The 57,671-nt window shown below is 53.9% G+C and carries 53 protein-coding genes (2 of these 53 running past the window's edge); 20 read left to right on the top strand and 33 right to left on the bottom strand.

From position 1 onward, the window contains the following. A protein-coding gene (locus tag TALK_RS13335; RefSeq protein WP_169715031.1) for a VOC family protein crosses the window boundary here: on the top strand, positions 1–266 show its 3' portion. 160 nt of this gene lie to the left of the window's left edge; only the last 266 of its 426 coding nucleotides appear in the window; its start codon lies beyond the left edge, outside the window; its stop codon occupies positions 264–266. 4 nt (positions 267–270) lie between these two features. Here the strand turns inward: TALK_RS13335 and greB are convergent, their stop codons facing one another. The 7 genes from greB to TALK_RS13300 all read right to left on the bottom strand — a co-directional run bounded on the left by greB (position 271) and on the right by TALK_RS13300 (position 7,155). Next, complete coding sequence (greB, locus tag TALK_RS13330; RefSeq protein WP_085619615.1) at positions 271–753, bottom strand: transcription elongation factor GreB; 483 nt, start codon at positions 751–753, stop codon at positions 271–273. A gap of 81 nt (positions 754–834) precedes the next feature. Continuing rightward, a complete protein-coding gene (locus tag TALK_RS13325) occupies positions 835–2,337 on the bottom strand; it encodes a tyrosinase family protein (protein WP_085619614.1) in 1,503 nt (500 codons plus the stop codon). A gap of 207 nt (positions 2,338–2,544) precedes the next feature. Next, positions 2,545–3,159, bottom strand: a complete 615-nt coding sequence (locus tag TALK_RS13320) for a pyridoxamine 5'-phosphate oxidase family protein (RefSeq protein ID WP_245829894.1) — start codon at positions 3,157–3,159, stop codon at positions 2,545–2,547. 194 nt (positions 3,160–3,353) lie between these two features. Then, positions 3,354–4,583, bottom strand: a complete 1,230-nt coding sequence (locus tag TALK_RS13315) for an MFS transporter (RefSeq protein WP_085619613.1) — start codon at positions 4,581–4,583, stop codon at positions 3,354–3,356. Between the two features lie 79 nt (positions 4,584–4,662). Beyond that, positions 4,663–5,625: a LysR family transcriptional regulator gene (locus TALK_RS13310; protein WP_085619612.1), complete on the bottom strand. Its 963-nt coding sequence runs from the start codon at positions 5,623–5,625 to the stop codon at positions 4,663–4,665. A gap of 68 nt (positions 5,626–5,693) precedes the next feature. Then, positions 5,694–6,884 carry a DUF3095 domain-containing protein gene (locus tag TALK_RS13305; protein WP_245829892.1) on the bottom strand — a complete coding sequence of 397 codons (1,191 nt, stop codon included), beginning with the start codon at positions 6,882–6,884 and terminating at the stop codon, positions 5,694–5,696. A gap of 55 nt (positions 6,885–6,939) precedes the next feature. Further along, entirely contained in the window at positions 6,940–7,155 is a 216-nt protein-coding gene (locus TALK_RS13300) for a SlyX family protein (protein ID WP_085619611.1), read from the bottom strand. Between the two features lie 111 nt (positions 7,156–7,266). Here TALK_RS13300 and TALK_RS13295 point away from each other — a divergent pair, with 111 nt between their 5' ends. Further along, positions 7,267–7,803, top strand: coding sequence for an SAM-dependent methyltransferase (locus tag TALK_RS13295; protein WP_085619610.1), 537 nt, complete (start codon positions 7,267–7,269; stop codon positions 7,801–7,803). Between the two features lie 37 nt (positions 7,804–7,840). Here the strand turns inward: TALK_RS13295 and TALK_RS13290 are convergent, their stop codons facing one another. The 3 genes from TALK_RS13290 to TALK_RS13280 form a co-directional block, all read right to left on the bottom strand. After that, on the bottom strand, positions 7,841–8,086 hold the full coding sequence (locus TALK_RS13290) for a GDCCVxC domain-containing (seleno)protein (RefSeq protein WP_085619609.1): 246 nt from the start codon (positions 8,084–8,086) through the stop codon (positions 7,841–7,843). Continuing rightward, the gene (locus tag TALK_RS13285; RefSeq protein ID WP_085619608.1) at positions 8,073–8,957 is read right to left on the bottom strand and encodes an NAD(P)-dependent oxidoreductase; all 885 of its coding nucleotides are present in this window, start codon (positions 8,955–8,957) and stop codon (positions 8,073–8,075) included. Before TALK_RS13285 ends, TALK_RS13290 begins: the two co-directional genes overlap by 14 nt. 262 nt (positions 8,958–9,219) lie before the next feature. After that, positions 9,220–9,633, bottom strand: coding sequence for a tellurite resistance TerB family protein (locus tag TALK_RS13280; protein ID WP_085619607.1), 414 nt, complete (start codon positions 9,631–9,633; stop codon positions 9,220–9,222). A gap of 366 nt (positions 9,634–9,999) precedes the next feature. Here TALK_RS13280 and TALK_RS13275 point away from each other — a divergent pair, with 366 nt between their 5' ends. Then, entirely contained in the window at positions 10,000–13,137 is a 3,138-nt protein-coding gene (locus tag TALK_RS13275) for a sensor domain-containing protein (protein ID WP_245829890.1), read from the top strand. Positions 13,138–13,222: 85 nt separating this feature from the next. Here TALK_RS13275 and TALK_RS13270 read toward each other — a convergent pair whose 3' ends face one another. From TALK_RS13270 to TALK_RS13260, 3 genes are all read right to left on the bottom strand, one after another. Further along, positions 13,223–13,867, bottom strand: a complete 645-nt coding sequence (locus TALK_RS13270) for a Crp/Fnr family transcriptional regulator (protein WP_085619606.1) — start codon at positions 13,865–13,867, stop codon at positions 13,223–13,225. A gap of 106 nt (positions 13,868–13,973) precedes the next feature. Next, positions 13,974–15,443: a PepSY-associated TM helix domain-containing protein gene (locus TALK_RS13265; protein ID WP_085619605.1), complete on the bottom strand. Its 1,470-nt coding sequence runs from the start codon at positions 15,441–15,443 to the stop codon at positions 13,974–13,976. Positions 15,444–15,602: 159 nt separating this feature from the next. Continuing rightward, positions 15,603–16,052: a DUF2946 family protein gene (locus TALK_RS13260; RefSeq protein ID WP_245829888.1), complete on the bottom strand. Its 450-nt coding sequence runs from the start codon at positions 16,050–16,052 to the stop codon at positions 15,603–15,605. 470 nt (positions 16,053–16,522) lie between these two features. Here TALK_RS13260 and TALK_RS13255 point away from each other — a divergent pair, with 470 nt between their 5' ends. The 7 genes from TALK_RS13255 to TALK_RS13220 all read left to right on the top strand — a co-directional run bounded on the left by TALK_RS13255 (position 16,523) and on the right by TALK_RS13220 (position 24,021). Continuing rightward, positions 16,523–18,439 carry a heavy metal translocating P-type ATPase gene (locus tag TALK_RS13255; protein ID WP_085619603.1) on the top strand — a complete coding sequence of 639 codons (1,917 nt, stop codon included), beginning with the start codon at positions 16,523–16,525 and terminating at the stop codon, positions 18,437–18,439. A gap of 36 nt (positions 18,440–18,475) precedes the next feature. Beyond that, complete coding sequence (locus tag TALK_RS13250; protein ID WP_085619602.1) at positions 18,476–19,048, top strand: HdeD family acid-resistance protein; 573 nt, start codon at positions 18,476–18,478, stop codon at positions 19,046–19,048. A gap of 1,002 nt (positions 19,049–20,050) precedes the next feature. Further along, entirely contained in the window at positions 20,051–20,491 is a 441-nt protein-coding gene (locus TALK_RS13240) for an STAS domain-containing protein (protein WP_085619601.1), read from the top strand. A gap of 121 nt (positions 20,492–20,612) precedes the next feature. Next, entirely contained in the window at positions 20,613–21,056 is a 444-nt protein-coding gene (locus tag TALK_RS13235) for an STAS domain-containing protein (RefSeq protein ID WP_211274819.1), read from the top strand. A gap of 47 nt (positions 21,057–21,103) precedes the next feature. Then, on the top strand, positions 21,104–21,505 hold the full coding sequence (locus TALK_RS13230) for an ATP-binding protein (RefSeq protein WP_085619599.1): 402 nt from the start codon (positions 21,104–21,106) through the stop codon (positions 21,503–21,505). After that, positions 21,496–22,095: a SpoIIE family protein phosphatase gene (locus tag TALK_RS13225; protein WP_085619598.1), complete on the top strand. Its 600-nt coding sequence runs from the start codon at positions 21,496–21,498 to the stop codon at positions 22,093–22,095. The genes TALK_RS13230 and TALK_RS13225 overlap by 10 nt, the downstream gene beginning before the upstream one ends. 3 nt (positions 22,096–22,098) lie before the next feature. Beyond that, positions 22,099–24,021, top strand: a complete 1,923-nt coding sequence (locus TALK_RS13220) for a putative bifunctional diguanylate cyclase/phosphodiesterase (protein WP_085619597.1) — start codon at positions 22,099–22,101, stop codon at positions 24,019–24,021. 43 nt (positions 24,022–24,064) lie between these two features. Here the strand turns inward: TALK_RS13220 and TALK_RS13215 are convergent, their stop codons facing one another. Next, positions 24,065–26,836 (bottom strand): ATP-dependent DNA helicase, encoded by a 2,772-nt coding sequence (locus TALK_RS13215; protein ID WP_085619596.1) that lies wholly within the window; start codon positions 26,834–26,836, stop codon positions 24,065–24,067. A 101-nt stretch (positions 26,837–26,937) separates the two neighbouring features. On the opposite strand from TALK_RS13215, the gene TALK_RS13210 reads away from it, so the two are divergent. After that, positions 26,938–27,780 carry an AraC family transcriptional regulator gene (locus TALK_RS13210; protein WP_245829886.1) on the top strand — a complete coding sequence of 281 codons (843 nt, stop codon included), beginning with the start codon at positions 26,938–26,940 and terminating at the stop codon, positions 27,778–27,780. Between the two features lie 16 nt (positions 27,781–27,796). Here the strand turns inward: TALK_RS13210 and TALK_RS13205 are convergent, their stop codons facing one another. From TALK_RS13205 to TALK_RS13170, 6 genes are all read right to left on the bottom strand, one after another. After that, on the bottom strand, positions 27,797–28,438 hold the full coding sequence (locus TALK_RS13205) for a LysE family translocator (RefSeq protein ID WP_245829884.1): 642 nt from the start codon (positions 28,436–28,438) through the stop codon (positions 27,797–27,799). 199 nt (positions 28,439–28,637) lie between these two features. Continuing rightward, positions 28,638–29,006, bottom strand: coding sequence for a hypothetical protein (locus TALK_RS13195; protein WP_085619593.1), 369 nt, complete (start codon positions 29,004–29,006; stop codon positions 28,638–28,640). 203 nt (positions 29,007–29,209) lie between these two features. Next, positions 29,210–29,644, bottom strand: a complete 435-nt coding sequence (locus TALK_RS13190; RefSeq protein ID WP_085619592.1) for a YqaA family protein — start codon at positions 29,642–29,644, stop codon at positions 29,210–29,212. 58 nt (positions 29,645–29,702) lie between these two features. Further along, positions 29,703–29,999 carry a putative quinol monooxygenase gene (locus TALK_RS13185; protein WP_085619591.1) on the bottom strand — a complete coding sequence of 99 codons (297 nt, stop codon included), beginning with the start codon at positions 29,997–29,999 and terminating at the stop codon, positions 29,703–29,705. A 301-nt stretch (positions 30,000–30,300) separates the two neighbouring features. After that, entirely contained in the window at positions 30,301–30,726 is a 426-nt protein-coding gene (locus TALK_RS13175; protein WP_085619587.1) for an organic hydroperoxide resistance protein, read from the bottom strand. A gap of 127 nt (positions 30,727–30,853) precedes the next feature. Next, positions 30,854–31,885, bottom strand: coding sequence for an alpha/beta hydrolase (locus TALK_RS13170; protein WP_085619585.1), 1,032 nt, complete (start codon positions 31,883–31,885; stop codon positions 30,854–30,856). A gap of 332 nt (positions 31,886–32,217) precedes the next feature. Between TALK_RS13170 and TALK_RS13165 the strand changes: the two genes are divergently transcribed. Next, the gene (locus TALK_RS13165; protein WP_085619656.1) at positions 32,218–32,673 is read left to right on the top strand and encodes a MarR family winged helix-turn-helix transcriptional regulator; all 456 of its coding nucleotides are present in this window, start codon (positions 32,218–32,220) and stop codon (positions 32,671–32,673) included. On the opposite strand, the gene TALK_RS13160 is transcribed toward TALK_RS13165, so the two are convergent. From TALK_RS13160 to TALK_RS13150, 3 genes are all read right to left on the bottom strand, one after another. After that, complete coding sequence (locus tag TALK_RS13160) at positions 32,674–33,144, bottom strand: DUF1801 domain-containing protein (protein ID WP_085619583.1); 471 nt, start codon at positions 33,142–33,144, stop codon at positions 32,674–32,676. Between the two features lie 140 nt (positions 33,145–33,284). Then, positions 33,285–35,330, bottom strand: coding sequence for a methyl-accepting chemotaxis protein (locus tag TALK_RS13155; protein ID WP_169715030.1), 2,046 nt, complete (start codon positions 35,328–35,330; stop codon positions 33,285–33,287). Between the two features lie 180 nt (positions 35,331–35,510). Further along, positions 35,511–35,897 (bottom strand): MAPEG family protein, encoded by a 387-nt coding sequence (locus TALK_RS13150; RefSeq protein ID WP_085619578.1) that lies wholly within the window; start codon positions 35,895–35,897, stop codon positions 35,511–35,513. A gap of 356 nt (positions 35,898–36,253) precedes the next feature. Between TALK_RS13150 and TALK_RS13145 the strand changes: the two genes are divergently transcribed. Then, positions 36,254–37,846 (top strand): lysine--tRNA ligase, encoded by a 1,593-nt coding sequence (locus TALK_RS13145; protein WP_085619576.1) that lies wholly within the window; start codon positions 36,254–36,256, stop codon positions 37,844–37,846. A gap of 105 nt (positions 37,847–37,951) precedes the next feature. Here TALK_RS13145 and TALK_RS13140 read toward each other — a convergent pair whose 3' ends face one another. Continuing rightward, the gene (locus TALK_RS13140) at positions 37,952–39,013 is read right to left on the bottom strand and encodes a hypothetical protein (protein ID WP_085619574.1); all 1,062 of its coding nucleotides are present in this window, start codon (positions 39,011–39,013) and stop codon (positions 37,952–37,954) included. A 260-nt stretch (positions 39,014–39,273) separates the two neighbouring features. Between TALK_RS13140 and TALK_RS13135 the strand changes: the two genes are divergently transcribed. Together TALK_RS13135 and TALK_RS22120 are read left to right on the top strand one after the other, a co-directional pair. Next, positions 39,274–39,861 (top strand): DUF4136 domain-containing protein, encoded by a 588-nt coding sequence (locus TALK_RS13135; RefSeq protein WP_085619572.1) that lies wholly within the window; start codon positions 39,274–39,276, stop codon positions 39,859–39,861. After that, on the top strand, positions 39,851–40,018 hold the full coding sequence (locus TALK_RS22120) for a hypothetical protein (RefSeq protein ID WP_169715029.1): 168 nt from the start codon (positions 39,851–39,853) through the stop codon (positions 40,016–40,018). The genes TALK_RS13135 and TALK_RS22120 overlap by 11 nt, the downstream gene beginning before the upstream one ends. Here TALK_RS22120 and TALK_RS13130 read toward each other — a convergent pair. Next, entirely contained in the window at positions 39,991–40,869 is an 879-nt protein-coding gene (locus TALK_RS13130) for a branched-chain amino acid aminotransferase (protein WP_085619570.1), read from the bottom strand. The genes TALK_RS22120 and TALK_RS13130 overlap by 28 nt on opposite strands. A gap of 285 nt (positions 40,870–41,154) precedes the next feature. On the opposite strand from TALK_RS13130, the gene TALK_RS13125 reads away from it, so the two are divergent. The 5 genes from TALK_RS13125 to TALK_RS13105 all read left to right on the top strand — a co-directional run bounded on the left by TALK_RS13125 (position 41,155) and on the right by TALK_RS13105 (position 47,985). After that, positions 41,155–42,219, top strand: a complete 1,065-nt coding sequence (locus TALK_RS13125) for a LacI family DNA-binding transcriptional regulator (protein WP_169715028.1) — start codon at positions 41,155–41,157, stop codon at positions 42,217–42,219. A 459-nt stretch (positions 42,220–42,678) separates the two neighbouring features. Next, complete coding sequence (locus TALK_RS13120; RefSeq protein WP_281251298.1) at positions 42,679–43,716, top strand: ABC transporter substrate-binding protein; 1,038 nt, start codon at positions 42,679–42,681, stop codon at positions 43,714–43,716. Between the two features lie 103 nt (positions 43,717–43,819). Next, entirely contained in the window at positions 43,820–46,036 is a 2,217-nt protein-coding gene (locus TALK_RS13115) for an ABC transporter permease (RefSeq protein WP_211274823.1), read from the top strand. After that, positions 46,033–47,130 (top strand): ABC transporter ATP-binding protein, encoded by a 1,098-nt coding sequence (locus TALK_RS13110; protein WP_085619566.1) that lies wholly within the window; start codon positions 46,033–46,035, stop codon positions 47,128–47,130. The genes TALK_RS13115 and TALK_RS13110 overlap by 4 nt, the downstream gene beginning before the upstream one ends. Before the next feature lie 36 nt (positions 47,131–47,166). Further along, on the top strand, positions 47,167–47,985 hold the full coding sequence (locus tag TALK_RS13105) for an inositol monophosphatase family protein (RefSeq protein ID WP_085619564.1): 819 nt from the start codon (positions 47,167–47,169) through the stop codon (positions 47,983–47,985). A 70-nt stretch (positions 47,986–48,055) separates the two neighbouring features. Here TALK_RS13105 and TALK_RS13100 read toward each other — a convergent pair whose 3' ends face one another. The 8 genes from TALK_RS13100 to TALK_RS13065 all read right to left on the bottom strand — a co-directional run. Continuing rightward, complete coding sequence (locus tag TALK_RS13100) at positions 48,056–51,259, bottom strand: MASE1 domain-containing protein (protein ID WP_085619562.1); 3,204 nt, start codon at positions 51,257–51,259, stop codon at positions 48,056–48,058. Positions 51,260–51,459: 200 nt separating this feature from the next. After that, a complete protein-coding gene (locus TALK_RS13095; RefSeq protein WP_085619560.1) occupies positions 51,460–52,080 on the bottom strand; it encodes a LexA family transcriptional regulator in 621 nt (206 codons plus the stop codon). Positions 52,081–52,142: 62 nt separating this feature from the next. Beyond that, positions 52,143–53,450 (bottom strand): four-carbon acid sugar kinase family protein, encoded by a 1,308-nt coding sequence (locus TALK_RS13090; protein WP_085619558.1) that lies wholly within the window; start codon positions 53,448–53,450, stop codon positions 52,143–52,145. A 5-nt stretch (positions 53,451–53,455) separates the two neighbouring features. After that, positions 53,456–54,787: a RuBisCO large subunit C-terminal-like domain-containing protein gene (locus tag TALK_RS13085; protein WP_085619556.1), complete on the bottom strand. Its 1,332-nt coding sequence runs from the start codon at positions 54,785–54,787 to the stop codon at positions 53,456–53,458. 3 nt (positions 54,788–54,790) lie between these two features. Continuing rightward, positions 54,791–55,330, bottom strand: coding sequence for a VOC family protein (locus TALK_RS13080; RefSeq protein ID WP_085619554.1), 540 nt, complete (start codon positions 55,328–55,330; stop codon positions 54,791–54,793). 10 nt (positions 55,331–55,340) lie between these two features. After that, entirely contained in the window at positions 55,341–56,618 is a 1,278-nt protein-coding gene (locus TALK_RS13075; RefSeq protein WP_211274818.1) for a TRAP transporter large permease, read from the bottom strand. Then, positions 56,615–57,166, bottom strand: coding sequence for a TRAP transporter small permease (locus TALK_RS13070; RefSeq protein WP_211274817.1), 552 nt, complete (start codon positions 57,164–57,166; stop codon positions 56,615–56,617). Before TALK_RS13070 ends, TALK_RS13075 begins: the two co-directional genes overlap by 4 nt. A gap of 96 nt (positions 57,167–57,262) precedes the next feature. After that, a protein-coding gene (locus TALK_RS13065; protein ID WP_085619553.1) for a TRAP transporter substrate-binding protein crosses the window boundary here: on the bottom strand, positions 57,263–57,671 show its final stretch. Its footprint extends 602 nt past the window's final position; only the last 409 of its 1,011 coding nucleotides appear in the window; the start codon falls outside the window, past its right edge — the gene reads right to left on this strand; the stop codon is at positions 57,263–57,265.

Below are 57,671 nucleotides of genomic sequence, written 5' to 3'. Positions count from 1 at the left end.
AAGGCGAAAGCAATGGCAATGGAAACAAAATCCGCCTGATGCTGGCGGCCAACGGCGGTGTTTCACACGAAGAACGCCGGATGCGGCCATCCTTTGCCGGGCTGGTTTGGTATTTGGAATGCAATGATGTGCAGGGGGTGTTTGATGCCTTGCAGGATGGCGGGTTCAAACCCGAGCCGGTGACCGACCTTGATGACGGCACGCATCAGTTTTTCGTCCGTGACCCGGATGGCTATGAAATTGCGATAACGGGAAAGCGGGCCTAAGCGCCTAGTCGGTGGCGTAGCTGACCGACAGGACTTCAAGCTCGTCCTTGCCCGCCGGGGTGCGCAGCGTCACCACATCGCCAACACCTGATTTCATCAGGGCGCGGGCGACGGGCGAAACCCAGCTTATTTTACCCTTCAGGCTTTCGGCTTCATCTTCGCCAACGATGCGGATGGTGACTTCTTCGTCGCGGGCATTGATGTATGTAACCGTGGCGCCAAAGAAAACGTGTTTGTGATCGGGCTGATCTTTGGGATCGACGACCACCGCATCTTCGATCCGTTTGCGCAAATACCGCACCCGGCGATCAATTTCGCGCAGGCGCTTTTTGCCATAAATGTAATCGCCATTTTCCGACCGATCGCCATTGCCCGCCGCCCAATGCACAACAGCAACGATTTCGGGCCGTTCCTTTTTCCAAAGACGGTCAAGTTCGGCGCGCAGCGTCGCAAGACCCTTGGGGGTGATGTAAATCGGTTTGTCCATGAACGCGTTTTAGCGCAAGTCGCACGACCGGGAAAGAGCAGATACGGAACGGGACGGCAATCCCGTTCCGTATGGAAAGGCCTATTCCACAATGATTTCGATACGACCGATTTTAGGGCTGCTTTTGGCATCGGGTGTATTGAACGGCGACAGCGTGACATTAATGCCGTCCGAGAGCTGTTGTTTCGTGTCGAGGTCTTTCACCTTGTCTGTGATGTTGAAGGTGAATGAGTCCGTCATGAACATTGCTTTCATGCCGGGCATGGAGGTTGCGTTAAAGAAGTTGATGCTGCCGATATAGTATTCCCCGGAAGGATCGGGGGCGGCGCCTTCGGGCAGGTTAAGATACACGCCATAGGCAACCCCGGGGCTGTCTGCGGTGTAAACATCTTTCAGGATCAGATAGATATTTTGCGACGCAGGTGCTGCTTTGGACAGCATCTCCATAGGGGCGACCATTTCGGCGTTGGGATTGACCGGAATGCGTACCGGTGCGGCGCCAAGTGTAATCGCACCGGGGATTTCGGCGGCAAGCATGTTGGTTGCCGGGCCATGTTTTTCGGCTGCCTTCATCGCACCGGCGACGAAAGCAGGCGCTTTTTCAGATGACGCGACAAGCATCGGGCTTTCGATTGGGGGGATATCCATCAGCGTGTCATATTTGTAATTCAGAGTTGAAATGTTCAGGAAGTCGCTGATTTTAGCCACAACCCGCATGCCGTTTCCATCGTCGAAGATGAATTTTTGATTTTTGAAGTTGTCGTCATCCGGGTTCTTGCCCCCGGCCGCATTCCAGCTTTGCCACAGACGGTCCACCTGACAGTGATGCGTCCAGAAGACGGGATCATTCGCCGCATAGGGGATTTGCCCCATATTGGTCGAGGTTCCAACATCAACATGGACTTGCCCATGCGGGTTTTGATTAAGCTTTCCATTGAAACCTCCCCCTGGTTCAAGGAAGGATTTTTCTGTCATGCATTTGAAATCAAGGGCACCGTATCGTTCGATAGATTGCCCCTCATTGATGCCGGAATTACGGTTGCCAACATACAGCGATCCGTAAGCCGATGATGATCCGTTTCGAAATTCAGTCGGGATGACGCGTTTGTCTGTTTCGTCATAGGGCCAGTAGGGCAGGGTAAAGTGATTTATCCCGGTTGTCGTGCGAATGATCTGTTCAAAGTAGAAAACAAACATCCGGTGCCAAGCCAGAAAATATTTAACCGGGTTGGGGCCATGGCCCTGACAGGTATCCCACATTTCTTCGGCAAGGCTGCGCTCGATTGGGGGTCTGTTGCCATAAACGGCGTTGAGTGCGGCGGTTTTGTTTGTGTTGCCGTTGACCCAGTGTGTGTACCACTGAAACGTCCATGAATGCGGATGACCCGCCCATCTTCCTTTCATGATTTTGACGGCGATGGCATAGATTTTGAGCATCTCCTTGCCTTCGGCGGAGGCCGTGCTGTAGCGGGTCATAACGCCTTGGGCATGGGCTTGTTTTTCAAGCCAAAGATCAAATGGCATCGCCGCCGCGGCCGTGCCGGCGCCGACTGCACCGAGAAAATTTCTGCGTGTGAGTTTCATCTTCTTGCCTCCTGAAAATATCGGGATAACGCAAAGAAAAATTTACTCTGGCATAAACGCTATATCAACCAGCGATTGATTTTAATGGGTTAATACCTCCCTTTTGGGTGGGTTATTTTGGAAGATCTCTACTTATGGTTAGGTACTTTGGCTTGTCAAAGCACCTTGGCAGGATGTCATCTGTACTCGGTAACAGAACAAACCGTTTCAAAGCGCATCGCGATAGCGTTTTTCCATGGCGTCCTGCGTTTCAGCCGGTTCGGGGGCGTTGGTCTGATCCTTGATCATTTTGCCCATCGTCGGCAGAACCGATCGATCAACAATCGCATCGGGTTGCCAAAGTTTTGATCGCATTAATGCCTTGGCGCAATGCAGGAAAACCCGGTCAATCGTGATGCGCAACATGCTGCGCGGGGCGGTGCCCTGTTCGGCAAAGCGGGCGAGTTCGGCGGGGTCGGTAACAAGGCTGACGCGGCCCTTGATGCGCAGGGTTTCATTCACCCCCGGGATCATAAAAATCAGGGCGATTTTGGGATTGCGTGCAAGATTGCCCAGATTATCAAGCCGGTTGTTCCCCGGCCGGTCCGGCAAAAGGATTGTATTGGCATCAATCACAGTGGCAAATCCCGGCGCCCCGCCCCGCGGGCTTAGATCCGGGCAGGCATCCGTATCGGCACTGGCAAGAACGCAAAACGGCGCAAGTGCAATGAATTTGGTGCAATGCGGATCAAGAGCGGTCAATTCCTTGGCCAGTGAACGGGGCGAGGTATCTGGATAATGGGAAAGTTGTTCGGGGCGGGCGGGCAATTTGGTTTTGGTCACGGGGGCCTCGTGTTTCTTAAGCGAAAACAGGGATGACAGGCATTTTGGCAAAAGATCGCAGGCTTGGAAACGGATGACCTTGCGATTTGCCCCTCTGAACGTGGGTTTATTTTGCCGATCAGATATAAAAAAGCCCTGACACGATGTGACGGTGTCAGGGCTTGGTTTGATTTGATTTGATTTGAATTCAGGGTTTAGGCGGTTGCTTCGACCCGAAGGGCTTTGTCATCAATCGGCAGATGGACCAGGGCGGCAAAAATGCCAAGGACGATTGAGGTGATCCAGACGCCGTCGAAACTGCCGGTCAGGTCAAAGACAACCCCGCCCATCCATGCGCCGAAAAACGCACCGATCTGATGGGATAGCATGACGATGCCAAACAGGGTCGCCATATAGCGTGGGCCAAATACCTGTACGATAATCCCGCTGGTCAGTGGCACAGTGGAGAGCCAAAGCGCCCCCATCACAGCAGAAAACAACCAGATGGTTTCGGCGGTTTTCGGTGCCATCATAAAGATCAAAATGACCAGTGCGCGCATGGCATAGATAAATGACAGGCTCCATTTTTTGCGCCATTTTCCCCCGGCCCAACCCGCCGCAATCGTGCCGACAATGTTAAACAAACCGACAAGCGCCAACCCCTGTGCTGCGACAGAGCCGGGCAGGCCGCAAAGTTGGGTAAAGGTCGGCAGGTGGGTTGCGATGAAGGCAAGTTGGAAACCGCAGACAAAGAAACCGGCATTCAGCAGCAAAAATCCGCGATGTTGGCGCGCTTCGTGAAAGGCTGCAATCAGGCCAGTTGGCCCCATATCGGCCCCGCCGGAAGTGGGTCCGTGGGGCTTGGCCTTGCCGGTCATGGCAAAGGCAAACGGCACGATGATCATCGACATGATGGCAAGGATCGCCAATGCACTGACATAACCAAGGCTGTCATTTAGTGCCTGTGTTGTCGGGGCCATGACAAATTGCCCGACCGAGCCGCCAGCCGATGCCAGGCCAAGGGTAAAGCTGCGCTTATTTGCCGGGAAAACGCGGCTGATGGCGGCCAGAACAACCGGGAAACTGGTGGCACCAATTCCGATACCAATCAGGAAGCCAGACGTCAGGTTCAGTTCAAGCGGCGAGGTCGAGGTACCCATCAGGTAAAGACCCAGCGCATAAAATGCGGCGCCGCCAATCAGGGTGCGGGTGGTGCCATACCGATCAGCAAGCGCCCCGGCAATCGGGGCAGCAACGCCCCACATCAGGTTTTGAATGGCAAAGGCCAGACCAAAGGTCGAGGCGCTCCAACCGGTTGCGGTTAGCATATCGGGAATAAACAGGCTAAGCGACGGGCGGATGCCCAGATTGACCGACAATACCAGACAGCCGGAAATAAGAACCAGCCAGGGAAACCACTTGGTGGCGCGGAGGGTGGGGCTCATCAAATTACTCCGGGGCGAATGTCAATAATTGTCCCAATTCTGGACATGAGAATAGGATGCGTCCAATTCATTCGGCTTATTATGCTGATAACTTTTGCGCATCTTTATGTTTGCTATGTTCCGTCGGGTTCGAAACCGCCCCGGCCGCAATAACAATCTGGCCAACCGTATTGATGATATCATCAAGGTCGGTGTTGTTTTTCCGCCGGATCAGGGTGATCGACATGCCCCAGTTCATGCCCGGAATATCAAGGATACGAATACGATCCGCCGCCGGACTGTGCAGACAGAAACGCCGCGCCATAATGCCGTAACCAGCCCCGGCAGCGACCATTTCGATCTGAAGTTCAAGGGCGGATACTTCAAGCACGGATTTGAACTGGACGCCGTTCTGGCGTGCCCAAGCATTGCCAAGCGCGCGAAAGGTGCAGCCTTCGGGCATCAGGATCATCGGGTTGTCGGCCAGTGTCACAATATCGCGCGGGTCGTTGTGTGACGATCGCGGACCAATGGCAACAATATGATCATCAAGAAGTTTTTCCGGGCGCAGGCTGGCCGGTAAATCGCGGGCATCAAGGCCGCCCACCGTGCCCTGCGGGCCATCAAGGGATAGCATCGCATCGATTTCACCCCGACGCAGCAGCGGCAGAAGTTCGCTTGACCAGCCACTTTTGATTGTCAGGGATATGTCGGGGAAAAGACCGTGGAGTTCACGCAATTCCTTTGCCGCCAGCAAGGGGGCCGCCCCGTGGCTGACGCCAAGGCGAAACGGGCCGGTTGGTGCGGTGTTGCCCGTGATATTTTCGGTAAAACCATCAAGGCGGCGCAAAAGATCGCGGGCCTCGGCAAGGGCGCGGTGCCCGGCGGATGTCGGTTGCAACGGCTTAAGGGATCGGTCAAAAAGCTGTGTGCCGACGCGTTCTTCTAGGCGCTGAATACGGCGGGTAACAGCCGGTTGGGTCAGGCCAAGCTGTGCTGCTGCGCCATGAAAGGATTTTTCATCGGCAACAGCAATCAGAGCCAAAAGTTCGCGGGTATCCATGGCATGCTACCTTTGATGGGAAGGGGCCATCAGGATCGTGCAAACCGTCCTTTGATGCAAGAAATGCATTAGGGTATGGAATTTGATGCGGTGTTTGCATGTTGGTCGCGTTCGGCGGCCTGTTTCATCTTGGCCTTGCAGATGCTGGCTGCTGCGGTATAGCCGCCATCTGCACCATCAAGGAAATGCAGGTGCGAGTCTTTGTTGATATCGGGCACGATGCACGTCATCAGGGCTTCGTTTTGCTGCTTGATGCCAAACCAGATGTCGCCCGCATTTTCGGCCGCAGATAACAGGTCTTCGATTTGGCTGATTTGTGCGGCTGAGCAGTTCAGTGTCAGCCAAATCCCGTCGCCAAAACGGCGAAAATCGGTATTAAGCTTGGTTTGTTCGCGGTAATGCACCGGATCGAAATTGCCAAGTTTACGCTTGGTCACAAACAGGAACAGCGCGACGCAAGAAATGAAGATGGTCTTGCACCATGCGCGGAATTTTGATCCTTCGGTGCCTTGTGTTGCAAGTGCTTCAAGGCGCAATCCCGATAAGCCGATCTTGAAATCCGGGCCAGATTCAGGGACCGGATTGCTTTGGCGTTTATTTTGTTCAAGGATGCCAAATAGCGATGTTGCACAGTGATCAAACTGTTCGCGGTTTTCGCGCGGTAACATGATCAGCGATAGTATTTTGCAGCCTTGTTCGGCGACAATCGGTGCCCAGCGACATGACAGCCCGGTCAGATCGGGCTGGGTGCCGGGCGGGGCGGGGGAAATCAGGTTCTGGCCCTGTTTCATCTGTTCTTCGGCCCAGGAAATCCCGCGTCCGGAAAAAACCGCATAGGCCAGTTTTTCCGATGCCTGAAACCGCGCAATGCGGACGTTGCGACCCGATTTTTGAATGTCGCGGATTTGGATCAGGCCAATGCGCAGATCGAAATCAAGGGATTCTTTCGCCCAGGTCGCGGTCGCGGCAAGGGCATTACGGACAGCATCGATATTTTCCGGCGGGCAAACAATTGTTGCCCCGTCGCCCGCAAACAAAAATGGATAATCGGAATGTCCGACGGCATTTTTAACCGCGGCAATCACCGATGCCCCGACCATATTGACGGCCTTGTAACGCCCGGCGGCAACCGCCTTGGTTGATCCGGCGATATCAGATGTTCCAACCCACCAGTCATCTGGCAATGTATGGTAAATATCGGGATCAAGGACTTTGGTGAAGTCATCAAATGTCGGGATATCGAGATAGGCGTTGCTCACGAGGGTTTCACCCTTATGTTGGGGCGCGGCCGCTATGCTGGGGCGTTGTTGCGCATCAATAATGCGGCGGCGGGGCATCATCATCAGGTGATGTCCGCAGGAAATCGACAAGTCGTTTCATATCTTCGGCGACTAATTTGTTCCGACGTTCCAAAAGATCAATGCGATCCCATTGGGATTTGATCATGTCGGACATGTCATTTATCGCCGTTTCAAGATGGGCGATATGGGATTCAAGGTCGTCGATACGGCTATTAGGGTCTTGGCTCATGGTGCGATGGATGCCTGCAATGCATGGGTGGAAAACTTGCCGGGGACGAAACCCTGTGGCAGGAATAGTTTCGGACCCTAACACAGTTTATCAGGATAGTTTACCGGGCCAATGAGCGAAATATCGATCCTTGTCATTCTGGGCGCAATTGTTGCCCTGATCCTGATTTATGCCATGCGGTTACGTGCCGTTCCGATGCCAAGCCTGCGCGCGGCACGGGACGAAATCATCGCCTATTTGCCCAAGGACCCTTGCAAGGTGACCGATTTCGGATCGGGGTGGGGCGATCTTGTGATCGATATCGCGCGGTCACGGCCTGATATCACGGTAACCGGTATTGAGCTGTCACCCTTGCCCTATGCGATTAGCCGGATGCGGGCGGTTGTGACGCACCTGCAAAACCTGACGCTGATCCGGGCGGATTTCAGAACGCTGGACCGTGATCCGGGGGATGTTGTTGTGTGTTTTTTGGACCCACGGGTGATGGCGGATGTTGGTGATACGCTGACCCGACGGATGAAACCCGGCGGGATCGTGATTTCACGTGCCTTTGCCATTCCCGGTTGGCAGGCCTTTGGCGAAATCCCGATGAAATCCGGATCGGATCGACTTTATCTGTATCGGGTTGGCAAGCATTTGGCCGTGTGAGTGGTGGTTGCGCGCTGTTAGGTGTGGTTATCCGCAGCTATCCGCAGCATGTGCCGCCGCGATCCTTGCCATGAAGTTGCACCGGTGGGCAGGGCACGCTGCCAAAGGAACAAAACACGCAACAATCGCCGGGATGCGGGCGTAAAACCGCGCCGCATCCCTTGCAATCATAGAAAAACTGGCATGCATCGGTTGGCATGGTTTCACGTTCCTGATGGCCGCATTGCGGACAGGTCAGGATCGAAACCGTTTCAATCGGTTTGGCGGGGTTATTCGTCTTCATAAATCTTGATCAGGGCGGAATGATCAAGATCGCCACCGCCGAGTTCGATCAGTTCTTCGTAGAGTTCAAGTGCGAGGCGCGAGAAAGGCAGTTCAAGGCCAAGTTCGCCTTCGGAAAATTCAAGCGCCTGATACAGGTCCTTGCGCTGGGTGACGACTTTGCCGCCCGGTTCAAAATTGCGTTCGATCATGCGTTCGCCGTGTTTTTGCAGGATCGCAGAATCGGCAAACCCGCCGGTCAGGGCGCTGCGCATTTTTGCCAGATCAACCCCGGCCTCGTCGGCCATTGAAAAGGCTTCGGCGACGGCACCGATGGTAATGCCGACGATCATCTGATTGGCGGCCTTGGCTATCTGGCCTGATCCGATTTCGCCAACATGGGTAACACGCGATCCGAGAACATCAAATACGCGGTGGACACGGTTGAAATCTTCTTCCTCGGCGCCAACCATGATGGTCAGGGTGCCGTTTTCGGCACCGTGGGTTCCGCCCGATACCGGTGCGTCGATCCAATGTCCGCCTGCGGCCTCGACCGCATCGGCAAAGCGCCGGGTGGCGTTGATTGCGGTGGTGCCCATATCAACGACAATGGTGCCTTCTTCCATGCCGTCAATCACGCCGTCTTCGCCCAGAAGAACGTTTTCAAGGGCTTCGGTATTGGCAACACAGATGATGACAATGTCGGCATCAGCCACGGCACCGGCCGGGGTCGGGGCGGTGGCAACGCCCAGATCATCAAACGCGTTCAGAGTTTCGGGGTTGCGGGTATTGACCGTCAGGATTGCCCCTGCTTTTTCAAGATTGAGCGCCATCGGGCGCCCCATCAGTCCCAAACCGATGAAAGCAATATTTTCCCCGGCAAGTGCGGTCATGACGATTAATCCTTTGTTTGGCGGTCGACAAAAGCGATCAGACGATCAAAAACCTCCCGGTCAGGTGAACCGGGGGGCACGGCAGCAAAATTGCGAACACGGCCATAACATATTGGTCCGACAAAGAAAGCAGCAATTAGGGGCAATGGCCCGATTTAATGCGCGTTTCATCAGAGTTTGTGTCGGGGTGTGTCGGGTTCCGTTGTTATGGGCCGACGTTATATCGTCGGATGGAAATTATACGATCGTTTTCAGCTGGGTTCTAGAAATCGCCAGGGCGCACATAACGTGCGGCCATGGCACGTTCGATGGCAGCGCCAACCAGACGGTCAATATCAAGCCGGTGACGGATCAGTTCGAGAATGCGAAGTTCTTCCTGACTGATTTCGCTATCAGACAGAACAATCTCGCAGGCAAAGACATAAGCCGTCTCGCGCAATTTGCGCGGTAATGCATCGCGGATCATATCAAGCGTGCTATCGAGCCCGTCTTCCTTGGCAAGTAATTGGGCACAGTCGCGTGCGACATCAGTCACACTGTCGCTGTCAAAACCGGCAAAAATCGGAAGATAGCGGACCCGGCGTCCCATGGCGGAAAGTTCGGCATCGGTGATGTCATTATCAGAGGCCGACACCATAACCATTGTGTAAATCAAGGCATCCTGATGTGATATCACGTTGGTAACTCCTGTTTCCGGATGGACGTCGGTTGACGGTATCTTTGCCAAACGTCGACGTCTCGGATGGGGGCTTGTGACAACTCTGATGGAATAAGACCCTAGGACGGTATTCCGTCCTCGGCAACAGTTAACCGATTAAATCTTCAGGATTTTAATGATTGCGTAGTGAACTATGCGGCATCCTTTGCGGGTCGGAGCGCAGGGGGACAGGCTGCACGGTCGTGCATGGCTGCTGTGATCCGCAGGGGATAGTCATAAGATACAATATGTTAGCAATCGGAATGCTTCGTATTATCTTTTTGGAATGAAATTTGCCTTTGCAGCAGATGGGGTAATAGTTATGGTCTCGCAGCGATAACAAAAATGACGAATAAGCCGGGTATGGGAGCTATCATTTCGAACGATGTTGCGGGGATTCTTGCGGCATTGATTGGGCATCTTCGTGTCCCGTCGGGGATCTATGATCCGATCGGCGAAAGCCTTCTTGTCAATGCGCCATGGGCGCAGATGATCACCAGCGATCTGGCCAAGGATACTTGGCACATGATTGATGCACATCCTGAAATTGCCCGAAACATCCGGGAAATCAGTGCCGAAGCCCTTAAAACGGTTGGTTATTTTTCGCGTGTGGATAAGATCGACGGGCATGATGTTCAGTTTTTTGCCTGGCAATTAACCCATGCTGATCAGGTCTATGTGCGGATCATCGCGCTTCAGGATGCCGATGCGACGACGGGGACCGGGGTCCTTATTTCGCCGCAGCCGGTTTTGGTGGTTGAACGCGATGGCGGTTTGCGATTTTGCAACAAGGCGGCCGAACAGGCCGCGCTTGAAATCGGGTTGCCCAGTGCCATGTCCCTGATGCGGCCAGCCGGGCAACGCGCGCTGATCGAAGAAGGCGAAGACATTGCCGACTGGGACGAGATTCGCACCGTTCATTACGGACAGCGGATTTACCAATGGCAGCGGATGCCATTGCCGGCACAGGACGCCGTTGCCCTGTTCGGAGAAGAACGCACGCGCGAGGAAAGCTATCGCCGGGCGCTTGAAAATGCGGTTCACGGGATTATTGATCTGGCCGCAGACGGCACGCTGACCAGTGTGAATGAAGAAACAGCAACTTTGTTCGGCTATGAAAATGTGCGTGAATTGCGCCAGGCTTATGTCAGCAAAAGCGAAAAATTCTATGCCCGGATTGAAGACCTTAAAGAACTGCGCCGTGACCTGATTGCAGGGCATGGTATTCACTCGCGCGATGTTGAAATGCGCCGTCAGGATGGCAGTCAGCTTTGGGTGGAAATCAATGCCACGGATATCCGTGGCGAAGGCGGGTTGCTGTTGGGATACAGCGTTACCGTTACCGATATCACCAAAAGCCGTCAGGCCGAATATGATTTGCGCCGTCGTCAGGAACGTTATCGCGCCCTTGTTCAGACCGCGGGCAGTGTCATTCTGTTTCTTGATTCCGAAGGCCGCATTCTGGAATATAATCGCGAATGTGAATGGACTTTTGGCTATTCCTGGATGGAAGCCGCCGGTCAGAACTTTTTTGATTTCCTGTTGCTTGATGGTGAACGTGATCAGGTGCGTCAGGCAATCAGGCGTCTGATATCGGGTGAAATCATCAAGGATGAAGTCATATCATTCCGCCGCCGGGATGGCGAAGTCCGCCTGTTGCAATGGAATGCACGGGCGCATTTTGCCGAAGATGGCGACGTTGCAGGTGTGATCTGTATCGGGCAGGACGTCACCGAAAAACTGTCGGTCGAGCGTGCCTTGCGTCTGGCCGAGGAAAAGTATCGCGGTATTTTTGAAAATTCCGCCGAGGGACTTTATCAAAGCAGGCCATTGGGTGAAATTCTGTCGGCGAACCCGGCCTTTGTGTCGATCCTTCGATATGACAGTGCAGATGAATTATTGTCGCCTCATAACGATTTCAGCGATTGCTATTTGAACCCGACCAACCGGTGCCGCCTGATGGGCAAGCTGTTGCGCGACGGTGTGGTGCAGGGGTTCGAGGCCGAAATGCGGTGCCGCGATGGCAAAATCATCTGGGTCGAGGAAAACGCCCGACTTATCCGAGATGACAAGGGATTGCCGATCCTGATCGAAGGATCAATTACCGATATTACCGATCGCAAACGCAGCGAAGCCCGCATTCAGTTCCTGGCCCATCATGACGGGTTGACGGGCTTGCCGAACCGGACCTTGTTTCAGGAACGGTTGGCCGCGGCGGTCAAGCGTGGCAAGCATGAAAAACGCAGCTTTGTCCTGATGTTGTTTGATCTTGATAACTTCAAGGACATCAACGATACGCTGGGCCATCCGATTGGCGATTTGCTGTTGCAGGGCGTTGGTGAACGCATGCGCGTTTGTTTGCGCAACGAGGATGTGGTGGCGCGTCTGGGCGGGGATGAATTTGCGGTTCTGATCCATGATCCGGGCACCGCCGAGGAAGTGACCTTTGTCGCGCAGCGCCTGATCGAACGTGTTTCCGAACGCTTTATGCTTGAGGGGAACGAGATTCAGGTATCGACATCGGTTGGTATCTGCCTGTTCCCGCAAGACGGCCGCGATGAAAAAGACCTGTTAAGGAATGTTGACCTGGCGCTTTATTGTTCCAAGGCCGAAGGACGCAATCGATACCATTTCTTTGAGCCGCGTCTTCAGGTCGAAGTGCAGGAACGCAAGGCGCTTGAACGTGATCTTGGCCATGCGATTGAAAATGACGAGCTGGAGCTTTTCTATCAGCCGATCATTGATATTGCGAACCACCGGATCATCGGGATGGAGGCCTTGGTACGCTGGTTCCATCCATCACGCGGTCAGGTTAGCCCGGTTGATTTTATCCCGGTTGCCGAACGCATGGGCATTATTGCCGATGTTGGCCGCTGGGTACTTAATCAGGCCTGTAATCAGACACGTGAATGGGTTGATGCCGGTTATGGCGAATTGACGATTTCGGTCAATCTTTCTCCGTTGGAACTTGCACGGCACGAAGACCTGATCGAAAGCGTTGGCAATGTTTTGGAACAGTCGCGACTGAACCCCAATCAACTGCAATTTGAAGTTACCGAAAGTGCGGTGATGGATAATCCGCGCGAAGCGGCGATTACGCTGGGCATCCTGCGAAATCAGGGGATCCGGATTGCGATTGATGATTTTGGCACCGGCTATTCGTCGCTGGCGTATCTTAAACGGTTCCCGGTCGACAAGATCAAGATCGACCGGTCATTCATCATTGATCTTGATAGCCGCGATGGCAATGCGGCGATTGTGCGTGCGGTGGTCTTCCTTGCACGGTCATTCGGCATGGCGGTTAATGTCGAGGGGATCGAAACCGAAATGCAGCTTGAACGCATCGTGTCTGAAGGCGTTGACGAGGTGCAGGGCTTTTATTTCAGCAAGCCGATCCCGGCCAGCGAGTTTGAATTGCTGTTGAAATCGAACGTCACCATGGCCTTTGACGTGCCATTTGGCGGGAACGAGCGGCCGCACTGATTATGGTTTAGCCGCGCGACCGCATTTCCCGGTTTTCATTATCATGTCCGTGTCCTTTTTAATTAAAGGGCGCGGACATTGCGTATCAGGCAGCGTGATAATCCCAGAAGTCACCGGCCTTTTGGCGCACACGATCCCGGTCAATCACAACAGTTGCCGGGCGGGACCGGCTTTTGCGCAAGACACCCTGACGCCGAAGGTCGGCAATCATGCGGCTGGCGGTTTCGGTGGTGGTGGCGATGATGCTGCCCAGCTTGTCACGTGTTGGCAGAGGGCAATATTCATCCTTGGCACTCCATAGCAGAAACCGGCAAATCCGGCGCATCGCCGATCCAGTCCCCAGATTGATCTTCCAGTTATAGCCATCGACTACTTCACGCGCCAGCAGGCGCAGGATGGCGTGCTGCAGTTCGGGATTGGTGGTTTGCGCATCCCGGATGCGGGCGACCGGAATGCGCATCAAAACGGTTGCTGTCAGGGTTTCGCTAATCAAGGGCAGCCCCGGTTCGGCAACGGTTTCAAGGCCAATCAGATCCCCCGGGCGAAACACGCGGCACACCTGACGTTCACCGTCTTCGCCATAATGACATTGCATCACAAGGCCATTCAGGATGCGATAGACATGATCGCCATCATCTTCGTGATGGCCAAGGGCAACATTTGCCCCCAGATCAAGGGCCGGGTTTTCGGCAAGTTTTTCAAGCTGTTTTAAGGCGTCTGCGTTGTTCATGGGAATCTCCCGATGGCACAAGGGGGATACGCGGCAATTTGCGGGGTGCCGCGTATCGACACCAGATTTTCATGTTGGCCAAGCGGCCAAGAAGGCGATCAACCGGTCAGGCCGTGCGCATGGCCCGCGCCGGACGGGCAACAAACAGCCAGTCAAGCAACCAGATCACGATCATGGAGGCGCCAACCGTCGGATAAATGATGCCACCGATGGCAAGAATGGCGGCAACAATGGTCATGCTGCGCGCATTGCGCGGCAAAGGCGGAATGCCAATCGATCCGGCCGGGCGGCGTTTCCACCACATCACACCAGCCGAAACCGACATGAAGACAATCAGCGCACAGATCACGAGCAGAAAAATCTGGTTAAGCACCCCGAATTCCTGACCCATATGAATATTGATCCCCAATTCCATGATCCGGCCAAAAATACCGTAGTCGTGATAGCCCATATTGATCAGGGTCCGTCCCGAATACTGATCCAGATGGATCACGCGTTGCTGATCAAGATCGTTGGGATAGACCGAAGCGCTGTAAACACCGGTTTCGCCTTTGGGCAGGGAAATGGCATAGCCCGGCGCGATGCCAAGTTCGGTAAAGCGGGCAATTGCCGTGTCAATCCCGATCCGGGTCTGGGTCTGGGTCTGGGTCTGGGGCAGGGTCGATGCTGCTGCCGTGGTCCCGGTTGCCAGCGGGCCGCCGTCAACAGATAGGGGAACGGGCATGTTTTCCGTGGTCCAGCCGGTATCACCAAAGGCCTCGATCATCGGGACGGTCGAAAGCGGGACATCCACGCGCACGCCTGATGGATAGCCATTGGGCGTGCCATTGGCAAATTCATTGGCATATTTGCCCCAGAAGACCGACCAGAACATGCCGGTTCCGGCCATGAAGACAATAAACAGGCCGATGAAAATCCCGGTCACGGCATGGGCATCGCGCCACCAGCGGCGGCGTTTGGGCGTATCGCGCAGGGTAACAACCCCGCCTTTTTGATTTGCCTGCGGCCACCAAAGATACATGCCGGTTGCGACCAAAAGGATGCTCCAGCCTGATGCTATTTCGATGATGTAGTTCGGGATGGTGCCAAATTCGGCCAAGCTGTGGATGCGACGGATTAACCACATCACCGTACCGCGATCAGGCATCGAACCCAGTACCAGCCCGGTATAGGGATCAACATAAACCGCCCGTTTGTCCCCGCCCGATGTCGCAATCACGATTTCGGTGCTGCGATCCGGGCTGGCCGGTGGAATGATTTTGACCGGTGTATCGCCAACAAAATAACGCACGGCATCTATCTGGGTGCTCATGGGCAGTGGTGGCACATCCATTTCCGTGACGAATTTCAGATCGGAATAGACCCAGTCATCAATTTCATCACGATAGATATAAGCCGCCCCCGTGATCGCCATCATGATCATGAAAGGCAGGATCAGAAGGCCCGCATAAAAATGCCAGCGCCAGACAGCGCGATAGATGCTGCTTGTTCCCTTGGGTGCCGCCTTGGCACGTGCGGGCAATGCATCGGGTTGGCCAGAATGGCCCCCGGATGTGATTTTTGATGCGTTTGACATCACGATATCCCCGTTTATCCACGGGTATGGCAGCCTGTTGGCGCATGCGCCCGACCCATAAAGCCGTACCCGGGATTTCAACAATAATTTGAAGACAGCCGCGCCAGATATGCCGGTTCCGTTATGGGGAAAGCGGGATAAGGCCAGCCGGATTAAGGATCAAACGGGGAAGGGTGGTGCGCGGGGGGATGCCGCAATCGCGCAGAAATCATGCAGGCGTGCGGTAATATGAAGGGCGGTGACCGAATTGGACAGCCGCACACGCAAGATCATTGGCATTTCCGGGTCGACGGGCAGGCCGACCGCATGATTGCCAAGACCGCAAATTGCGCATTGGAAGCCTTCATAGGCGTTGGAACTATGCGGTGATGTCGTGCTGCCGGTGGCAAGTTCGGGCGAAACGGAAATTGTTTTAATTCCGTTGGCCGTACAGATGATCAGGGGAATGAAGCTTTGCCCTGTGTTCGCATCCGTCGCCGTTGCCGTATTGGCAAGCGCAACCGGGGCATGCATGAAGCCAAACATCAATGCATTGGCCAGCAAAAAGCACGCAACGCCAACCGATAGGCTGCGTCTGATGGCCCAATATATCTGGCGGCTTCTGAACACAGATTTCAATCCATTCTGGACAGATACAAGCTTTCAATAGTCCCTTGAAGACGGGGTGTCAAAACCTGTTCGTGTGAACCACTTATCGATCCTTTTTTATAATCGTTCCTATAACAATTGAAATCCGTTGGCCTGCCTTGCACGCGATGATGTACGCCCGACTGGTTCATCGTGGATGCACTTTAAAAAAATACATAAAACCGCGATGTCGTCTTCATGATGACGTTGCCGTCGGGCAGTATCGAGTCTGGCGAGAATCGCCGTGGTTCAATAGGATCTTTTACCCGTTAATGGCCCTGCCAAATCGCGCATGTGACACGCTTGCTTGGCCGCGGAACAAGGCGCATGGGGCGGGTTCCTTCACGGTCATGATTGATAAATAGTTTTCGGCGAACCCCCGGTTTCGGATTAGTCTGTTTAGATAAAGGGCCGGACCTTTTAGTTCATTAGCAATTTGCGGAGAACCCGATATGCCTGCTGATCAGCCTGCGGGCGTGCCATCGCCCAAAAAAGCTTTGTGGTCGGCTGTTCGTCTTAACCGGGCGGTGCTGGCCTTGACCGTGATCGGGATTGTTGCGCATTTTGCCTTGATGCCGATTGCAATGGCGCCGGTTTTGGGCTTTGCAACAATGGATTGGCCGCTTTTCGGGGTTGTGGCATTTGGCGGCGGGGTTCTGATTGTTGAAATCGTCCTTAAGCTGTTGCAACGCGATTTCGGGGCGGATTTTCTGGCGGTTATCGCCTTTATTACTGGTGTTGTGCTGGGCGAATATCTGGCGGCATCGCTGATTATCCTGATGCTGAGCGGTGGGCAGGTGCTTGAAGCTTTCGCCATGCGCAAGGCATCCTCGGCGCTTAATGCGCTGGCCGATCGTATGCCGACGGTGGCGCATCGGAAAGACGGCGAAAACATTACCGATATCGGGTTGGATGATATTGCAATCGGCGATTTGATTGCGGTATTCCCCCATGATACCGCCCCGGTCGATGGGGTGGTTGTCGATGGTCATGGCAGCATGGATGAAAGCTATCTGACCGGGGAACCCTATGTGGTTAGCAAGGCACCGGGGGCATCGGTGCTTTCGGGGGCGATTAATGGCGATGCGGTTCTGGTGGTGCGCGCCGAACGTCGCGCACGTGAGTCCCGCTATGCCCAGATCATGCAGGTGATGCAAGAAGCCGAACAAAAACGCCCGAAAATCCGCCGACTTGGCGATCAGATCGGGGCATGGTTTGCACCTTTCGCGCTGTTGGTGGCGTTTATTGCTTGGTATCTTAGCGGTGATTCCGTGCGGTTTTTGGCGGTTCTTGTTGTGGCAACGCCCTGCCCACTTTTAATCGCCATTCCGATCACGATCATGAGTGCGATTTCCATGGCCGCCCGGCGCGGTATTGTGATCCGCGACCCGACGGTTCTGGAACGATTGCCAACCTGTAAAACCGCGATTTTTGATAAAACCGGCACGCTGACCTATGGCCGACCGGAACTGGTCGAAATCTTGCCGGTTACGGGCCGAACTGCCAGCGATGTGCTGCGCCTTGCGGCCAGTCTGGAACGCTATTCCAAGCATCCGTTGGCGGTGGCGGTTTTGGCCGGGGCCAAGGATCGCAAGCTTGCGCTGGGCGATGTGGCGCGCGTTTCGGAAAAACCGGGGCAGGGATTGACCGGGGCGGTGGATGGGCATGATGTTGCGGTAACGCATCGTAAAAAACTGATCGCAGGTGATCCGGCGATGGTTGATATCCTGCCGCCCAGTGTCAGTGGCCTTGAATGTGCGATCATGGTGGATGGGGCTTATGCCGCGACGTTTCGGTTTCGCGATAACCCGCGCGCCGATGGCAAACATTTCGTCGGGCATTTGGGCCCGGTGCATCATTTCAAAAAAATCATGTTGTTATCGGGCGACCGCGAAAGCGAGGTTAGCCACCTTTCGCAATTGCTGGGCATTGATGAAAGTCTTGCGTCGCAAAGCCCGGAACAAAAGGTTGCCATTGTGCGCCGCGAGGCCGCCAATGCGCCGACCCTTTTCATGGGGGATGGCATCAATGATGCCCCGGCATTGGCGGTGGCAACGGTTGGCATTGCCTTTGGCAAGCATAGCTCCGTCACGGCCGAGGCCGCAGGGGCGGTAATCCCCGAAAGCTCGCTTCAGACCGTGGACGAACTGTTTCACATCAGCATCACCATGCGCCGTATCCTTTTGCAAAGTGTGATCGGCGGTATGGTGTTATCAATCATCGCCATGGGGTTTGCTGCCCTGGGCTATATCAGTCCGGTGATGGGGGCGGTGCTTCAGGAAGGTATTGATGTGATTGCGATTGCCAATGCGTTACGTCTGTCTTTGGTGCACAATATTCATGCGGACCTGGTGGATGGTGATGATTAGTGGCAAGCGGCAGGTTTGGACAAAAAGGACAGGGTGATGACACTTATCGTTAATGACGGCACACCGGAAATGATGGCATTGATGGACAAGGGGCGGAAACGGTTGCGGATTTTTGGTGTTGTTCTTTTGGTTCTTGGCATCATCGCGCTGGCCTTTCCCTTTGCCACGACAATTGCGGCTAAAACCCTGATCGGCTGGTTGTTTATCATTGGGGCGGCGGGCCATATTTACGGCGCGTTGAATACCGAAAGCCTGACACGCCGCTGGATCGATATTGTTCAGGGTGTGTTGTTTGCCCTGATCGGGGGGTGGCTGGCGTTCTTTCCGCTGGCGGGCATCGTGACCCTGACCGCGCTTTTGGCGATTGCCTTTGTTTTGCAGGGCATCCTCGAAATCACCATGGCATTTTGGTACAGCCAGTTTCCCGGCTGGAAATGGATGCTGATTTCCGGCGGGATTGCGGTTTTGGCTGGCGGGCTGATCTTTGCCGAACTGCCAAGCTCGGCGACTTGGGCGATTGGGCTTTTGCTGGGCATTAATCTGCTGTCGTCAGGGTTTAGTTACCTGATGGTTGCGATGGCGATGGGAGCCGTGGCAAAAAGGGGTTAGGCACAGTGCCCGATTAGAAATTCTTGGCCCTGTTGCTCCAATCTTGGCTGCCAGTCCGGCGAAAATCGGATTGAAGCGCAATCTTGCTCCTGCGCACAAGACGATTACAGAGCGTTTTGTGTAACCCTTAGGGTCAGGACTCATTAATTTGATTGGAATGGCAGGTGTTATATTTGCGAAATCCAAGGAAAAGCCCGCTGATCGGGTCGGCATCCCGAACAAGGGATTTGACGCCGGAGTTCGCAAATATAACACCTGTCCTGTGGATCAATCGGATTTGCACGGGCTACTTTGTCGCAATACCTTGAAAGATAAATATCTTCCTGCGGTTTTGCTTCGCGTATCCGCACAAATCTGATTGACCATTTCAAACAAATTAATGGGTCCTGACCCTAGCTCAAACAAGCATCTCCCTAAATCAAGTCATTTTCTTCAGAGCGCAGATGATCCGGCTAGTCCGCCAGCATCATCTGCGTGTGGCTCATTACGGCTTTTGGTGTGCAAAAAAGCTAAAGGTCAGAAAGCGGATTGTTTGAAAGGTAAAAGTGAGAATGCAGATGATCAATTCTTAAGTTTGAGAGTTTGAACTGCATTTTTGAGGCTTTGAAGAGGATGTTTATTAGGTCCGGGATTCAAGGGTATTACAGGTTGAAAAATATGTCTCAAACCGTATGGATTCCAAATGGCCAGACAGGCCAGAGATATATCTAAGTATAATATTTCATTGTTGTTTTTGTATTTAAGACTCATTTAAATAATTAAATAACATTTCAAATAACAATAATGGTTCAATTTTAAATTGTAGCAATTAATTTACTGCCTGAGTTTGCTTCAAATAAAAAAATTGTTATTTTTATTTGAAGATGCCATTAGTCTCCGGCTGATATTTGTTAATATTACTTAGTGTATACCTGAGATTGTATTTTTTTACTGTCATTTTCCACCTTTGGGTGTTGGCAGTGGTGATAATCCAGGTAACCAATTGAATATGGAACACGGAAAATGACTTACGAAAGCCCGGTTGATTTGGCAAAGGAATTGCCGGTTACGCTGCTTTGGGATCGCATTCTTATGCTCTCGATTGTTGGGGTCGTAGATTCCATGCGTTCGCAAGCGATCATGACCGCGATGCTGACCAAGATTGAAGAGACTGAAGCCAGAATCATCATTCTGGACATTCTTGGTGTTGAGGTGGTCGACACCGCTGTGGCAAACCATCTTATCAAAATCACTCAGGCCTGCCGGCTTATGGGCTGTACGTGCATCGTTTCAGGTATTTCGCCTGCGATTGCACAGACTTTGGTTCAGCTGGGTATTCCGCTGTCTGACGTCGTAACGCGCGTTACGATACGCGACGCCCTTATTCATGCATTTCAGGTGCTGGGCCTTGAAATTAAACCGATCGCTTTGGGTGCGCCGGTTGTTCAGCCTTTGCGGAAATAACCCCCTTAAACTGCAACGAACCCAAGGTGCCCGGTAAGAGGAAATAAGCTTATCGGGCCGTGTTATAGGAGGTCACTCAGTGGAGGGGGCAAATACTTTTTCGCGCGTTGGCATGCATGTTATGCGTGGCTGTCTTATCGTCCCGATTCAGATTGAACTCTATGACGAAGTCTTGCAGCAACTTCAAAGAGATATACTTAACAAGGTTAATGATACAGGCGTCAAAGGCGTCATTATCGATGTATCCGTTGTCGAGATCATCGATTCTTTTATTGCCCAGATATTTGTCGATATCTGCCGGATGACGGCCTTGATTGGTGCGCAGACGATATTGATCGGCATCCGCCCTGCTTTGGCCGGGGCGCTAACCGATCTCGGCATTGGTGTGCGGGACATCCATACTGCGTTAACGCTTGATCACGCTATCAGCCAACTGGAACCGGTTGTGTCACCAGCGACCTCTGTTTTGAATATCCCGGAAGAGGATATGACGCATGAGGATGCTGAATATTGGGCCGAGGACGCAGAGGACGAAGCCGATCTTTATGTCGACGAAGGCCAATAGGCGCGTATGACGATTGAGAGGTTTTTTTGGGGGGACCGGATTTTAAAATGAAAAAAAATGAACACCGTGTTGAAGTTTTGGCCGAAGCGGACGTGGCCAAGGCCATTTATGCAGCGCAATCCCTGTCGCAGGAAATGGGCTTTGAGAAGACCGCGCGGTTTATGATCGCAACAGCGGTTAGTGAACTGGCCCGAAATATCTTTGTCTATGCCGGGGCAGGGGAAGTCGCGGTACAAGCGGTTGAAGTCGACGGGAAATGGGGCTTTGAAGTGATCGCCGAGGACGCTGGTCCGGGTATAAAAGACATCGCCCTGGCTCTTAAGGAAGGGTACAGCACCGGAGGGACATTGGGCCTTGGGCTTCCGGGGGTCAAACGGTTGATGGACGAGTTTTATATCGATCCAGAACGGCAGATTGGAACGATGATTGTGGCGCGTAAATGGCTTTAACACACGAGCAGCGCAATTATGCCGTAGGCTTGCGCCCCCATATGCACGAGGCCGAAGGTGTCTGTGGGGATATGGGGCTTGTTGTCGAATTGGATGACGGGTTGTTCATTGCGCAGCTGGATGTTTTGGGCCATGGCCCCGAAGCGAGCGATATCGCTATTCGTGCCAAAAGCTTTCTGGAGGAAATAAGCCAGAAGGACAGTTTGGTCGATATCATGCAGGCACTGCATGCGCACCTGAAAGGGACGCGGGGCGCCGCTGTTGCGTTATGCAGGCTTGATTATGGCAAGGACGAACTGAAATACGCCGGTGTGGGCAACATCACCACCAAACTACATGCCCCAACGGGTATTACCTTGGTGCCGAGAGACGGTGTGGTGGGCTACATCATGTCAACCCCCCGTGAAGAGACGTTGACCATCCCGCGTGGTGCCGTTCTTATTTTGCACAGCGACGGTGTGCCTTCCCACCTTGATTTATCGATGATTGAGGGATTGATGGAAAGCGACCCGCAAACCATTGTTAACCGCATGATCAACGAGCTCGGCAAGAAAGATGACGATGTTGGATGCATCGTGGTCAAGGTCTAGAAAATGATCGAGCTTGGAACAATCCTTATTCAGGATTCTGCCGCCATTGTCGGTGCAAGAAACAAATTGCGGCTTTTGGCCGAAGATTTGAAGTTTGATTCCGTTACCTGCACGCGACTTGCTGTCATCACCTCGGAACTGTGTCGAAGCCTGTATCAGGCAGACGGAAATACGAGTGTTTTTGTCGGTTTTGACAAGCGAGAGTTTGGCGTCGACTTGGTGCTGATTTTTCAAGGCAGCGTTACGCCGTCGATTGTTCAAAAGGCGAGTGTGTTTTTTGACCGAATAGATGTGCCTATGACTGGAAATGGCGGAGCATGTCTTGTTGGTTTTAAGCGCATTCAGGACCCAGCATTTAAACCGACCGAAAGTTTTGTAAAGAATAAGAGGGAACTGCTTATTCAGCTTTCAAGAGCAGAGCTTTTGATTGAGGTTCAACGGAAAAACCGCGAACTGCAATCGCTGCTTGATGAGCTTAGGCTGAGTGCGGAAAAGGAAAAGAAACTTGCGGCAGAGGCGGCCACGGCAGAGGCGGAACGCAAGAAATCACGGGAACTGACCAAGGCCTATCGGGAATTGGAAAAGGTCCGTGAGCAGGAATATCATCTTGCCAATTATGATACCGTAACCGAATTGCCAAACCGGGCGTTTTTCCGGGATCGCTTGCAACAGGCGATTGCCCAGGCGGAACGCCATAAACAGCTACTTGCCGTCCTGTTTCTGGACCTGGATCACTTCAAGAACGTGAATGATACTTTAGGTCACGCCATGGGTGATCAGTTGTTGCGGATGGTTGCCGAAAGAATACAGGGCTGTGTGCGGAAAAGCGATACCGTGGCACGCCTTGGTGGTGATGAGTTCACGCTGATCCTGATTGATATAACGAGAATAGAAACCGCCGATTTGATTGCACGCAATATCATTAAGGCGCTGTCTCTTCCGTTTATTCTTGGCGGACGCGAGTTCTTTCTTGGTGCCAGCATTGGCATTTCCATCTATCCAGAAGATGGTAAAGAGGCAGAGTTTCTGGTCCGTAACGCCGACACGGCAATGTACAAAGTCAAGCGGTCGGGGCGGAACAGTCACCAGTTTTATACGCTGAATATGAGTACCCAGGCCTCCGAGCGTCTGGACATGGAAAACGGCCTGCGCAAGGCCATAAAACAAGGTGAGCTCGAGCTCTATTATCAGCCGCAACTTGATTGCGCGAGCGGGCTGATCGTGTCAACCGAAGCCTTGTTGCGCTGGCGGCATCCGGAAAAGGGCTTTATTTCACCAGATACCTTTATCCCCTTGGCAGAAGAATCCGGTCTGATCTTTGATATCGGAGAATGGGTTCTGCGTGCGGCATGCGCCCAAAACAAGGCTTGGCAAGACGAAGGCCTGCCGCCGATACGGGTTGCTGTAAACTTGTCGATGCGACAGTTCGAGCAAAGCTATTTGGTTGAAGAGGTCATACGGGTTCTGAAAGAGACCGGCTTGGCGACCCAATGGTTGGAGCTTGAATTGACGGAAGGTGTGTTTTTACACGACGTCCACCGTGCATCCGCCGTTTTGGCCAAGTTAAGAGGCCTAGGGGTCTCTATTTCCATCGACGATTTCGGGACGGGGTATTCGTCATTAAGTCAGCTTCGACGTCTTCCCATTGATACGGTCAAAATTGATCGTTCTTTTATCCAGCGTCTTACCTCTGATCCTGATGATGCGGCGATTGTTACCGCCATCATTGCGTTGGCGCGCAAGCTTAATTTAAATGTGATAGCAGAAGGTGTGGAAAGCGAAGCGCAATTAGCTTTGTTGCGCGAGTATCTTTGCAACAATTGGCAAGGCTATCTTTTTAGTAAGCCGGTACCCGCGGATGCGCTTAAAGAGTTGCTTATCAGCAATTTGGGCGTTGGGAATGTCGACGAACGCAAGCAGGGCTGATTTTACTTATACGGGGGCGACGATGTTCGCGCAGGGTATAAGATTAGCCCGGCGATTTGGGGTGCAAAAACGCCCGCGTTTGCTCGATCGCTTCGCGCATGCCGACCCGTTGGACTTCGACGTCATCGGGAAATGCGCCGAGCAGGCGTGATGGCATCCGATTATCAAGCAGGACAAACACACCCCGATCATCCGCACGGCGAACAAGACGACCAAACGCCTGCTTCATACGAAGCCGGGTTAGCATATCGTCATAACGTGCGCCGTGGAACGCGGCCTTGCGCGCCCGGTGCAAGATATCGGGGCGCGGCCATGGCACGCGGTCAAAGACAATAAGACGCAGGCTGTCGCCTGGCACATCGACGCCATCACGAATGGCATCGGTGCCCAGCAAGCAGGCATCGCGCTCCACCCGGAAAATATCAATCAGGGTCGAAACATCCATACCATCAATATGCTGTGCCAAAAGCTGTAACCCGGCATCATCTAGCGGCCCGGAAAGGCGTTCATAAACCGCACGCAACCGGGTAATGGCGGTAAACAGGCCAAGCGCACCGCCGCCAGATGCCAAAAACAGCTCGCGATAGGCGGCGGCCACATGATCGGGGTTATCGCGGCCAAGGTCATTGATGATGAAAACCCTGGTTTGCTTGGCGTAGTCATAGGGGCTTTTCATCGCCGCCCGGATCGCGGGCATGGGCATGTGGGATGCCCCGGTGCGGTCCTCGGCAACGGCCCAATCAAACATCTCATCGCCCGTACCATCGCGCAGGGTCGCCGATGTGATCACCAGCCCATGTGCAGAAGGGGCGAGGGCGGCGGTCAGGGGCAGGGTCGGGTCGATATGATGGCGGTGCATGCCGATATCAAAATCGCGGCCAAATTGCCGTTCAATGGCAAACCAATCGACAAATTCTGCCGGGGTGGCATCGACCAGACTTTCCAGCATCGCCCGCCATGCCGCAACCTGCATGATCGCACGGCGTTCAAGCGACCGGATGGCGGCGTCAAGGCGCTGACGTTCCGCACTTTCAAGTTCATCGGCCTTTTCATCAAGCATATGGGCAATGATTTTAATCAGGGCTTTGGCCGGTTTTTCAAGTGCTGTAAGCGCCCGATCAAGATCCGCCGCACTGGCCAGAACCGGATCAATCGCCGGTTTGCAATCGGTTTCAATCGAATAACCGCGATCGCCATCTGATGCGCGCGCCATCACCTGGGCGCGGATATGGGCCAAAAAGGTTTCGGCCGGGCCTTTGGCATGTTCAGCACCATCATGGATACGCATCAACCAGCCCTGTTCCGGCAGGCATTGCGCAGCAACAATCACGGCATTGACGGCATCGCGAAGCTCGTCCCGATCCGTGATCAGGCTTTCAAGCCGCTGTTTAAGCCCGCGTGCGCGTGATTGGCCCTTGTTTTCCGCGCCAAGCAACCAACGGCGCAGTTCTGCCCCTTCTTGCCCGGTCAGATGGGCGGAAAAGGCCTTGTCGGCGGCATCAAACAAATGATGGCCTTCGTCAAAGACATAGCGGGTCGGCATCGATGCATCATCCAGCCCGCCCAGGGCGGCCTGCACCATCACCAGCGCATGATTGGCAACGACGATTTCGGCTGACCGCGCACGCCGGACGGTTTTTTCGACAAAGCAGCGCGAATAATGCGGGCAGGCGGCATAAATGCATTCGCCGCGTTGATCGGCCAGCGCACTGGTAAAGCGCGACCCGATCAATTCGGTCAGCCATGCCGGAAAATCGCCGCCGACCATATCGCCATCGCGTGTGGTTGCGGCCCAGCGCGCAATCAGGCCGAGCGGAATGGCCTGATGCGGATTTTGCACAAGCGGTCGTTGGGCTTCTTCGAAATTCAGCAGACAGAAATAGTTTTCCCGGCCTTTGCGCACGACGACCTTCAGGCGCTTGTCCTTGGGGTCATCATAAAGCCGATCCAGTTCCTGATCGATCTGACGCTGTAAATTGCGGGTATAGGTCGAAATCCAAACCGCGCCGTCATTCTTTTCGGCCCAGACCGATGCCGGGGCAACATAGCCCAGCGTCTTGCCGGTGCCGGTTCCGGCCTCGGCCAGAACGATATTGGGGGTGCCTTCGGCGGTGCGGGGTGCGAATGCGGAACAAACCGCCGATGCATAATCGGCCTGTTGCGGGCGGTCTTCGGCCCCTTCGCCCAACAGCTTTTTAAGCCGGTCGCGGGCGTCCTTGGGATCAACCGGATTGTTGCCGGGCGGCGGCGGCGGCGCATGTTCGGCCCATTCGCCCAGTTTTTTCCAGATTTTCAAACCTTCATAGACGGCAAATTTATGCGGCCCGTCGCCATCCCCGCCAAGTGCGGCCAAAACCGGTATGCCCCACATCCATTGCCCGCGCGCCATCGGCCATGCGATGGAAAGCGCACGGGATCGTTTTTCCCGCGGGAGGGTGGCAAGTTCCTGGAGCAGGCGCTTCATCGCCTCGGCCAGGGCTTCGGCCTGACCGATCAGGTCTTCGGATGGGGATTGTCCGGTGGCCAGCGCAAGGCCGCGCGGGGTCGGCACACAAAACTGTGCCGGGCGGACAAAGGCAAATAGTTCGAGCAAATCATGGGCCGGAAACGGATCGGATTTCATCCGCCGTGCTGATGCCGGGGTATGGACCAATATCGGACGTTGCGCGCGCGCACGCTTGACCGCCGCCCCATGTGGCAGTTCTTCGACCTCGCCATCGGGGGTCAAAAACACAGCATGCCGCAATCCGACGACCATGATGGGTGCGTTGGGCGGTAAAAACTTCGGCGTGGGATCGGAACGATCATCGAACATTTGAGGGAATATAAGCAGGTCTGCTTGCTGGTGCCACAGGGGAAATTTCCCTATCTTCGGATTTTCGCGATTTCAGTCTGATAGATGGTGCGGGGATGGCGGTGGCCAAGGCAAAATCCAACAACCAGCGTTTCTGGCGCGACGCGGCTTTGCCGTTTGTCGAGGCGCAGCGCGTGCGCGACGGGCGCGGGGTTTGCTATGAAAAGCACAGCCACGATACGTTTTCCATCGGCGCGATCACCGGCGGGGCCAGTACCTGTTGGAACCGGGGGCACAGCCATGATGTGCAAACCGGATCGGTGGTGGTGATCAATCCCGAAGATGTCCATGCGTGCAACCCGGTTGACGGGGTTTTGTGGTCTTATCAGATGATCTATGTCGATACGGTTTGGCTGCGCGATCTTCAGGTTGAAATCGGTGCCGATGTTGCCGGTGATTTTGCGATGTTTGGCGATATTATTGCCAATGATCCGGCGATTTATCGCGATCTGACCGGGCTTGGCCATGCGTTGTTTGATCGTGATCGCGATGCGCTTGGCAAAGAAACGGCGATGGTGTCGTTTTTCACCGGGCTTCAGGGGCGGCTTGATCGTCGGGGCGGGCGTTCCGATGTCGGGGCGGGCGATAATCGCAAGATGCGCCGGGCGGCATCCTATATCCGTGCCCATTGTGCCGATGCGGTCACGCTTGCCGATATCTGTTCTGCGGCGGGTGTTTCACCGTCCTACCTTGTTCGTGCGTTCAAGCAGGCCTTTGGCATGACACCACATGCGTTTTTGATCAATTGCAAGATACAACGCGCTCGTCATGCGCTTAAACGTGGCGAGCGGATTGTCGATGTGGCGTTTGATTGCGGCTTTGCCGATCAGGCGCATTTTCAGCGCGTTTTCAAACGCCTGATGGCGGTTACACCGCGCCAATATGCCTTGGCGCAGGCGGCCTGATCATATTGCAGCAATCCTATCCAAGGATAAGATAGGCGGCACTTGCAGCCAGCAGCCCGGCCATGATGCGGTTAAACAGTTGGATGCGTTTGGTGTCGTGCAAAAAACGGCGCAAAAACGCCCCGGCATAGGCCCAGCACGCGATTGAGGCAAAGCAGATCACGAAATATAGTGCGGTAAATTCCCAGATCAGGATGGGCGCGCCATTGGCGGCATAGGCCCCCATCCCGGCGATGGAAGCCAGCCAGGCCTTGGGATTAACCCATTGCATCACGGCCCCGGTGATCATCGAGGGGCCTTTGTGCGTCTCTGACTTGCCCAATTCGCCGGATGCGGTCGCCAGTTTCACCGCCATAAACAGCAAAAATGCCACCCCGGCCCATTGAATAACGGTGGTTAATTGCGGAAAGACATCAAGCAATTGATGCAGGCCCAGCCCGATCAACAGCAAAAGCAGGCAAAAACCGGCCGTTGCGCCAAACACAAGGCGAAGCGACGGGCGAAAGCCATGATGCACCCCGGAACTTAGTACCAGAATATTCACCGGCCCCGGCGTGATCGAGGAAGCGAGCGCAAAGGCCGCCATGGAAAGATAAAGGCTGGTGGTAACCGTTGCGACAATAGCATCCGGGGGGATTGTGGTGGGGGTGGTCATCATGGATGGGGTTCCTCAAACATTTCTTGTTTGAGGTCAACTTGCCCGGAAGTGCAAAATGTTTATTGAACAAAATTGCCCTTGTGGTGATGAGCCAGACGGTAATGTGTTGTGATCAGGACCACGCATATAAAAACGGCATCCGGGGATTATCCCGAATGCCGCTTTGGGCGGATCATTTACCTCGGGGGAGGGGATCCGCTTAGCTTTCCGTCAGTTTCATCAACTGAGCGGCACAAGCATTGCCAATTTCATTGCTTGGTTCTGCGTTGCCCGGCATGGTGGCCCAGCCCTGCGCGATGACGAAATCATCACGTTTGTACGAGCTTTCCTGCTTAAGCGCAGCCAACTGCATTGTTTGGTTTGTCGGTGTCAGGGTCTTGAACTGTGCAACACAGATCGGGGTAAGGGCGGTAATCATTGCTTCCTTACTCTGGCTATTGGCCATTTCGGTCGCTGTGCTGCTGGTGACAATCATATCCGCGCTGAAACCGACGACGGTGATCGCGATAGCACCGATAATGCCGCCCCAAATTGCGGGTTTCGTCCAGACTGGAATTTCCATGTTCATAATAAACTCCCATTAATATCGTGAAATTCGGAAAAATATTCACGCGTTATTATTTTGATTAGTGAGTCTTTTATAAGCACACGCGGTGGAAATACTATCAACATACTTATGTTTTTATTTATATGTGATGGGTATTGTTTTTTCGATAATTCACGAGTTTTGATTTTTTATTGTATTTTTGTTTCATGGGAATTTTAGGGACTCTATCCCCACAGGCTTGCGATCCAGCCGGTTCCACCCGCAATCATGACGTAACGTGCGGCCTTGCCCAGGGTCACAAGAATGATAAAGGGCAGGAAACGTATCCGCATGACCCCGGCAAAAAGGGTCAGTGGGTCACCGATAATCGGCAACCACGCCAACAACAACGACCACATCCCGTAACGCGAAAACCAGCGTGACGCACGATCAAGGGCCGCGGGCGACACCGGGAACCAACGGCGATCACGAAAATGATCGATATAAAGCCCAAGCCCCCAATTCACACAGGATCCCAGCACATTACCAAGTGTTGCCACCGCCACCAGCAACCAAACTGCATAATCACCCGACGCGACAAAGGCAGCCAGTGCCGCCTCGGATGTGCCGGGCAGGATGGTGGCGGATGTGAAGGCGGAGAGGAAAAGCGTAATCAGCAAGGGCAGGAACCCGAGCAACAGAAAGGGCTGAGCGGTTTTAATTTCAAAGGAGATATGGTCACGATTTGATCGAAAATTTCTGGATGTTGATCGGTTCGGCGACGACTTCTTCGGCGGTTTCGGCGAAAGCGCGCAGATAGGGCTTTTCGAAATGAAGTGTAAGGTCTTCGTCCGAACGCCATGTTTCGTAGGCCATCCAGACGGCAGGATCTTCGTTTGACTGGTGCATGTCGTAACTGATGCAGCCTTCTTCGGTGCGCGATGGTTCGACCATTGCCAGCAGGCGTTTGCCAAGTTCGGCTTCCATGCCCGGTTTGGCGCGGGCGATGGCAAGAACGGTAATCTGTTTGGACATGGATGTTTCCTGTTTGATTTTAGGTTTGTTCTGGTTGGTTGATCAGGATCATCGGAGGGTTGGGCGGATCGGGCAACTGTTAATTGCCCTGAAGATGCAGGTATTTATCCCGGGATTTATTCCGGCGTTTATCCGAGCCTGTGACCGCTATATTTTTTCGGATATAGCGGTATTAAATCGGTATGCGGGCAAAATAAAAGCCCGGTAGCGTCCAGGGGAAAACGCACCGGGCTTGGTTTCTGAACGAATGAGCCGGAACGGGGGCGTCGGGTTCGTTCAGAAGGGAGGGCTTCTGAAGTGCTTAGGCGATGTGTGATGTCACATCGACATTGCCGCGTGTTGCGTTGGAATACGGGCAGATTTTATGGGCTTCTTCGACAAGTTTTTCGGCCTCTGCCTTATCAAGGCCCGGAAGCGAGACATGCAGGTCAACCGCAATACCAAAGCCGCCTTCGGAGCGCGGGCCGATGCCGACAACCGCCTTGACCGAGACATCCGCCGGGATTTTCGGACCACCCTGGGAGGAGACGAATTTCATCGCACCGATGAAGCAGGCGGAATAGCCCATGGCGAAAAGCTGTTCGGGGTTGTTGCCCTCGCCGCCAGCCCCGCCAAGTTCCTTGGGCGTGGTCAGTTTGACATCGAGGCTGCCGTCTTCGGTTGTTGCGCGTCCGTCACGGCCGCCGGTTGCACTTGCTGTTGCGCGGTATTTTACATCTACAGACATGGTTTTCATCCTTTGTTTGAACGTGATGGTTCGGTAGTTTTGAGAACCCGACGGTGAGGGGCTTGCCCTGATTGATATGTCGCCGGGGGGGCGGGGGCGCAACCGCGCCCCCGAAAAGTTGTGATCGTTATTCGCCGTAAAAGGCGGTTTTCAGATATTGGCCCGCCTGGGCAATGGCACCTTTGGCGGCCGGGGTGTCGGCCAGCGCATTAAGCATGACAAAATCATGGATCGTGCCGTTATAGCGGGCGGTTGTGACATTCACGCCAGCCTGTGAAAGTTTGCGGGCATAGGCTTCGCCCTCGTCACGCAGGACGTCGTTTTCATCGGTGATGACGAGTGCCGGAGCCTGACCGGCAAGCTGTTCGGGACTGGCATGGATCGGGGTGATTTTGGGATCGGTCCGATCAATGCCTTGGGGAAGATACTGGTCCCAGAACCATTTCATGGCTTCCTTGGTCAACCATGGGCCCGTGGCGAATTCGGTATAGGAGCCATTATCAAAATCGGCATCCGTCACCGGGTAAAACAGAACCTGTGTCGCAATTGCCGGGCCGCCGCGTTCCTGTGCCAGAAGTGAAACCACCGCCGTCATATTACCGCCCACACTATCCCCGGCAATCGCCAGACGGGTCGGATCGACGTTAAGCTGTTCGCCGTGATCGGCAACGTATTTGGTCACTGCGTAATCCTGTTCGATGGCGATCGGATATTTTGCTTCGGGGGATCGTTCATAATCGACAAAAACAAGGGCGGCATTGGCGCGTGTTGCCAGTTCGCGGATCAGTCGATCATGGGTTCCCGTATCGCCCATGACCCAGCCTGCACCGTGGAAATAAACGATCACCGGCAGGCGGTCTTGATTGCCCGCCGGGCGGATGATGCGCACCCGGGTTTCGCCGGTCGGCCCCACCGGGAAGACGGTATCAGTGATATCAACAGCCGGTTTGGCGATGTTGCCAGATTGCGCACCGGCCAGAACATCACGGGCCTGTGCCGGGGTCAGGGTATAAATAGCCGGGCCACCGGATGCGGCCAATGCATCGATGAAGTTCCGGGTGGTGTTTTCAAGAACCGGGTTTGCCAGCGCGGTGGTACCGGTCAGGGTGGCGGCCAATGCAAACGCCGCAGAAGCAATCGTCGTTTTCAATGTGTTCATGATTTTGATCCTTTAAGCATCCGTGCCGCGATGCGGCGTTGTTTGGTTGATGATTTTAAGTACCACACGATTGTATCGTGCACGATATAAAATTGAGAATGCGAGCCATGCAATTAAGTCGCTTGTAATTATATCGCGCACGATATAAAAATGTTGGTTTGCGAAGAATTCATCTATCTGGCTTGTTGCCTAATTCATTGCCCCAACCAATGCCTGACCGTTGGTTTGATCCGGTGCAGAGAACCGGTGACCCGATGGGGAAGGGTGGATGGCTGCGCCGAAAGCCCGGTTCGCATGGGACAGATGCAAAAGATATTAAGGAGAATGCCGCGATGAGCGATCAGGACAATGATTACCTAAAGCTGGAAAACTTCCTGTGCTTTTCGATCTATTCGGCAAGTCATGCCTTTAACCGTGTTTATAAGCCGTTGCTTGACGCGCTTGGTCTGACCTATCCGCAATATCTGGTGATGGTGACCCTGTGGCAGAAAGACGATCAGCCGGTGCGCAGTATCGGTGAAAAGCTGTTTTTGGAATCAAGCACGCTGACGCCGTTGCTTAAACGGCTGGAGGCCGCAGGGATGGTCGTGCGGACACGTGATCCGCGCGATGAGCGTTCGGTGCGGATCACCCTGACCGAGGCCGGATGGGCATTGCGCGAAAAGGCAAAGGAAGTGCCGCCCTGTGTGTTTGAGGCCAGCGGCCTTGATGAAACAACCGCCAAACGCATGATCAACGATCTTGAAACCATGCGAAACCAGTTGGAAGCCAGTGTGCCGGTCAAGTGATCAGCGGGGGGCTTTTTTGTCTTGATGATAAGAAAGCGCCCAGCCAAGGCAGATCTGGATCGGGGCCTTTGGCAGGGGGCGATCAAGGGCGATGATGATTGCCCGGTTGCCGTCGCATTCCAATATATCGCCAAAATGGCTGCGCGCGCGGTCAATCAGATCGGTTTTGCAGTTAAAATAGATCGCAACCTGATCGGGGGCCTTTGGTTTCCAATCGGCCCGGATGGTTGTTCCGACCTTGGGTTTGGTCAACCAGGATGGTTCGCCCCATTTCAGGGTTTCGGTGATTTCCCCGATTGCCGGATGATCCGCCGCCAGATCGAAGATCCAGCCCCGGATTTGCATTAATGCCGCATATGCGTTTGATGGATAACCCGCGAATTTAGCCGCCAGTTCAGCCGGTAATTCAGGCGGCTGTGAAGGGGCAGGCTTTGGGGGAGCCGGATCGATAATTGACGGCGTTTGTTGCATCGGGGTTCCTGGCGGAAAATGACATCGCCAAATCCTAGCACGAATTTGCATTGAAAGAAAAAAGGCGCGACATCCACAAGGAACATCGCGCCGAGTTTGCTGTTTGCGACAGCTGGGATGGGAAGAAAATTCAAGGCGTATCAGGCAACCAGTTTGCGAACGGTCTGGCGCATTTTTTCCAGATGTTCGTGATCAAGTGGCAATTGAAGAACACTGCAATCGCCATCGTGACGGGCAAGACGTGCTTGCAGGACGTCGGGAATGCTTTGCAGATGAAGATTAACGATCTCGCCCGGAGTTGTTGAAAGCGCCGGGCGAACGATAAGGTGAGCACAGGAAATTTCGGTCGTCTGCCCCTGCCAGTCGTCGCCGTCGTTTGACATGCGGGCGGGGATGGATACCGGATGTTTTTCAAAGGTGTCATCATCGACATCGTTGTTTTGCATGGCAGCAAGGAAAATGCCGACCTCGCGCCCAAGCAGGGCAGCTTCATGCGCGGTGGTATTTGCAACGTCGTGAACTTGTTCCGCATTGCTTTGGGCATCTTCGGCGCGGCCGCTAATGCCGGTAACGTTATTGGCGACGCGATGAGCACTTTCAGAAACAAAATCGACGCTGCGGGAAATTTCCTGTGTCGTTGCGTTTTGTTCTTCGATTGCGCCCATGATGGTCGTGACATACTGGTCGATGCTGTCGACGATTTCGGCCACATTGGAAATTGCATCAGCCGAGCTTTGCGATACCTGCTGAATGCGGCTAACGCGGGCGGAAATTTCTTCGGTTGCTTTGGCGGTTTGATTGGCCAGCGATTTGACTTCACCCGCAACAACCGCAAAACCTTTGCCGGCATCACCGGCGCGGGCGGCTTCGATTGTGGCATTCAGGGCCAAAAGGTTGGTTTGTTCGGCGATCTTGGTGATCAATTGAACGACCTGGCCGATTTCTGAGGCAACGGCTTGCAGGCTGCGCATTTCCGATTGCGAGGTTTCAGAATAACCGACAGCGTCTTTGGCAATATTTGAAAATTGCGTGACCTGTGACGAGATTTCGCCAATCGCCGCGACCATTTGCTCGGTTGCGGCACTGAGGGCCTGCGCATTGCCCGATGATTCTTCGGCTTCGGTCGCGACCGAGGTCGCCAGACTGTTAGTATCGGCAGAATTGGTGTCGAGCGATTTGGCGCGGGCGACCATTTCTTCGGAGCTTGACAGAATTTTATCGAATACGGCGCCGATGGATGACCCGAATACGCCCAGAAGGTGATTGCGTTCGGATTGGCGCTGTATTTGTTTTTCCTCGATCCGTTTTTGCGCGTCTTCGAGTTCGCGGGCGCGGATCATGTTTTCCTGGAAGACTTTCATCGCATCGGAAATATCGGCAACTTCATCGTTAAAGCGACTGACAGGGACCGGGGTATCAAGCTTGCCATTGGCCAGTTCACCCAATGCGCTGGTCAGGTTCTTCATCGGTACTGTGATGCTGCGCCCCAGATAAATCGACATCAGGATGCTTAGAAGTGTTGCAAGGCTCGATAGAACCGCAATCGTGATTTTTCCGTCTTTTTCGTCGGCAAGGGCGCTTGCCATTGAGGTCCGGGTAAAGGCGGAGATTTGGTGCAGAAGTTCGGCAATTTCGGTGTCGAGACTCTTTTGTTCGGCTTCTGTCAGGATGACGGTGTCGATCAAAGACTGGCTTTCGATCTTGCCGTCGTCGATGCCTTGGAAAATGTCGGCAACATGCGTTTCATAGCTTTGATGCTCTTTTTCGATGCGATCCAGAGCCGCGGAGACAACTTTGAATTCCTGGCGGGCTTTGTCGGACAGGTCGCCAGACAGGAACTTGGTAACCATCGCGCGCGCGGTGGTAATTTCCGTGTCGGTTTTGGCGGCGATTTCTTCGAAGTGATGGCGTACCGACTCAAAGCTCTCAGCCTTGTCATGCGCGGTTATGCCGCTTATGCGCAATGCTTTTTCCATCAGGATTGCTTGTTCAAGCTGATGCTGGGTAATTTGTTCCAGAAGCGCATTTAGCGGCAGGTCGCGGGCCGTGACTTCTTCAAGTTCGTGCCCGATGATGGTCATCGTATAGACACTATACCCGCCCAGCACGCAGATTGATAAAACCAAAAATCCGACGAGGCTGTATAGGCGCTGGGAAATGCGCATATTGCCAAAGAAGGTACTCATCAGCGGTGTCTCCCTATTACGGTCCAACAGCATTCGCTGATGGGTTGCAAACCAATATATCCATTTGGATGGTATATTTAGCTTGAAACCTATCCTATCCCTATATGGGGAGTATAGTGTTTTTACCTATCCTTTTGGTGGTTAACCTACTCTTTTGTATCACATTTTAGTGAGCTTTGACTAAATGCTTTGGATCAGCAACCAGATCGCGGCACAGGCCATTACGCCATGTTGAATGACCATTGCCGGGGCAATAAGGGCGGGGCCTGATCCTTTTAGGGTGCCGATGGCGTGTAAAACGCGGGCAATAACAAAGGCAGCGGCAACCGGCCAGATCCAGGTTGAATTTGCAAGGACGGCTTCCAGACCCAGCACCACCAGAATGCAAAACGGGGCATTTTCGATGAAATTGCCATGTGCCCGCATGCGCCGACGCAACGCCGGATCATTGGCATCGCCCAGCGCAACCTGAAGATCGCGGCGGCGGAAAGATACATTCAGGCTCAGCACGATCAGCATCAGGGCAAAAACGCCGGTCAGGCAAACGGTTACGGGGATCGCAAGCATGGTGATTTTCCTATGCATTGGTTAAGGGGCGCCAATAGCTTAGCCTGAAATAACAATGCTGAGAAGGCGTAGCCAGGGCCGTTGCACGTTGATGCCCTGTGATGGTCTGCTGTGTGAATTTTGCGCGTTACTTCGTGTTTTAGGCCTGTCATTTTTAAAAATGGTCCGGTGTACGGCCAATTTAACCAACCATCCCGCCAAAGATGCCTGATCCGGGCTTGATCTTGGCGCGGTGCAAGGATAGCTTCGCGCACGCGCGACATGCCGGTTATATATAAGGTATATAAAGGGCCGTTTCGCACGTAACCGGATTTCCATAGAATTTATCGATCCAACTGACAAACAAGGTTTCAAAAATGACAGCCGATCTTCGTGATGCCGCCCTGAACAGCAACGTTTGGGCTTTCCAGGAAGCCCGCAAGCTGGTTGAGCGGTATAAACAGAAGAAGCCTGAAAAGGGCTATGTGCTTTTTGAAACCGGTTATGGCCCGTCGGGCTTGCCCCATATCGGCACCTTTGGCGAAGTGGCGCGCACGACCTATGTGCGCCGCGCGTTTGAACAGATGTCTGATATTCCGACCAAATTGTTCTGTTTCTCGGACGACATGGACGGGCTTCGCAAGGTGCCCGACAACATCCCGAACAAGGAAATGGTCGCCCAGCATCTTGGCAAGGCCTTGACCAGCGTGCCCGATCCATTTGGCACCCATGAAAGCTTTGCCCATCATAACAATGCGCGGCTTTGCGATTTTCTTGACAGCTTCGGCTTTGAATATGAATTCAAATCATCGACCGAATGTTATCGTTCGGGAATGTTTGACGCCGCACTTTTGCGCGTTCTGGAACGTTATGATGCGATCCAGAAAATCATGTTGCCGACCCTTGGCGAAGAACGCCGCGCGACCTATAGCCCATTTATGCCGGTCGAACAGGACACGATGAAAGTTCTGATGGCAAAAGTCACCGAGCTTAAGCCTGAAAGCGGTACCATTGTTTATGAGCACCCTGAAACCGGCAAGCTGATCGAAACCCCGGTGACCGGCGGGCATTGCAAATTGCAGTGGAAACCCGATTGGGCGATGCGCTGGTATGCACTGGGCGTTGATTATGAAATGGCGGGCAAAGACCTTATCCCATCGGTCGAGCTTGGCAACAAGATCGTCAAGGCACTGGGCGGCACCCCGCCGGAAGGCTTTAATTACGAGCTGTTCCTTGACGAGAACGCACAGAAAATTTCGAAATCCAAGGGCAATGGTATTTCGATGGAAGACTGGCTTAAATATGCGCCGGAAGACAGCCTGTCGCTGTTTATGTTCCAGAAACCAAAAACTGCCAAGCGTCTGTATTTCGATATCATCCCGAAAACGGTTGATGAATATCTGACCTTTGCCGACAAGCTGAAAACCGAAACCGATCCGGTCAAACTGTTGCAGAACCCGGCATGGCACATCCATGAAGGCAAGGCACCGGAACGCGAAATTCCGCTATCCTTCGGGATTTTGCTGAACCTTGTGTCCGTGTGCAACACCAATGACCCGGAACTTCTTTGGGCGTTCATTTCGCGTTATGCCAAGGGCGCAACCCCGGAAAACGCACCGTATCTTGATAAGCTGGTCGGCTATGCGATCAATTATTACAATGACTTTGTCAAACCGGCGAAAAAATACCGTGCCGCGACGGATGCCGAAAAGGCCGCCTTGACCGAATTACGCGATATGTTGAAAACCCTTGATGCCGGTACCAATGGGGGCGACATCCAGACCCAGGTATTCGAAGTTGGTAAAAACCACAATTACGAAAACCTGCGGGATTGGTTCAAGGCGCTTTATGAAATTCTGCTGGGGCAGGAACAGGGCCCGCGCATGGGATCGTTCATTGCGCTTTACGGTATTGATGAAAGTGTTGCCCTGATTGATCGCGTGTTGGCGGATGAAGACCTTGGTGTTTGATAAGTTGGTCTGAATAAAAAGACCCTGACCCAATGCGAAAAAGGCCTGCATATATCAATATGCGGGCCTTTTTTTTGGGGCAGACTGTAATGGGCGTGTTCGATTTTATGATGTCGGGGGCAGATAGGAACGCCAGGTTTTGTGTTCAAAAGGTGCCAGAATAAACTGCCGGGCCTTGTTCCAGCCAAAGCCGAACGCGATCACAAGGGCGCCAACGATGAAACAGACCAGTGCAACGGTCATCGATGGGTCAATTGATGCGTGATTGAAGCCTGAATTGACCAGATATCCGACATAAATCAGACTGCTGATGATCGGTGATCGCCGATCAAATGCCAAAGAAAACAGCATTGCGGCGATAAGCACAGGAATCATGATCAGGGTGGCTGTATCAACCATTGCAGCAACGGAGTGAATGGTCATCGGCGCACCGATGACATAAAGCCAGAACGCACACTCGGCCCAGCCATTCACACGTTTGGGGTCTTTTGTGTCGACAATTACGGCAAGGATCAACAACAACAGCCCGGTCAGCGTGACAAGATAGTTGATATATTGGTTAAGCGGTTGACCAAACCAAGCCAGAAGCAAGGACCATATGACGCCGACGATGCCGAACGCAATCAGGGCAAACGATATTGGCAAACGGTAGCGGATGAAAAAGCCAACCTGAAAGGCAAACCCGGTTATTGCGATCAAGACAATGACGTTAACGGATTGCTGCGTGAAATCCCAAACGTCATCAAGGTTGAAGATGTTTTCTGATTTTCCAGCCAAAAACATATAAAGCGCGACAAGATAGATCATGATTGTTGCGCAAAGCGAGACCATGATAATGCTTGAGGGCAAGGTCGCCTTGAGCTTTCCGGCAACATATTCTGCCAGTGCGGTGAAACCTGCGATCGCGACAAGGGGCGCTATCCAGAAAATGGTGCTGTTGGTCAACAATCCCCATAGAATGAACCAGCCGATGCTGAGTACAGTGATGCCCAGCGCAAGGAATATATCGTTCATTCCTCGAAACAAGGTGAACTTTTCGGTTTCAAGGGCTTCTTGGCTGTGGCTGGTCAGGAACGTCTCAAGCCTGTCAAAAGCATCGTGACTAAGCGCCCCTTCAGATACAGCTTCTTTGATATCAGCAAGCGAATATCGATTGTCTTTAACCATTGGCTCCAGCCAGTTTTTTCAAGGTGTCGGATGGCAGTCTGATACAATGCAAACGGGATCGGTTCAATTTAAAGGCAAAGATAATGCCCGGCGCCAAGTCCGGTATATGGCGGGGGCCGCCAAGGTTGCCATCAAGAAACCGGATTTTATTGATGGTATTGTCGGTGTTAGGCTGGACCTAAATCATGGTCTATGAAACGAATTCGTGTTTCTTGTCGCTGTTAAATATCGTTTCTGGGTGTAACAAAGGGACCAACATCATGAGGATCGTAAGAATTGCTATCGTGGGCATTCTTGTCGGGATGCTTGCAGCCTGTTCGACCGGGCCACGGGTCTATACCGATGTTGATCCGGTGGCGGATTTTAGCCGGTATCAGAGCTTTGCCTTTTTTGAAAGTGCCGGAAAATCGACCGAGAAATACGGCACCCTGATGGGGCAACGGTTGGAAGATGCGATCAGTTCCGCATTGGAAGCGCGCGGTTATCAGGTTGATACCCGTCATCCCGATATTCTGGTTAATTACCATATTGAAGAAATCGAAAAACAGCGCGTTCAGCCGACCACGTTCCATGGCGGCTATTACGGATATCGCAATGGCATGTATGTCGGATGGCCGGGCTATGTTGAGCCGGGTTATGTTGATACCTACACCGAAGGCACGATCACAATTGATCTGGTTGACCGTCGAGCCGATCAGATGATCTGGGAAGGCACGGCGGTTGGGCGTGTGACCAATGACATGCGTAATGCCCCGGATCAATCGGTACGCAATGCGATTGCCGCGATCTTTGGCAAATATCCCTATGTCGCGGGCAGCAATGTTTTGGTGGTGCCTGTTGCGCAATAGGCGCGTTGTCTTTGAAGATCGGCGCATTTCACCAGACACCCAAACGGGCCGGTATTACACCGGCCCGTTTGGGTGTTCGGATGGCTGTTCGGATGGCTGTTCGGATGGCTGTTCGGATGGCTGTGCGGATCAGCTTTGTTCGGCAAAATCCCAGTAAAGGTCCTGCGCGCGTTTGGTTACCGGGCCGGGTTTCAGGTTGCGGTCGTCAAGTTTGACGCAAGGGGCGACCTTGTAATAATTGCCGGTGCCAAAGATTTCGTCGGCAGTTTCAAGTTCGGCATAGGTCACAGTTTTTTCGGTGACTTCAACCCCGTCTTCACGCAGCAGCTTGATCACGCGCTGGCGGGTCAGGCCGTTTAAGAAGGTGCCGTTGATGACGGGGGTAAAGACCTTGCCATCCTTGGCATAGAACAGATTGGCATAGGAAAATTCCGCGACATTGCCGTTCGGATCCAGCATCACACCGGTATCAAAGCCGTCCTTGTTGGCCTCGCTAACCGCGCGGCCGACGTTGGGATACAGGCAGGATGCCTTGGCCTCGGTCGGGGCGCTTTCGGGGGATGGGCGGCGGAAACTTGATTTGCGGGCGGTAAAGCCGGTTTTGATGCTTTCAGGCAGCTCGGATACTGAAATGCACAGAACGAACTGCGCGCTTTCCGGGGTTGGGGCCAAGAATCCTTCGCCGCCATAGACAATCGGTTTGATATACAGGGCAAGGGCCGGATCGAATTTTTCAACGCCTTCACGTGCCAGGGCAACGATTTCATCGGCGGTGATTTGCGGGGCAAGGCCCATCAATTCGGCCGAGCGCAGGACACGGGCGCAATGGGGCACAAGGTCGGGCAGCTTGCCATTCATGCGGCGCGCACCATCAAAAACCGTGGAGGCCATCCACATGCCATGGGTTTGCGGGCCGATAATAAGCGGATTGCCTTCGTGCCATTCGCCCTTGTACCAGGTCCATGTCGTAACGGCGGTGGTATCTGTATTGGTGGCGGCGTGGCCCATTCTTCTTGCTCCTGATTGCTTGGTCGGGTGCCATATCTGCGCATTGCGGGGCTATGCGTGACGTTCAGAATAGGGTTTTTGCGCAATCGGGGTCAAAGAAAACTGACATAAATGGACGGTGAGGCGCAAAATTGCGGGAAATGACAGTTTGGTGAAATATCACGTATTATGCACACGTGTGCGTTGGCGGGTTGGGGCGCCTGTGCTATGTGTTTACCCGGACCACAAAGGCAAAATCAGATGCCGAAAAGGTCAAAAAACAGTGCGGCAGGGGAATTTGCACCGATGAGCAAGGCAGAACACAAGCCTGCGACCCGTGACGGGGCTGAACCGGGCCGCGATGTGCAGCATATTGTGACTTCGGCCGATGTCGCACGCGAAGCCGGTGTTTCACGGTCGACCGTATCGCGCTGTTTATCGGGTGATCGGCGCATATCGGATGCCACGCGCAAGCGAGTGCAGGAAACCGCCAACCAACTGGGTTATCAGATCAACAAGATCGCGCGATCAATGAATACGCGCAAAAGCGATTTGATCGGGTTGGTGACATCGGGGCTTTCCGATCCGTTCCGGGTGGAGTTTTTGGACAAGCTGATCTTTGCCATTCAGCAGTCGGGATATCGGCCATTGGTGATTGATGTATCCGATCCGGCCCAGATGGGTACATCGATGATGCATCTGTTGCAATATCAGGTCGCCGGTGTGGTGGTGACATCGGGAAGCCCGCCGCCCGAGGTTGGTGTGCATTTCCTGAAACGCAATGTGCCGGTGGTTCTGGTTAATCGTGCCGGGCGGCTTGACGGTGCCGATGTGATCAATTGCGACAATGTGCGCGGTGGGGAATTGGCGGCGGATTTGTTGTTGGGAACCGGCAAGACCCGGTTCGGGTTCCTGAACGTCAAAGGCGGTACATTTAGTGGCAATGTGCGCGGTGAAACCTTTGTTTCGCGTCTTGCACCAGGCTTGGCCAACGGGGATATCAGCTTTACCCCGCTGGTTTGTGACAGTGCCGATTATGACGGTGGATTTAATGCCGCTGTCAAATTCCTGGCACAGCCGGAAACCGCGCCAAATGCGATTTTCTGTGCCAAGGATCATATTGCGCTGGGGCTTTTGGATGCGGCGCGGTTTGAGCTTGGCCTGCGGGTTCCCGAAGATATTGCAGTGGTTGGATTTGACGATATTGCAGCCGCAAGGCAGGGGGCCTATCAATTGACCACCGTGCGCCAAAGTGCGACGAAACTGGCGGAAATGACGGTGGATCGCCTGCGCCAGCGTATTCGCGGCGATAACCTTGCCGATCAGCGTCTGATCCTTTCGGTTGAGATGGCACGCCGACGAACGGTGTAAAAGCACCTGGTTCAACCTGTAATATCCATGCCCGGATTAGAGGGCGAAGAGGCGAGGAGGCGCGGGGCTGGGCTGGGCGTGTTCAGTGCCTGCCTGCTATGTCTGTCTATGGTATTGGCGCGACGGTACAATCAGATTTTCTGTTCAATTTCCTTTTGGTTTCAGGTTTTGGTTGGATGACTCGTTAGATTTCCAAGGGGTATGCGCACACGTGTGCGTTCGAATTACCATCGGACGGGTCGCGATAAATGGAAAATGAGGGGATGGTGTCGTGAAGGGGCGTTGAAAATTTATAGTTTTAAATCATATTGTTAGTGTGTTTTTTCGACGATTTTCGACTTTAAAATAGAATTTTTCTGTCATTTATTGGAATTTATGATTAAATCATTCCAGCACGTGATTTGCGCCAAGGCAATGCACACGTGTGCATTCAACGAAATGCAAATGGGAGGAACCCAAATGACGATCAAGAATTCACTTTTTGCGACGGTTGCGATTTCAGGCCTGATGGCGGTTGCGACGGTTGGTTCGGCCCATGCGGCGGGCCGGTTAAATGTTATCTGCTCGGCCGATAATGAATGGTGCGAGATGATGGAGACCGCGTTCGAACTGTCGCATGATATTGATGTTTCGATGGTGCGTAAAAGTTCAGGCGAGGCCTATGCACAGGTTCGTGCCGAAGCGGCCAATCCGAAACTTGATATGTGGTGGGGCGGGACGGGTGACCCGCATCTTCAGGCAGCGGCCGAAGGTTTGACCGAAGAATACAAATCCCCGCAATTGGGTGATTTGAACGATTGGGCGGTCCGTCAGGCCGAAAATGCCAATTACCGCACCGTCGGGGTTTATGCCGGTGCGCTTGGCATCGGGTATAATAATGACCTTCTGGCGAAAAAGGGGCTTCCGGCGCCGAAATGCTGGGAAGACCTGAAAAACCCGGCCTATAAGGGCGAAATTCAGGTTGCCAATCCGAATTCTTCGGGCACGTCATATACTGTTCTGGCGACGCTGGTGCAGTTGTTTGGCGAGGAAAAGGCGTTTGACCTGCTGAAAGAAATTCACAAGAACGTCAATCAATACACCAAATCGGGGTCGGCCCCGATCAAGGCGGCCGCGGTCGGGGAAACCACGATCGGTATCACCTTTATGCATGACATGGTGGCCCAGATCAAACAGGGGGCCAATCTGACCGTGGTGTCGCCCTGCGAAGGGACGGGATACGAGGTTGGCTCGATGAGTATTATCAAGGGCGCACGTAACCTTGAAAATGCGAAAATCTGGGCCGAGTTTGCATTGTCACCGAAAACACAGTCGATTGCCGAAGACGCGCACAGCTATCAGGTGCCGTCCAATAAAGAATCCAAAATTCCCGATGGTGCGCCGCGCCTGACGGAGCTGAAACTGATCGATTATGACTTTGCGAAATATGGGGATGCACAAACCCGCCGTCATCTTCTGTCGCGTTGGGATGATGAAGTCAAAACCGCGCCGCAATAAGCGCGATCTGCCTTAACGGTTCTGCCCGTCCGGTATGGATATGTGCCGGGCGGGCGGGGCCATGCTTCCCAATACGGCGTGCAGGAGAGTTTCGGTGAACCGAATGCTTTGGTTCTGGCTGGTGATCGGCTGGATCGGTTTTGCAATTTTACCTTGGTATCAGCAAGAATACGGGTTCTGGACCCTGGAATGGCTGTTTGACGGCTATCCGATGTATGGCGATTATTCGCCTGCGATCTTGCAAGTGATCCTTCATCAAAAAATTTGGCTGTTGCCGATTGCGGCATTCTTGCTAGCCCCCTTGGTGCTGGCGGGGCGGGGCCGTGCCCATCCGCATTATGCGCGCATTTTGATCGCAAGTGGTTTGGGCGGGCTGGTTTGGCTGGTCGGGCAGGGTTTTGTCATTGGTATTTCCGGCTGGGGATTTGGCGGGCTTGCCACGATATTTGGTCCGCTTGATATCCGGCAATACGGGCTTGGTTACGGTGCGATGCTGACATCGGCCTGCCTGCTTGTGATCATGTGTACCGGGCTTGCCGCCGCAGGTGCGATGCGCGGCGATGTCTTTGTGACCACGGCCATCGGGACGGTGATTGCGCTGGTAGGGTTGTTTGTGTTTTTCCCGATTGCGCGCATTCTTTTGGGATCATTTGTTGATATTGACGGCGCGTTGTCGGGGGCGGCATTTTTCCGTAATTTCCTTGATGACAGCGTCTGGGGCATCGGCTGTCTTTTGGGCGGGGCCTGCGGGGTGGCGTGGAATACCGCGTTTTTGGCGGTTCTGACCGCTGTTTCGACCACCCTTTTGGGGCTTTCCTTTGCGCTGGTTGTAACCCGAACCGGCTTTCGGTTTAAAAAATCGCTGCGGGTGTTGACGGTTCTGCCGATCATCACCCCACCCTTTGTCATCGGTTTGGCACTGATCCTTCTTTTTGGCAGATCGGGGGCTGTGACGCAGTTCTTTGCTGATCTGCTCGGGGTGGAGGCAGGGCGCTGGCTTTATGGCCTCCCTGGAATCTGGCTGGCACAGACCCTGTCCTTCACCCCGATTTCTTTTTTGGTGCTGATTGGTGTGGTCGAGGGCGTGAGCCCATCGATGGAAGAAGCATCCCAAACCTTGCGCGCCGGGCGCTGGCAAACATTCGTTCGGGTGTCCTTGCCGCTAATGCGGCCCGGCCTTGCCAATGCGTTTTTGCTGTCGTTTATCGAAAGCATGGCCGATTTCGGTAACCCGATGGTGCTGGGCGGTAATTTTGACGTGCTGTCGACCGAGATATTTTTTGCCATTGTCGGGGCGCAAAACGATGCCGGGCGGGCCGCCGTATTGGCGATGGTCCTGTTGTTCTTTACCCTGTCGGCCTTTGCCGCCCAGCGGTTTTGGCTGGGTAAGAAATCCTATGCCACTGTTTCGGGCAAGGCCGATAACGGGGCGCATGTTGGGTTGAACAACGGCATGCGGATGGTTTGCTATTGGACCGCCATTCCATGGGCGATCTTTACCATCGCCATCTATGGGATGATTTTCTATGGCAGCTTTGTCAAACGCTGGGGTTTTGACAACACTCTGACACTTGATAACTACAAGGATGCCTTTGGCATTGGTTGGAGCGAGCATGGCATTGTCTGGGCCGGGGCCGCATGGGACAGTTTCTGGACCACGTTAAATATCTCGGCCATTGCAGCACCATTGACCGCTGCTGTTGGTTTGACCACGGCCTATTTGTTGGTGCGGCAAAACTTCCGGGGCAAAAGCCTGTTTGAATTTGGCACGATGTTAAGCTTTGCCATTCCGGGCACGGTGATTGGTGTCAGTTATATTATGGCCTTTAATGTGCCGCCGTTTGAATTGACCGGGACGGGTGTGATCCTTGTGATCTGCTTTATCTTCCGCAATATGCCGGTTGGCGTGCGCGGCGGGATTGCCGCCATGAGCCAATTGGACAAAAGCCTTGATGAAGCGTCGCTGACCCTTGGGGCGAACAGCTTTACCACGTTCCGTCGGGTGATCTTGCCATTGCTGCGCCCGGCCATTGTCGCGGCACTGGTTTACAGCTTTGTGCGCGCCATAACATCGGTTAGTGCGGTGATCTTTTTGGTCAGTGCCGATCACAATATGGCGACATCCTATATCATCGGGCTGGTCGAAAACGGGCGTTACGGCGTTGCGATTGCCTATTGCAGTGTGTTGATCCTTGTCATGTTGACCGCGATCCTTGTTGTGCAGGGCGCGATTGGCAAGCGGCGGTTGCGCCGTGAAGACCGGGTAGAGGCAAGTCTGGATCTGGCAGTACCGGGAAATATGAAAGAGAAGCATCCATGAAATTGAAAACGCGGGCGGGGTCGGTCGTTTTTGACAATGTTACCAAGACCTATGGTCATGGGGCGGTCACCGCGATCGACAATGTATCTTTCACCATTCATCCGGGTGAGCTTGTCACTCTTTTGGGGCCAAGTGGCTGTGGCAAAACCACGACATTGCGCATGATTGCCGGGCTGGAACATGCCACATCGGGGCGCATCCTGATCGGGGACAAGGACGTCACACAGCTTCCGGCGACGGATCGGGATGTTAGTATGGTGTTTCAGTCCTATGCGCTGTTTCCGCATATGACAGTGGCGGAAAATGTTGCTTATGGCCTTAGCGTTACCGGCGTTGCCAAGGCAGAGGCCAAGGAAAAAGCCGAAGAGGGACTAAACCTTGTCGGGCTGGCGGGCTATGGCAGTCGTCTGCCATCGGAATTATCGGGCGGACAACAGCAAAGGGTGGCAGTGGCGCGTGCGCTGGTGCTGGAGCCAGAGGTTTTGTTGCTCGATGAGCCGTTATCAAACCTTGATGCCAAATTGCGCCGTCATGTCCGAACCGAAATCCGTGATTTGCAGCAAAAACTTGGCCTGACAGTGGTTTATGTGACGCATGATCAGGAAGAAGCCCTTGCGGTTTCGGACCGGATTATTGTGATGAACCGGGCGGTGATCGCCCAGCAGGGCACCCCGCGTGAATTGTATGAACAACCCCAATCAGAATTCATTGCCGATTTTATCGGCGATGCCAATCTGGTTGATGGCGAGATTGTTTCTGTTGATGGCGATCTGGCCACAATCGATATCGGCGGTATCAATTGCAATCTGCGCCATCGGGGCCAGTCCAAGGGGCCGGCAAGAATTGCGGTGCGGCCCGATGCGGTGCGGCTTTCGATCCTGTCAGGGGCGGCTGGCGGCGATGTCATTGAAACGTCGCTAAAAGGTCACATTACGCACGCAACCTATCTTGGTAGTCAGATGCAATATTCCGTGACAACGCCGGTTGGTGAATTGTTTGTGATCGATCATCGGATCGACACGCCGATTGCCGCGGGCGAACAGGTTGCCATTGGGTTTTCCGAACGCGGCATGGCCGTTGTTTCGACCAAATAGATCATGAACAACAATACTGTTTCAGGCAGGGACAAAGTGAAAAAAGCATTTTCGGGAATTGATATCGCGGCACGGTTTGAACATGCCAAGGATGTGATCCGCGAAGCAGGCAAGCGCGCGATGGAATATTACGAAGGCGATGCCGCGGACCTTGCAATCGAAACCAAGACCAACGCGCTTGATATGGTCAGCATTGCCGATAAAAACGTCGAGGCGATCATTCGCGACCGGATCGGCGATGCCTTTCCCGAGGATGGTTTCCTTGGCGAGGAAATGGGCATTGAGAAAGGCGATAATGATTGCCTGTGGGTGATTGATCCGATTGACGGCACGGCATGTTTTGTCAATCAGATGCCGACATGGTGCATTTCGGTCGCCCTTATGATTGGCAAGGAAGCGGTGATTGGCCTGATCTATCACCCTTGCGGGGATGAACTGTTCAGCGCCATCAAGGGCGAGGGTGCCAAGGTCAACGGTGAACCAATGCACGCCAGCACGGCCAAGCTTGTCAGTGATGGTATGATGGGCATTGGCATGTCGCACCGGGTGCCAAGTTCGGAAATCGTGCCGGTCATCGGACAGTTGCTGGACGAAGAAGGCATGTTTATCCGCAATGGATCATGCGCGCTGATGATGGCCTATGTCAGTGCCGGGCGTCTGATCGGATATTACGAGCCGCATATCAATCCATGGGATTGCATGGCGGGGATCGTTTTGGTTATCGAAGCTGGTGGCTGGTGCAATGATTTCCTGGATCTGCCCGATGTGCTTGATGCCGGTGGCCCGATCCTGGCCGCGGGGCCAAATGTCGCCCGTCATCTGGCGAAAATGACCGGGGTAACCCATCCCGGGTAATCCCCGTTTGGTCTTGATATTCACATCGTTATGATTGTGCACTGACCAATGCGGGGATTAGGTCCTGACCTTAGTTCCGGGTATTGGTCAGTTGTTCTTTGCGTTCAGCCAACATACGGTATTCAAGGCGTTTTATTTCACGATTGATCGCCTTGATATCAAGCGGTTTGGTGCAATGGGCATCCATACCGGCCTCGCGGAAGGCTGTAAGATTGTCGCTTGAAGTATCGGCTGTTAAGGCCAGAACCGGGATGGTTGCCTTGACGGCATCTTCGAATTCGCGGATTTGGCGGGTGGCTTCGATCCCGTCCATCACCGGCATATGCACATCCATCAGAATGGCATCGAAATCCTGTTGGGTCAGGATATCAATTGCTTCCTGACCGTCAGATGCGGTGGTGATGATATGGCCCTGCTGTTCCAGAAGTTTCTGCGCCAGAATACGGTTGATTTCGATATCTTCAACCAACAACAAGTTGCGCCCGATAACGCCCCGACTGGCCGGGGTGTCAGAACCGGAGTCTTCGACGTCGGGCAGGTTTGACCTTGTCGGGGTTGCCAGAGGCAGGTTTAGATCAAACCAGAAAACACTGCCTTCGCCTTCGGTGCTTTCTGCATCAATCGATCCGCCCATGGCCAGGATCATTTTCTGGCAAATGGCAAGACCAAGGCCCGTGCCGCCAAAGCGCCGCGTGGTCGAGGTATCAACCTGTGTGAAGGCCTCAAAGAGCGACTGAACCTTGTCTGGCGGGATGCCAATGCCTTCGTCGCGGACCTCGATCCGGAAAGACAGGTGTTCATCGGTAATACCGCGAGACGTCACAACAACATGGATATTGCCAAATTTGGTGAATTTGATCGCATTCGAGACAAGGTTGGTCAGGACCTGTTTGATGCGAACCGGATCGCCCATCACCCAGCGCGGCATATCGGTCGGAATTTGCAGATGAATGCGGTTGTTCTGATTGCGTGCCGGAACCATCATCATCGAGACGACTTCTTCGCAGATGCCGTGGATGTCGGTCGGGGTGTTTTCCAGAACAAGTTTTCCGGCCTCGATCTTGGACAGATCAAGGACATCACCGATCAGCGAAAGCACATGTTGCCCGGCACTGTTGATCGTAACCAGATAGCCGCGAATGGTTTCGGAAGGTTCAAGGTTGTCTATGGCATCGCGGGCAAGTTGCGCATAGCCAAGGATCGATGTCATCGGCGATCTGAATTCGTGGCTCATATGGGCGATAAATTCGGATTTGGCCCGGTCGGCCTGTAGCGCCTTGTTCATCGAAACTTCGGCATCACGCCGGGCATTGTCGAGTTCCTGGGTCCGTTGATAGACCAGATCAACAATTCGCCTTTCCGTTCGGGTTAACGACCGCAGATAGATAACAAGAAGGATGCTGATCGTTGCGCCGAAAATAAAGATCGCCCAAGGTTGCCAGTAAAATATTCCGCCGTACTCACCCGCGTCGTTATGCAGGATAATCGTCCAGTCACGATGACCGAATGAAAAATCGGAAACATGCGGATTGAAGTCAATGGCGGTTTGTTTGCGGATTTGATCCATGGCAACGGAAGCCGAGCGGTTGCTGTAGATCAACTGAAGGCCGTCTTCGGCCTTGAGGTCGGCAAGAATGATTTCAAAATCACTGGGCAGGCGGGCGATTTGCTCGGCGCGCCGGATCATATGGGTCAGGCGCAAAATACCAGCAGCAAAGCCCAGCGGAGGACCGTCGGGATTGCGCCGATCAGGGACGCTGAGGAATGCCAAAGCATGGACATTGGTCACGCCCGATTGCACAAGTTTCAGAGGTGGCGTTAGCGTGATTTCGCCTGATATCTGCGCCTTTTCAAGGGCCGCGCGGCGGGTTGGTTCGCTTGACAGGTCAAAGCCAACAGCCCGTTCGTTGCCGGATCGCGGGAAAATATAAAAAATCGGGTAATAAGCATCCTTGATCGGCGCGACGATTTTTTTTCCGTCAACAAAATGACTGATCAAAAAATCTTCTACACCGCGTTGGATCGCCGATTCTTCGATCAATTGGCGGTGTTTCTGGGATATGCGCGGTGCCCATTCCAGTGCGGCAACACCGGGGCGCCGTTCGACCCATGGGCCGATCATGGCATCAAATGTATCTTGGGAAACGCTTGTGTCGACGTCAAACAGTGTCCGAACGGCGACCAAAGAATCTGTTGCGCGACTCAGCTCTTCACGCAGGGATGCCTCGAAGGCGCGTCGGAATAGCTCTGTCTGGTTTTTTCTGGCAGCGTCAATTTGCAGATAGGTATAGCCCGCTGCGGCAATCGAAAGCAAAAACCCCGTTGCCCCGACGACAATCGCAAGGTTTTTCCGCAGACGATGGATTTCGCTGGTAATACGGCCATCTGCGGTGTTTCGGTTTACATGCGCAATATTTTCCATACCCGCCGCCAGCACAAGGGTGCTGAGCGTGACAGCAACAAGATAGCCATACATGTTGGTCAGCGCGGTGCTGAGGTCCGTATTGACAAAGGCGCTGTGGCCGGATGCCGCGAAGACAACCAGGTCAAATGAAATCAGGGCATTGATGATTGTCGTCCCAAACAGGCCAAACCGGATGGCCCCCCACAGGGCAAAGGGCAGGGACACAAACAGGAACATGTATTCCGGGTGCGATATGGTCGGGATCAGATGGACGACGCTTGACGCGATAACGGCGGCCGTGCCGGCACATGCCAGTTCAATATAAAATGCCCGGTCGCGACTGTGGTAATCATGGCTTAGAAGGCGCAGGACAACGGAACCGATGATGATAACCCCGACAAGATCGCCCAGCCACCATCCTTGCCAGATTTCCCGATAATTCGAAAAGTCACCAATAACCGTAAGGCACAGGACAAGCGTTCCCAGCAGTGAACTTATCAGCGGGTTTAGCACGACACCAAACCCGATCATGCCAATTATACCGCGAAAACTGATGCGATCATGGGAGCCAAGGAACCGACGGAACAGGATAACGGGCAGGACGGCTGCGAGTGTGTTGCCACACGCGATCAGGGCGGCTGTGTACACCGGGGCTGATGTGGTCAGATTGACCAGTAATGCCGCGATAAGAACCGCAGGCCAATACCGCCATCCCCATGCAACAAGCGTTGCCAGAGCAATCCCCGACGGTGCCCAGATTAAGGTGACATTGCTGCCGTAATAGGGAAATTGCAGTCCGATATAGCCGCTAATGAAATAGGCGAGCACGATCGTTGCAAAACGAATGATGTCAACGCGATCGGGACGCAACTATTTCTCCTTTCATGCGGATGGGGCAGGATACAGACCTGTGAGCCTCGTCTTTTATGTAAGGTTGGCGAAGTGCAATTGGAATAACCATTCTTATTCTTTATTCGGTATTTGTTCTGTCATTCCATGATCACGGAATTATCAGGGTGTTAGCCTAGGTATTAAAGTTTGGAATTGTTATAATGTATAGCAAAATCCCCCTACTGGCTAACCCATAGTACGCGGGCAATCCAGTCAATATCCTGAGCCGGAATATAGCGATCCTCGTAAGCGGGATTAAGCGATTTAAGCTCGGCCCCCATGGCGCCACGCCGGACAAGTTCCTTGGCCATGACTTCGCCCGCGATGGTTTTGACAACCACCCGATCCTGGGGGCGGATATTGGAGGCCGGGGAAACAACAATCAGGTCGCCATCCCGAAACACCGGCGCCATTGAATCGCCCGAAATTCGCAAGCCATAGGCGGTTGGATCATGCAGGGCGGGAAAGGTGATATCTTCCCATGCGCCGCCAACCGGATAGCCCGCATCATCAAAAAAACCACGATTGCCAGCTTGGGCAAATCCGATGACCGGCACCCGCCCGGCACCATTACCATCTACCAGTTGGGCAAATTCCTGAAAGGTGACATTGGCCACCGACAGCACCTTTGAAATGCTTTCGGTTGAGGGCCAGCGGGGTTTGCCCTGATTGGTGGTGCGTTTGGATCGGTTGAATGTGGTTGGATCAAGCTGCGCCAGACGCGCCAGCCCCGATGGGGTCAGCCCGTTGTCTTCGGCGATCTTGTCCAATGCGCCCCATATTTGCTCTTGCCGGATCATGTTTCATTCTAGCAGTCCGTGATTGGTTGGGAAAAGGAATTAATTCCTTTGGCGGCAAAGTTCTATCGGGTGCGGGAACCGGTTTCGGTTCGGTTGACGACCTGATCGAAAATGTCCGTTTGACCCATTTGACCGCCCTTAAGGATCATTTCAAGCCCGTCAAGTTGTGGATCGCTGCCATGTGCGCGGATCACCGGAACGCCGCGGTCAAAATCCTCGACAAAGGACAGGCTGTCGATGGGCAGTTCAAGCACGGCAAGACTGGATGTATCGCCCCCGGCAATGGCCAGAAAGCCGATGCGGGTCTGTGTGATGACATTGGCAATAAAACGTGCGCTGGCCTTGGCCAGTTCATGCCCGCCGATGCCGTGGGCGGCGTCATCGCCAAGGGTCGCCAAAAGATGTTTGCCATCGGCAAGGACATCCATGCAGGCCTTTGTCATATCGGCGAACCCGGTCGGGTCCATCAGATTTCCCGGCGTGATTTCGATCTTGTGCAAATGTCGGGTGGCGGCAACCTGTTGTGCGGTCAGGGGGGACCGGCTTCCGGCAAAGGCAAAAACCGGACCGTTGCGTTGTGGGATGGGGGCGGGGGCGGTTTTGATTGGCGGGGTATCGTTCGCACGATTGGATGCGGTCAGTGCCTGGGCGACACTGCTGGCGCCAATGCACAGGATTTTGGTGTTGACCGCGATGGCGCGCAGGGCCTGTCCGATTATTTCAAGGTCGTGATTTTCGGCGGCATCGAACAATGTATGCGTTTCCCCCGCTGCCATCCGGTTTTGGATTTCAGCGGTCAGGGCACGTGCGCCACGCCGGATCAGGGTGACATCGATCAGGCCGACATCAGGCCAGCCTTGCGCGTTCAGATGTTGGCGCAGATCGGCTTCTGCCATCGGTGTGACCGGATGGGTGCGCATCACCGGGTGGCGATCAATACGATGAATAGTGCCATTACTTGCCGCGGCAAACAGATTGCCAAACACGCAATAGCGCCCAAGGGACGGTTGCCCGCCAATGATCGCCTGCCAATGCGCATTAATGCCTTTGGCAAAGCAATCGGCGACTTGCGCGATATTGCCGATGCGAGGGGAACTGTCAAAGGTCGAGCAGATTTTGAAATGGTGGATCTTGCCGCCAGCGCCCGAAAGCCCGGCGACAAGTTCATTCATGCGGTTGATACCGTCTTTGACCGACAGGGCGCGCAGCGACGTGGCCACGCCAATCGCATCAAGCCCGGCGATTTCCGGGTGATCCGAAATGCGCGGCGGGCTGAGATACAGGCGGGCGGATTTGCCCGCCCGCGCCAGTGTCGCCAGCGTATCGGACGCCCCGGTGAAATCATCAGCGCAAAAAACGATATCGGCCATATCAATCAGGCCTTATTGCCGTAAAAGGCCAATGCTTCGGCCAATTCCGGGCTGGTTTTGGCCTGTGTTTCAAGGCTGTTACCCGATGCGCAGGCTTCCCAGGCGTGCTGCAAACTGCGAACACCCGCCGCCGGACCCGATGGATGGGCAAGGATGCCGCCACCGGCAAGGAACATGAAATCAGCCGTGCCAACGGCTTTGACCGTTTCCGGCACCGTACCGGCCCATTGACCCGATGAAAATACCGGCAGGACGATGTCATCGGCACCGCCACCGCCACCGCCACCGCCACCGCCACCGCCACCGTCACCGTCACCGTCACCACCACCACCACCGTCACAAAGCGGTTGTCCTGAAAGGCGCGCGCTTTCGGCAACTTCGGCATCGTCGTCACAGAATTTTCCGCCCATACCATGAACATGCATGTGATCGACCCCGGTCAGACGATAAAGCGTTTGATAGGCCGGAAACGCCATGCCCAAAAGCGGATGACGCGACAGCGCCCCAAAGCCATTACGATGCCCATGCAGCAAAAGCGGTGTTGATGCACGCAATGTCTGCAGGGCCGAAAGCCCGACCCAGTTCATGCTGACCATGGCGCATGATCCGCCTTCGTCTTCGATCAAATCGGCATGGCGGCGCATGGCATCGGTTTCATCGGTGATGTTAAAGGCAATCATCACATCGCGGCCTGTGCGGTCACGATAGTTGCGCACCCGTGCCATGATGGCGGGGATGCGTTCTGTCAGGGGGGCCGATGCCGGGTTGGCGCAAACTTCGTCATCCTTGATGAAATCAACCCCGGCCTCGCAAAGCTGTTCGACAAGATCGGCAATATCGTTGGTGCGAAGTCCGACATTTGGCTTGATGATCGTACCAAAGAACGGACGGCCTTCGACCTTCATGCGCGACCGCGTGCCTTGCGTACCGGCGACGGGGCGGTCATAAAGATCGCGATAGCTGGCAGGCAGTTTGACATCAAGCAGCTTAAGCCCGGTGATCTCGCCCAGATCATAAAGATTGCCCGAAACCGTGGCGGCAAGGGTGGCCAGGTTGCGGCCAATATTGCCGGTTGGAAAACCAACCCGGATTTCGGCCCGTCGATAAGGGCCGGTGATGCCCTTTGCCTGTAAAAACGCGCTTTGCAGGCTGGGTTCGGTTGCCGGTGCCAGTTCGGTTACGGACAAAACCTTGGCGGCACAACGTTCGCGCAATTCCTCGGTTTCCCCGGCAACGCGGACAAATGTGCCGCTGCTTTGTTCGCCCGCGATAATGGCGGCGATCTTGGCCGGGTCAAACGGGGTTTCAATCAGATAGCGGGCTTCGATCAAATCCATGACTTAGATTTCCGACAATGACGGGAAGGGGCGTACAGGATCATTCCCGTTCCAGCCGATAGATTCTTCGTAAATGGTCTTGAACAGGCGGCCTTTCGGACCGACAACTTCGGATAATTCAATCACGGTGCCCGGATGGTCTTCCTTGTCAAAATAAACGAACCGGCCGTTTTCGCCGACCGTGCCGCTCATTTTTACTTTGAAGCCCTGACTTTCCATAAGCGCAAGGTCATTATCGAAATTCTGCGTCCAATAGGCGACGTGTTGAAGGCCGGTATGACCCGCCTTTTGGAAATCACGATACATCGATGGTGCGTCATTGCGGGTCTGGATCAGTTCGACCTGAACAAAGCCCGAATTGGCCAGTGCGACGGAATTGTGCACCTCATAAGGGTTGCCGTCGTAACGGTAATCTTCAATCGGGACTTTCGGGTTATAATACCAAGGGCCGACGCCCATGGTGGTTGCCCAATAGTCCATCGCGGCCTCGATATCGGGCACGACATAGCCGAGCTGGCGAATTTCGCCCAAAAACTTGCTCATAATTCCTCACTTATCCAAGAAGGTTTGGCAACCAGGTTGAAATTGCCGGTATGCAGGTGATCGCCAGAAGCGACACAAATAACGGGATCAGGAACGGCAGCGCCCCACGGATGACCCGGTGCAGCGGCATCTTTGCGATGATGCTGACCATATAAAGGCTCATACCGACCGGCGGTGTCAGAAGCCCGATCATCAGGTTCAAGACAAAGACGATGCCCAGTTGCAGCGGATCAACACCAGCCGCCGTCAGGGCGGGGGTGATGATCGGGGCAATGATCAGGATGGCGGCGATTGATTCCAAGAACATGCCGACAACCAGCAACAGCACATTGACGATAAACAGCAAGATCAACGGGTTGTCAGACAGATCAAGCAGAAACGCACTGGCGGTTGCGGGCAATCGGTCCATGGTCAGGACCCAGGCAAACAGGGCGGCGGTGGCAACGATGAACAACACGCTGCCGGTGGCATCGACCGTGTCACGTGCAGCCGTAACGACGCGTTTGAAATCGAGTTCGCGATAGATGAACTTGCCGATAAACAGGGCATAGGCCACCGTGACCCCGGCGACTTCGGTTGGGCCGAAATACCCCGATATCAAACCGCCGATCAAAAGAACCGGTGCGGCAAGGGCGGGCAGGGAGACGATAAATTTGCGGCCAAAGGCAGCCCAGTCAAATTTGACATCGTCACGCGGTAATTTGTGGATGCGCGCCATGACCCCGACTTGAATCATCAAAAGAGCGGTGATCAGAATGGCGGGCACAATCCCGGCAATCAGCAATTTAACCGCGGATACATTGGCGACCGAGGCAAAGATAATGATCGGGATGCTGGGCGGAAAAATCGGACCGATGGTGGCGGCCGCCATGGTGATGCCCGATGCAAATTCGGCGCTGTAACCTTGTTTACGCATCATCTTGATCTGGATCGAACCAAGGGCGCCGATATCGGCAAGGGCCGCACCCGAAACACCGGAAAAGATCAGACTGACCAGAACGCTGACCTGTGCGGTACCGCCCCGGATCCAGCCGACGATCATGCGCACCAGTTCAAACAGATGGTTGGTGACGCCCGATGTGCTGAGAAGGCTTGCGGCAAAAATAAACAGTGGCACTGCCAAAAGCGGCGTTGAATCAAGCGCATTGACCGTGCGCTGGGCCAGAACTGTCATCGGCAGGTTAAACAGGATCATGACGACGGCGGATGACAGGCCAAGGCAAATGGCAATCGGCAACCGGATCAGCATCAGAACCAGAAACAGGACAAGAAGTGTCGCGCTCATCATGGGTTTGGATCCTTGTTGGGCGCGGCGGTATCAATATCATCGCCGTCGGCTTCTTCATGATGGGCGGCGGGTTCGGTGCCGGTCACAAGGCGATAGATCGCAACCGCCAAAAGCATTCCAATGCCAATCACCGCCGGGGCATAAACCACAAAGTTTGAAAGCCCCATGGATGGGGTGGAAAATTTGCCAGCGCGTAAAAGGAATTTATAAAGCGCAAACAGGAATACAGCCGAAAAACCCGTGATCAGAATGTAATTCAGGAAGCGCAAGATCGCTTTGCCGCGTGGACGTAGCGCGCTGTAAAGCAGATCAATTGCGATATGACGGTTATGAAGCATCAGGGCCGGAACGACGAAGAACACCAGCGCAATATTTGAAATGCGCGCCAGTTCATCGGCCCAAGGCAGGCCAAGATCGAAAAGATTACGCAGGATCACCTGACCGACGACAAGGACCGTCATCAAAGCCAGCATAAGCATCGCCAGTAATGTCAGGATGCGGCAAATGTGATCCAGCCCCCGATAGATCGGGGAATTCCTGTTGGGCATGACAGACCCCGAATAAGGGTGACAGGACAAGGGGCGAAGGTTCAAAAATCGGGTGGTCCGGCGATGATAATCAGGGTCGGACCACCCGAAACAAGATTACTTTATGGCGCTGATTTCTTTATAATACGCGCCATATTTCTCGTCGAACCGTTCATGAACAAGCTTTTCCACGCCGGCGCGGAATGCGGCAACGTCAAGCCCGTCATCCGGGCCGATGATCGTCATGCCGGCTTCTTTCAGCTTTTCAAGGTCACCGGCCTCGTTATCAAGGATCATTTTTGATGCTTTTTGACGCACGGTTTCGGCGGCTTTTTCAATGCCTGCTTTGACGTCGTCGGGGAAGCCCTGCCAGGTGTCTTCGTTGATCACAACGATTTCTGCAGCCGAAATATGCCCGGTCAGCATCATGTGTGATTGCACATCAAACAGTTTGTGAACCAATGCCACATTGACCGGGTTTTCCTGGCCCTGAACGATGCCGGTTGCAAGGGCGGTTGGAACTTCG

It is taken from the genome of Thalassospira alkalitolerans (assembly GCF_002115745.1).
Classification (GTDB): Bacteria; Pseudomonadota; Alphaproteobacteria; order Rhodospirillales; family Thalassospiraceae; genus Thalassospira; species Thalassospira alkalitolerans.
Note: the sequence above shows the minus strand (reverse complement) of the source record. Positions and strands in the feature narration are given on the sequence as shown.

What these genes read in the sequence shown, in the direction of transcription:
- greB (WP_085619615.1), bottom strand. Translation starts at nt 753, where the DNA reads ATGGACAAACCGATTTACATCACCCCCAAGGGTCTTGCGACGCTGCGC.
- TALK_RS13325 (WP_085619614.1), bottom strand. Translation starts at nt 2,337, where the DNA reads ATGAAACTCACACGCAGAAATTTTCTCGGTGCAGTCGGCGCCGGCACG.
- TALK_RS13315 (WP_085619613.1), bottom strand. Translation starts at nt 4,583, where the DNA reads ATGAGCCCCACCCTCCGCGCCACCAAGTGGTTTCCCTGGCTGGTTCTT.
- TALK_RS13310 (WP_085619612.1), bottom strand. Translation starts at nt 5,625, where the DNA reads ATGGATACCCGCGAACTTTTGGCTCTGATTGCTGTTGCCGATGAAAAA.
- TALK_RS13300 (WP_085619611.1), bottom strand. Translation starts at nt 7,155, where the DNA reads ATGAGCCAAGACCCTAATAGCCGTATCGACGACCTTGAATCCCATATC.
- TALK_RS13295 (WP_085619610.1), top strand. Translation starts at nt 7,267, where the DNA reads ATGAGCGAAATATCGATCCTTGTCATTCTGGGCGCAATTGTTGCCCTG.
- TALK_RS13290 (WP_085619609.1), bottom strand. Translation starts at nt 8,086, where the DNA reads ATGAAGACGAATAACCCCGCCAAACCGATTGAAACGGTTTCGATCCTG.
- TALK_RS13285 (WP_085619608.1), bottom strand. Translation starts at nt 8,957, where the DNA reads ATGACCGCACTTGCCGGGGAAAATATTGCTTTCATCGGTTTGGGACTG.
- TALK_RS13275 (WP_245829890.1), top strand. Translation starts at nt 10,000, where the DNA reads ATGACGAATAAGCCGGGTATGGGAGCTATCATTTCGAACGATGTTGCG.
- TALK_RS13270 (WP_085619606.1), bottom strand. Translation starts at nt 13,867, where the DNA reads ATGAACAACGCAGACGCCTTAAAACAGCTTGAAAAACTTGCCGAAAAC.
- TALK_RS13265 (WP_085619605.1), bottom strand. Translation starts at nt 15,443, where the DNA reads ATGTCAAACGCATCAAAAATCACATCCGGGGGCCATTCTGGCCAACCC.
- TALK_RS13255 (WP_085619603.1), top strand. Translation starts at nt 16,523, where the DNA reads ATGCCTGCTGATCAGCCTGCGGGCGTGCCATCGCCCAAAAAAGCTTTG.
- TALK_RS13250 (WP_085619602.1), top strand. Translation starts at nt 18,476, where the DNA reads ATGACACTTATCGTTAATGACGGCACACCGGAAATGATGGCATTGATG.
- TALK_RS13240 (WP_085619601.1), top strand. Translation starts at nt 20,051, where the DNA reads ATGACTTACGAAAGCCCGGTTGATTTGGCAAAGGAATTGCCGGTTACG.
- TALK_RS13235 (WP_211274819.1), top strand. Translation starts at nt 20,613, where the DNA reads ATGCGTGGCTGTCTTATCGTCCCGATTCAGATTGAACTCTATGACGAA.
- TALK_RS13230 (WP_085619599.1), top strand. Translation starts at nt 21,104, where the DNA reads ATGAAAAAAAATGAACACCGTGTTGAAGTTTTGGCCGAAGCGGACGTG.
- TALK_RS13225 (WP_085619598.1), top strand. Translation starts at nt 21,496, where the DNA reads ATGGCTTTAACACACGAGCAGCGCAATTATGCCGTAGGCTTGCGCCCC.
- TALK_RS13220 (WP_085619597.1), top strand. Translation starts at nt 22,099, where the DNA reads ATGATCGAGCTTGGAACAATCCTTATTCAGGATTCTGCCGCCATTGTC.
- TALK_RS13215 (WP_085619596.1), bottom strand. Translation starts at nt 26,836, where the DNA reads ATGTTCGATGATCGTTCCGATCCCACGCCGAAGTTTTTACCGCCCAAC.
- TALK_RS13205 (WP_245829884.1), bottom strand. Translation starts at nt 28,438, where the DNA reads ATGATGACCACCCCCACCACAATCCCCCCGGATGCTATTGTCGCAACG.
- TALK_RS13195 (WP_085619593.1), bottom strand. Translation starts at nt 29,006, where the DNA reads ATGAACATGGAAATTCCAGTCTGGACGAAACCCGCAATTTGGGGCGGC.
- TALK_RS13185 (WP_085619591.1), bottom strand. Translation starts at nt 29,999, where the DNA reads ATGTCCAAACAGATTACCGTTCTTGCCATCGCCCGCGCCAAACCGGGC.
- TALK_RS13175 (WP_085619587.1), bottom strand. Translation starts at nt 30,726, where the DNA reads ATGTCTGTAGATGTAAAATACCGCGCAACAGCAAGTGCAACCGGCGGC.
- TALK_RS13170 (WP_085619585.1), bottom strand. Translation starts at nt 31,885, where the DNA reads ATGAACACATTGAAAACGACGATTGCTTCTGCGGCGTTTGCATTGGCC.
- TALK_RS13165 (WP_085619656.1), top strand. Translation starts at nt 32,218, where the DNA reads ATGAGCGATCAGGACAATGATTACCTAAAGCTGGAAAACTTCCTGTGC.
- TALK_RS13160 (WP_085619583.1), bottom strand. Translation starts at nt 33,144, where the DNA reads ATGCAACAAACGCCGTCAATTATCGATCCGGCTCCCCCAAAGCCTGCC.
- TALK_RS13155 (WP_169715030.1), bottom strand. Translation starts at nt 35,330, where the DNA reads ATGAGTACCTTCTTTGGCAATATGCGCATTTCCCAGCGCCTATACAGC.
- TALK_RS13150 (WP_085619578.1), bottom strand. Translation starts at nt 35,897, where the DNA reads ATGCTTGCGATCCCCGTAACCGTTTGCCTGACCGGCGTTTTTGCCCTG.
- TALK_RS13145 (WP_085619576.1), top strand. Translation starts at nt 36,254, where the DNA reads ATGACAGCCGATCTTCGTGATGCCGCCCTGAACAGCAACGTTTGGGCT.
- TALK_RS13140 (WP_085619574.1), bottom strand. Translation starts at nt 39,013, where the DNA reads ATGGTTAAAGACAATCGATATTCGCTTGCTGATATCAAAGAAGCTGTA.
- TALK_RS13135 (WP_085619572.1), top strand. Translation starts at nt 39,274, where the DNA reads ATGAGGATCGTAAGAATTGCTATCGTGGGCATTCTTGTCGGGATGCTT.
- TALK_RS13130 (WP_085619570.1), bottom strand. Translation starts at nt 40,869, where the DNA reads ATGGGCCACGCCGCCACCAATACAGATACCACCGCCGTTACGACATGG.
- TALK_RS13125 (WP_169715028.1), top strand. Translation starts at nt 41,155, where the DNA reads ATGAGCAAGGCAGAACACAAGCCTGCGACCCGTGACGGGGCTGAACCG.
- TALK_RS13120 (WP_281251298.1), top strand. Translation starts at nt 42,679, where the DNA reads ATGACGATCAAGAATTCACTTTTTGCGACGGTTGCGATTTCAGGCCTG.
- TALK_RS13115 (WP_211274823.1), top strand. Translation starts at nt 43,820, where the DNA reads ATGCTTTGGTTCTGGCTGGTGATCGGCTGGATCGGTTTTGCAATTTTA.
- TALK_RS13110 (WP_085619566.1), top strand. Translation starts at nt 46,033, where the DNA reads ATGAAATTGAAAACGCGGGCGGGGTCGGTCGTTTTTGACAATGTTACC.
- TALK_RS13095 (WP_085619560.1), bottom strand. Translation starts at nt 52,080, where the DNA reads ATGATCCGGCAAGAGCAAATATGGGGCGCATTGGACAAGATCGCCGAA.
- TALK_RS13090 (WP_085619558.1), bottom strand. Translation starts at nt 53,450, where the DNA reads ATGGCCGATATCGTTTTTTGCGCTGATGATTTCACCGGGGCGTCCGAT.
- TALK_RS13085 (WP_085619556.1), bottom strand. Translation starts at nt 54,787, where the DNA reads ATGGATTTGATCGAAGCCCGCTATCTGATTGAAACCCCGTTTGACCCG.
- TALK_RS13080 (WP_085619554.1), bottom strand. Translation starts at nt 55,330, where the DNA reads ATGAGCAAGTTTTTGGGCGAAATTCGCCAGCTCGGCTATGTCGTGCCC.
- TALK_RS13075 (WP_211274818.1), bottom strand. Translation starts at nt 56,618, where the DNA reads ATGATGAGCGCGACACTTCTTGTCCTGTTTCTGGTTCTGATGCTGATC.
- TALK_RS13070 (WP_211274817.1), bottom strand. Translation starts at nt 57,166, where the DNA reads ATGCCCAACAGGAATTCCCCGATCTATCGGGGGCTGGATCACATTTGC.